Origin of the sequence: Clostridium boliviensis (genome assembly GCF_033342255.1) — a bacterium.
Lineage (GTDB): Bacteria > Bacillota > Clostridia > Lachnospirales > Lachnospiraceae > Lacrimispora > Lacrimispora boliviensis.
The window spans coordinates 1-48,172 of record NZ_JAWONS010000148.1 but is presented as its reverse complement, the minus strand read 5'-3'; the positions used below and the strand labels follow the sequence as shown (position 1 = coordinate 48,172).

The following is a 48,172-nucleotide window of genomic DNA, read 5'->3' as shown; positions in this document are numbered from 1 at the left end:
CGAATGGCATTCGATTCAAATACGAAAGATAAAACAGGGAGGTAAAAAATGAAGAATTTTAAAAATTACAGCATTTCCCGAAAACTGTTGACGGGCTTTTGCTGTATCACACTGATCATGCTTCTAGTGGGTGTCGCGGGCGTAGCCGGACTTCTCCGAATCAGTGCGATGGACACGTATTTATATGAAAAGCAGACGGCGCCGGTTGAAAACCTGATTGGTGCCATTGAGGGACTGTATCAGTTTCGGATCGATTCCAGAACTATGATTATCATGGCAGGAAACACCGGTGAGCTGGATAAATTGGAACAGCAGTTTCAAAGTGATAAGGAAAAATTCCTGACTAATATAGAAAAGTACCGTGAGACAGTCACTAACTCTGCTTCCCTGGCACTTCTTGATGAATCTGTAGAACTGTTTAATAATTCATTTGAGCCGGCAGTTTTGAATTGTCTTGTGGAAGCCAGAAATGGGGAAGGAGACGAAGCATATACCCAGCTGTTTAAAGAAACGGATAATATTCAGAAGATGTTTCAAAATTTTGATATTCTCATCGATAACCGAATGGATGAAGCGCATAAAACGAACAACGAAAATCGTATCACTGCTGATGTGCTCACTGTTATTTTGGTAATGATCGCATTATTCGGTACATGCGCTGGTCTTGTTTTAGGAAGCAGAATCTCCGGTATGATCAGCCGTCCCATCAAACAGGTTGTGGAAGCTGCAGACCGTATTGCTTCTGGCCACGTAGATGTCGATTTAGGCAGAATAGATACGGAAGATGAGACGGGCCAGCTTGCAAAGGCCTTTATGCAGATGACCGGCAGTATAAAGAAGCAGGTAAATGCGGCAGAAGATATCAGCAAGGGGGATTTTACTACAGAGGTGCCGCTGCGTTCCGAAAAGGACGTACTAGGTCTTGCCTTGCAGAAAATACGAAACGATTTAAACCAGACCCTGCATTCCATCAGTGTGGCAGCAGATCAGGTAAACGCTGGTTCCGGCCAGGTGGCATCAGCAGCACAGGCGCTTGCATCAGGCACCACAGAACAGGCAGCTACAGTAGAAGAACTGAGTGCATCCGTCAGCAGTATAGCAAAGGAAGCAGAGCAGAATGCAGAAAATGTAAAGAAAGCCACACTTTATATTGCTGATACGGGAAAAGGGCTGGAAGAAGGCAATTCATATATGCAGAAATTAAACAGTGCGATGAAGGATATCGGGACTGCATCAGATAAAATATCCAGTATAACGAAAGTAATCGAGGATATTGCTTTCCAGACCAATATTCTTGCATTAAACGCAGCTGTGGAATCTGCCCGCGCAGGTGAGGCAGGGAAGGGCTTTGCGGTTGTAGCTGACGAAGTTAGAAATCTTGCAGGCAAATCCGCTGAGGCTGCCAAACAGACTGCAGATTTAATTCAAAATTCAGTAAAGATTGTATCTGAAGGCGAAAAGCTGGCGGAGGAAACAAAACTGCTGCTGCTTTCAGTTGGAGAGAAATCAGAGCTTGTGGGACGTTTTGTCGGAGACATTCAACAGGCATCTTATAAGCAGGCAGCGGTAATTGATGAGATCAATCAGGGACTATCCCAGGTTTCTGCAGTCATTCAGACGAATGCGGCAACTGCTGAGGAAAGCTCGTCTTCCAGTGAAGAGCTGGCAGCTCAGGCACACTTACTATCTCAGGAAGTGGAGAAATTCAAATTATAGTAACAGAAGTTTGTTTAAGAAACGGCAGTTTATAACTGCCGTTTTCTGCTATGGTTTAGAATGTAACTACTTTTGGTTCAGAAGTGAAGGAGAAAATGGTTGCAGTCGCATTCTTTAGATATAATACTGCAAAAATACCATCGTCTACGGAATACATACGGCTAAGTGCAGCCTCATTGTCCTCCATCATAGCAGCTTTTGCTTCTCTGCGGTCATCCCATACAGCCTCGGCTTCCAGTCTGATCCAGGTTCCCTTATTCATAGCTGAAATTTCAATTTTTGGATTTTTCTGCATTTGAGCGAATACTTTTTTCTGGTTGCTTGTTGTGATGTAAAGTCTGCCTTCAAATTCACAGACTGCACCAAAGGGGCGTACACGGGGTTTGTCTCCCTCTGTGGTTGCCAGGTAAAAAGTTCCGCATTCTTTTAAGTAATTGAGGATTTCGTTCATCACTCTTGCTCCTTTCAGATATTCATGCTATAATTTGTTCACATGACCATTATACCTAGTATGATAATTTTGTAAACTACGATATTTTGTGATACCTAGTATCAAGGAGGATACCTATATGGATAAGAAAGATTTATTTGGCCTGTGTCCTTACGTTACCTCTCAGAAAGTTCTTTCCGGTAAGTGGTCCATCTATCTGTTATATTTATTAAAGGATGGTCCGGTGCGGTTTAATGAACTGAAGCGTATGATGCCGGAGGAGATTACTCATACCACACTTTCCAGACAGTTAAAATTCCTGGAAGAAGAGGGACTGGTTGTCCGAAAAGAGTATTCTCAGATTCCACCCAAGGTAGAATACTTTTTAAGTGAGATCGGCAGTAAATTTGATCAGGTACTGATTGCATTAGGAGAATGGGGCGATGAATACATTCGATTTTTGAAAGAAAAGACATAAGTTTTTATTTACAATGTCCCATAGCATATGTATAATGTAAAAAATTATACCAACGGATATTTTAGGGAGAAGTAAAATGAGAAAACTGATTGAAATGAGAAAAGATTTAGATCAATGTGACCAACAGATTCTGGAACTGCTAACGAAACGATTTTCCTGTATAGGGGAGATGATCGATTATAAGAAAGCCTGTGGACTTCCCATACTTGAACCGGATCAGGAAGCAGACCGAGAGAAAACTCTGTCTCAGGCAATTGGTAAACTTAGTTATAAAGAGGAACTCCTTAGAATTTTCCGTCAGATTGAGGAAAACAGTAAATGTGTGCAGAGCAGGAACCTGTTTCATTATAATATTGCCCTCATTGGTTTTATGGGGGCCGGAAAAAGTACGGTATCCCAATATTTAAAAGATATGCTGGGGATGAATGAAGTGGATGTGGACACCAGAATTGTACAAGATCAGAAGATGCCCATTAAGGAAATCTTTGCCAGATATGGAGAAGAGTATTTCCGTAACTGTGAGAGCAGCGCTATCGTAAACTTAAAGGACTGCAGGCAGACGATTATTTCCTGCGGCGGCGGCGCGGTTATCAGGGAAGAGAATGTAGTGAATCTAAAGAAAAACAGCAGAATTGTACTTTTAACAGCCAGTCCGGAGACCATATTAGAGAGGGTGAAAGACAGCGATGAGCGCCCCATCTTGAATGGAAATATGAATGTGGAATATATAAAAGAACTGATGGAGAAAAGAGCTTCCATCTACAGGAAAGCTGCGGATATTATAATAGAAACAGACGGTAAGGACATTTCAGGAATATGTGAGGAGTTAATTCAGGCTCTGATAAAGCTGGAAGCATAAACTAATATAAATACGTATCTCTTACGTTGAATTCACGGGAGATGCGTATTTTTTTTGCTTTTACACAACCATCTACACAACTTTTACAAATAGTCCTGCTATTCTTTTACTCAGAACTATAAAAAGGAGGATGCGTAATGGGAACAGCAGTCAGAACCAAAAAATTGCGTATCGGCGGAATGACCTGTATCAGCTGCCAGAATAAAATTGAAAAAAAACTGCGTAATACAGCTGGAATCGAAAAAGTGGAAGTGAGTTACAACGCAGGTACTGCTTCTGTAACATTTGATACGGATATCATTTCCTATCAGAGTATAACCGGAATCATAGAGAACTTAGGCTACACCGTTTTAGCAGATCAGGCAAACCCGGGAAGGGATGCTCACAGGACTGTGGGCGTTTTAATTATTATTGTTTCTTTATATATGCTTTTGGAACAGACCGGTCTGTTAAATTTACTCGTTCCCAGTCAGCTGGCTGACGAAACAATGGGATATGGGATGCTCTTTTTAATTGGTTTGATTACGTCAGTTCATTGTGTGGCAATGTGCGGCGGAATTAATCTGTCTCAGTGCATTCCAAAAAGCGGAGAGTCCGATTTGAATCAGGGCCGTTTTGCAGCCCTGCGTCCCACGTTTCTTTATAATCTGGGTCGTGTCATCTCCTATACTGCAGTTGGTTTTCTGGTAGGAGGGCTGGGTGCTGCTGTGACTTTTTCCAATACACTTCAGGGTGTTTTAAAACTTGTTGCAGGAATCTTTATGGTGATTATGGGAATTAACATGCTGGGGATTTTTCCATGGCTTCGCAGGCTTAATCCCAGGATGCCAAAGTTTTTTGCAGCAAAAATCAGTCATGAGAAAGCAAAGAGCAGCAGTCCGTTTGTAGTCGGACTTTTAAATGGGCTTATGCCCTGCGGGCCGCTTCAGGCCATGCAGATCTATGCACTGTCAACCGGTAATCCGTTTTCCGGTGCGCTCTCCATGTTTTTATTCAGCCTTGGAACGGTTCCTTTGATGTTCACTTTAGGCGCTTTATCTACGGTTCTGGGAAAGAAATTTACAAACAGAGTCATGACTGCAGGTGCAGTTCTGGTCGTGGTATTGGGTTTATCCATGTTTACACAGGGGATCAGTCTGTCAGGCTTTCAGCCTTCTGATTTCCTGCCCGGCTTTGTAAGTAATGGTGCCGAGAATCAGCAAGGAACGGAAGAAATAAAAATCGAAGACGGTGTTCAGGTAATTAACAGTACCTTAAGTTCAGGACGATATCCCAATATTCATGTCCAGGCAGGAATTCCGGTAAAATGGGTGATAGACGCACCACAAGGAAGTATTAATGGCTGCAACAACCGGATGATCATACGGGAATACGGAATTGAATACTCCTTTCACACAGGAGAAAATGTGGTGGAGTTTACTCCGGATAAAACCGGTAAGATTCCCTATAGCTGCTGGATGGGAATGATCCGTGGTTCCATTTACGTGACAGAACAGGGAGAGACAGAGAGCGGGGAGAACGCCCAGGGAGAGGGAGTCTTAAAAGAATATGCTCCGGAAAAACCAGTTCCTGCAGGTTATACAATACCGGTGGATGAGGTGGCTGTTGCCAAGGAGTCTGTGGATGACAATGGAAGTCCAGTACAAAAAATTACGCTGGAACTGACTGATCAGGGATTTAAACCTGCCGTTGCAGTGGTAAAATCCGGTGTGAATGTAGAATGGACACTCACAGACAACCGGACAGGCACCGATTACGGAACCGATCTTTTGATCCCTGATTATTCGACTATGCTTTATCTGGAAAAAGGAGAAAATACTTTATACTTCGCACCGGAGAAAAGCTTTGACTTTTCTACAGGGGATAATTCATTTTATGGATATATCAAGGTAGTGGATGATCTGGAAAATGTTGATACAAACGCAGTCAGGGATGAGGTAAGTAAATTTCAGACCATGATCTGGCCTGATGATACATTTCAGGGTGCCGGTGGTTCCTGCTGTGGATAAGCGGATGAAACATTAAGACTGGAAAGGAGATTTGCACATGGATTTATTGTATAGTCACTGGCACTGCATTCTGCCTGCTGCTGCCCTGATTGTGGGAATGTTTTTTTTAAGAAGCAGGGAAAAGCAGGATTAAAATGACGGATAGAGGAGAATCAGAATGAACAAAGATAATAAAAATAAACAAGGAAACAGGATGTCTGCGGTTAAAAAAAGTCTGACAGCAGTCTTGACAGCAGGGATGGCCATACTGGTTCTGTCTGCATGCAGTACCAGTAGCAAGGCGCCTGAGGATACTGCCAAGGCTCCGGCAGACCTTATTATACCGGTATCAGAGATTTCCAGTACAGCTTCTTACTATCCGGTGGAAGTAGATGGAACAAAGATGGAGGTTGTGGCAGTGAAAGCGCCGGATGGTTCCATACGGACTGCTTTTAATACCTGTCAGGTATGTTACGATTCGGGACGGGGATACTACAAACAGGATGGTGATGTTCTGGTATGCCAAAACTGCGGAAACAGATTCCCCATGGACCGGGTGGAAGTAGAAGCCGGCGGCTGCAATCCATGGCCTATATTTGATCAGAATAAGACCGTAACAGAGGAATCCATTACGATCACTTCTGACTTTTTAAAGGAATCCAGACAGATATTTGCCAACTGGAAGAAATCTTACTAATTTAATCGGGACATTTCATGGAGCAGTTTACGACAAGACCATTCTGGTTTAAGTAATCTGCTCCCCAATTATACATGGCTTCAAGAATGGGGCGTATGCTGGTTCCCAGTTCTGAAAGGGAATATTCAACTTTAGGGGGAACCACAGGATAAACCTTTCGTACAATCAGATTATTTTCTTCCAGTTCCCGTAACTGCTGAGTCAGCATTTTTGGAGTGGCCTGCGGGATCAGTTTTTTTAGTTCTCCGAATCTTAATGTATGGTCAATAAGGTGCCATAAGATCAGGGCTTTGTATTTGCCGCCGATCATATCTAAGGTGGCATCTACCGGGCAGTTATAGCCAGCGCATTCAATTGGTGGCATAGATGATTCCTCCTTTAGTATCTTTTTGGGTACTATATCACTAAAAAGTGCATACTTGCAATTATCGTAATATCTGCCATAATAATACCATGAGTACTCGAAAACTTCAAGAGGCATCAGCAAATAGTAAGAGGTGAAAATATGGAAAATAAAACATTAGATATAAGAGGTATGACATGTGCAGCCTGTGCACAAAGAATAGAAAAGACGGTGCGAAAGCTGCCGGGTATCAATCAGGCATCTGTAAACTTAGCCAGCGAAAAGCTGTTTGTGGAATATGAAAACAGCAATCTGGATTTATCTGATATAAAGGCGGCGGTTACGAAAATTGGCTATGAGGTGGCAGAAAAATCGACTAATACCGATGTCACCATCCCCATCGGAGGAATGACCTGTGCTGCTTGTGCCAGACGTGTGGAGAAAGCCATTGGAAAACTGGAAGGTGTGGAACAGTCCTCTGTAAACTTCGCAACAGAAAAAGCCACGGTAGCTTATGATCCCCAAAAGGTAAGACTATCTGCAATTAAAAGCGCCATTGAAAAAGCAGGTTATCAGGCTTTGGAGGTTAACAAAGCCGATGCGGCAGACGAAGACAGAGCCAGAAAGCAGAGGGAGATAAAAACACTTTGGACAAAATTCATTATTTCTGCGGTTTTCTCTCTTCCTCTTTTATATATTGCAATGGCACCTATGATCAGCTTTATCCGCTTTCCATTTCCATCAGCCATAGCACCCATGAATTATCCACTTACCTATGCTCTGGCAGAATTGATTTTAGTGGCACCTGTAATTGGTGTGGGATATAAATTTTATACCATTGGCTTTAAGGCACTGTTTCAGAAAAGCCCCAATATGGATTCTCTGATTGCAATCGGAACCACAGCGGCTGTTCTATACAGCATTTATAATACATTTCAGATTGCAAACGGTCATTTTGAAGCAGTAGATGCGCTTTACTATGAATCAGCAGGTGTAATCATTACCCTGATTCTTCTTGGTAAATCATTAGAAGCTGTTTCCAAAGGCAGAACCAGTGAAGCAATTAAAAAACTGATGGGCCTTGCACCTAAGACAGCGGTTATTCTAGAAGATGGTCAGGAAAAGGAAATTCCCATTGACGAGGTGGAAATCGGTGATATTATTCTGGTAAAGCCAGGCGATAAAATTCCGGTGGATGGTACTGTTTTAGGCGGTCACACGGCAATTGATGAATCTATGCTCACCGGTGAGAGTATGCCGGTGGATAAAAACGAAGGTGATCCGGTTTATGCCGCATCTATCAATACCACAGGTGTGATCCAGTTCAGGGCCGAAAAAATCGGAAGTGATACAGCGCTTGCCCAGATCATCAAGCTGGTGGAGGATGCACAGGGATCCAAAGCACCCATTGCACAGATGGCTGATATTGTATCCGGATATTTTGTTCCTGTGGTATGTGTGATTGCACTTCTCTCCGGAATTGCCTGGTACATTGGTACAGCAGGAGACTTAAAGTTTGCACTTACCATCTTTATTTCCGTCCTTGTAATCGCCTGCCCATGTGCTCTTGGTCTTGCTACACCGACTGCCATCATGGTAGGTACTGGAAAAGGTGCAGAAAACGGTATTTTAATTAAAGGCGGAGAGGCGTTAGAGACTGCTCATAAAATTAATACCATTGTATTTGATAAAACAGGAACTATAACAGAAGGAAAGCCCAAAGTTACTGATATTATTACTGCAGGAGAAATTTCCAAAGACCGCCTTTTCCAGCTTACTGCATCTGCGGAGCGAGGTTCCGAACATCCACTGGGGCAGGCAATTGTAAATGGAGCAAAGGAAGCAGGACTCTCTCTTTTAGAGGCAGAGCAGTTTGATTCACTCACAGGACGGGGAATTAAAGCCCGGCTGGAAGGAGAAGAGGTTCTTGCAGGAAACAGGAAACTGATGGTGGAACAGAATATCTCCCTTGCAGGTTTGGAAGAGATTTCGGATAAACTGGCAGAAGAAGGGAAAACCCCCATGTACGTGGCAGTAAATGGTGCTTTGGCAGGAATTGTAGCGGTTGCAGATGTGGTGAAAGAATCCAGCCGCGCAGCTATTATGCGGCTTCACAAAATGGGAATTGAAGTAGCGATGATTACCGGTGATAATCAAAAGACTGCAGCAGCCATTGCAAAACAGGTAGGGATTGACCGGGTACTGGCCGAGGTGCTTCCTCAGGATAAATCCAACGAGGTGAAAAAACTTCAGTCTGAAAGACGGAAAGTAGCGATGGTTGGAGATGGAATTAATGATGCTCCGGCACTTGCTCAGGCAGACATCGGAATTGCCATTGGATCCGGTACAGATGTTGCCATGGAATCGGCAGATATCGTTCTGATGCGTTCGGATTTAATGGATGTGCCCACTGCTATTGATTTAAGCAAGCATACCATCCGCAATATTAAACAGAATCTTTTCTGGGCATTCGGTTATAATGTAATCGGAATTCCCATTGCAGCGGGAATTTTGCACCTGCTGTTTAACGGCCCCCTTTTAAACCCCATGTTTGCGGCAGCTGCCATGAGCTTAAGCTCTGTATCCGTATTGACCAATGCACTGCGGTTAAAGAGATTTAAACCTGAGACAGGAAAGAGGTGACAGAAACATGATGAATAATAAGAAAGCAATCGCAGCGATTGCTGCAGGTTTACTGGTGGTTTGTGCAATTGTGTTTCTGACAGTTGAGAGCGCCGGCGGTACCCTTGATGTAGTAGGAAAAAGATCCATACAGTCGTTTGAGCAGGTATTAAAGGCAATTCCTGATCAGGCAAGCCAGGAAAGCGAAGGGAAAGACTTTACCCTGACCGCTCCTGACGGCGGTGTGCGTTTTATCTGGAACAGCGCAAATAATTCTGATTCCCGTTTTGATGTGATGCTTCAGGCAGATGCAGCCCCATTTATTGCTGCAGGACTGGATACGGAAAAGCTGCCGGAGGAATATGACGTAAGCGGCGATTTTATTACGGCAGGACTGAAACTTGATAACAGCGGTTATGTGAAGGATGGTGGATCTGCTCTTGATGCATATGAAAGCATGGTTTATAATGACAGGAGTCTGATTAATTACCATATGGATATGGATCACTTCGGAGTGAAGCTTGGCGGCGGAAATATGTTTGAATGGGCAAAGAATATGAAAACCAGTGCAGCAACCGGAGAGGAACAGGATAAAGACATTGTATTTGTTCTTAATCCGGAACCATTTATAGCTGCTGGTGTTAATCCCGAAAAGGTGGAGGGCTGGATCTATGCTCCTGTTCCCGTTATGGAGAACGGGAAAAAAGTAGAGGTCTTAAAGTTTTTAAAGCCTTTTAATATACAATAAAAAATCATGGAGGAATATGATATGGCAAAGACAGTAATTAACGTAGATGGAATGGCGTGTGAACATTGTGTAAAGGCAATTACCGGTGCAGTAGGAGCATTGAACGGAGTTTCCAATGTGGCGGTTGATTTATCTGCGAAGACAGTAACTGTGGACCACAACCCAGAGGAAGCATCTGTGGAAAAAATCAAAGCAGAGATTGAAGATCAGGGCTACGATGTAGTAGAATAAAGAAAGACGGGAACCGGAAAATGTCCGGTTCCCGTCTTTCATACCGGAAAGCTCCGTTAAATTGAGGTGAAAGAATGCACAAAAACAGCAGGCAAGTGCTGGTAGTAGATGATGAGCCGAAAATCCTTGAAGTGGTATGTATGCTATTGGAAAGTAAAGGATTTGTGGTATTCCCTGCCGAAAACGGGAAAAAGGCACTTGAAATTTTTGATTCAGAGAATATTTCTCTTGTTATACTGGATTTAATGCTTCCGGATGTATCGGGAGAAGAGGTCTGCACGATTATCCGCAAAAAATCCCGTGTCCCTGTCATTATGCTGACTGCAAGGGTAGAGGAAGAGGACGTGGTTAGCGGACTGGAACTGGGAGCAGACGACTATATTATGAAACCATTTGGCTTAAAAGAACTGTATGCCAGGGTGGAAGCCGTACTAAGGCGCACCGAAAGCGATCTCATACCTCTCGTAAAACGCAATTCCTGGAGAGCGGGAGATCTTGTTGTGGATTTTGAACGTAATGAGATAAAGAAAAAGGGAATCAGTATGGCTCTGACACCCAGCGAGATGAAGATTCTGTCTGCACTGATTAAATACCCAGGTAAAGTATTTACCAGAGATGAGCTGATTGATTCTGCTTTGGGTGAGGATTTTGCCGGTTATGACAGAGCGATTGACAGCCACATTAAGAATATAAGAAAAAAGATAGAGGATGATCCAAGAAACCCAGCCTATGTTTTAACGATTCCGGGATTGGGATACAAGTTTGGAGGCTGATTGATATGAAAACCTTAAGAAAACAGCTTTCCCTTACCATTCTCCTGACACTTCTTGTAACCATCGCACTGATCGGACTTGCCTCCAACTGGCTGATTAACTGGGAGTTTGAAAAATATATAACCAGAATCGGTGAGGAAAGACGGGATAATATTGTTGAAGAGCTGGGAAAACAGTATGATGGTTTTCAAAGAAGCTGGAAACAGGATTACGTTCATGCAATCGGCATGAACTCTTTGTATGACGGATATATTATAAAGCTTTACGATGCAGACGGGAATGTAGTATGGGATGCGCAGAATCATGACATGAGTCTCTGCGGCCAGATCATGGATGAAATCTCACAACGCATGAAGGAACGGGGAACAGAAGGCGGATTCATTAATCATACCTATGAACTGGAACGGGATGGGAAAAAGACAGGAGCAGTCTCCATTAAGTATTATGGTCCGTTTTTTATGAATGAGGCAGATTTTAACTTTATTCAGGTGATGAATACAGTTCTTCTTGTGATAGGGGTAATGTCCGGAATCTGTGCGGTGGCTGTGGGGTGTATTCTGGGTAGCAGAATTTCCCGTCCGGTCACAAAAACCGCCTATATTGCAAAGCAGATATCCAAAGGCAATTATGAGCTCCGGTTTGAGCCAGGCACCAGGATCAGGGAGCTTGACGATCTTGGGATTGCCATTAATCATTTGTCAGGAGCATTGAAGGATCAGGAACGTCTTCGCAAGCAGCTGACTGCAGATGTTGCCCATGAACTGCGTACTCCTCTGACCGCGCTGGGGTCTCATTTAGAGGCCATGATTGAGGGCTTGTGGGAGGCGACACCGGAGCGTCTTAAAAGCTGCCACGAAGAAGTGAAACGTCTGGGAACATTAGTTGCCGATTTGGAGCAGCTGGCCAGAATTGAAGGGGAAAGTTTCAGTCTGAGCAAGAATCCCATGGATTTATTTTTGGCAGTGCGGACAGTATCGGAAAATATGACAGGAGAAATTAACAAAAAGAAACTGGCTCTCAGCATCAAGGGGGAACCGGTTTTTGTGGATGGAGATAAAAACAGGCTGGGGCAGGTATTCTCCAATCTGCTTTCTAACGCAATCAAGTATACACCAGAGGGCGGCAGTATCCGGATTGAGGTCAGTGAAACCAGTGAATATGGAGTTGTGACAATAACGGATACCGGTATAGGAATCAGAGAGGAAGAGCTGCCTCTTATATTCCAACGATTTTACCGTACAGATAAATCCAGAAACCGAAAAACAGGTGGTGCCGGAATCGGTCTTGCCATTGTAAAGTCCATTGTGGAATCCCACGGAGGCACTGTAACAGCAGAAAGTAAAGAGGATTCGGGAAGCTGTTTTACAGTCTCGATTCCAAAGTCAGGACTATGATTTAGAGATATCCTTCCGGTCCCTGCTCCTTTAGAGTAAACCGGTTTTTTGAAAAGGTAAGAATTTCTTCTGCCTGTAATTTACTCAGTTCATTGGACAGTGCGCTCCTGTCTACGGAAAGATAATCTGCCAGCTGCTGTCTGTTAAATGGTATATCAAAGGTGGAGGAATTGCTTTTTAAGGATTCCGTTGAGAGGTAGGAAAGCAGTTTCTCCCGAATTGTCTTTTTTGACATGTGCTGCATCTTCTTTGTGAGAACCAGGTTCCTGCCGGCTATGGCAGACAGAAAATTCTGGATCAGGCGGGTATGAAAGCCGCAGGCAGAGGTGCACACAGTTAAAATCTTATTAAAATCCAGAAATAAAATCTCACACTCAGAGTCAGCGATTACGCTCATTTCAATGGGGACAGAAGAAATACAGGCATAGGTTTCCGCAAACAGAGTTCCAGGCATGACTTCTGAAATAATGCTTCGCTTTCCCCAGAAATCTTCCTGAATAATTAACGCTGTTCCGGAAAGTACCATTCCCACCGAATGAATGTAATCGCCGCTTCTTATTATAAATTCATCTTTTTTAAAATGCTTCATCCGGGCGGATAAGCATTTTAGCATGCTTTTGATTTCATCAGGTGAGACACCTGAAAACAAGCTGGATTTTTTTAAAACATGAAGAAATTCTTCCATATGAATTGCCCTCCTGTGTATAATTTATCCCATTTTTCATATATTAATTTTAAAATGTTGTAGAAACAACGGAAATGATGATAATATTATATTATAATCTTCATATAAACACAAGAACAAATTAAGGAGGCAGACAAATGTCAGAGAAACTCTTGAAAAATATAGCTCAGGAAGAAGTAATTAAATTAGCAGATTTAGTTGAGATCCAGAATGGCCAGATTGTAAGTAAAACCCTGGTTCAGAATCAGTCCGTAAGCGTTACCCTGTTCGCCTTTGATCAGGGCGAAGAGATCAGCACTCATGAGTCCAATGGAGATGCAATGGTCACTGTCTTAGAGGGAACAGGAAAATTCACCGTAGATGGTACAGAATATCTATTAAATGAAGGGAAGACACTAGTTATGCCGGCGAAGAAGCCTCATGCCGTATACGCCCAGGAGTGTTTTAAGATGTCATTGGTAGTAGTATTTTAAAGAAAGGCCGAATGCAAAAGATGAAAAATCAAATGTCCGGTTTTCAGAATGAACTGACTGGGGCGCTCATCGGTCTGGCAAAGGCGTGTAAAATGAATATCCGCCAGGCAGCCGTAACCAGACTTCTGATGGAAGGTTTAATTACAACAGTGAAAGATGCTGGTTTTAATGACCAGGCTGTGGAAGATATGCTTGAAAAAGTCAGAAATGAAAAAAACCGAATTGCCCCGGGCTGTGCCACTTGTAAAAGTGTCTGTGGTAATACTTCAGATTATGACATAAAAAACGTCTGGACTTGCGACGAAGAGATCCGTTTTTTTAAATTCCTGATCTTGTCTGGCATCAAAGGAATTGCAGTTTATGCCCATCCTGCCATGGGAAAGGGATATGAAAGTGATAAAATAAATGAATTCTTTTACAAAGCTTTGTCTATCATAAGCTATGATTTAACAATGGAAGATCTCCTTCCGGTGGTGGCGGAAATGGCAGAGATGAATCAGATCATAAATTGCACCAGACAGGCTGGATCTTTTATCACAATACCAGATTATGAATCAATGCATGAATTCCTTACACGTAAGATGCCGGCAATGCTGGAAGAGAAGTATCATATTTCTCTAATCCCCATGCCAAAGGAAGATTTAAAGAAAATAACCGATCAACTAATATTGAATTAACAGGAGGAAGAAATAATGATAACGAAAGAAATGTATATTGGAGAAATTTTAAGAAGTAAACCGGAAGCAGCAGAGATTTTAATGGGCTGCGGAATGCACTGCCTTGGCTGTCCGTCTTCACAGATGGAGTCCTTAGAGGATGCCTGCATGGTTCACGGACTTGATGCAGATGAAGTGCTGGAGCAATTAAACAAATAGAGAAAAGAGGAATGAGATGAGTGCATTTTTAGGACCAATTCACATCTGGTTATATAATAAAATCCTGCTTCAGAACGCTATGACAGATGCGATTGTCGCTTTAGCAGAAGAAAAGGGCTGGACAGATGGATTAGGAGAGAGGATGGATTCCAGATATGGAACTCTGGAAACAGGTAATTTAGAGGATAATATTAATACGGATAACATTCACGGATGGCTGCAGGAGCGTGTCAGCCTGGTGGAAAACCGTCTTGCTTATGCAGTCACCACTCTTCTGGAAGAAGATCCGGCACGTATTGACGCGATGAAACAGGCAGTGAAGGAATTTGGCAAAAGCCGCAGACCAGAAGGGAATATATCTGTAAAACAGGCTTATGAACATCTGGAAAATACATTGTTAAACGGAATGCCTTGTGACAGAGTCAATCAGCTGGTAAAGGAAGAATCAGATCTGTTAGCTTATCATCAGGCTGTGGAAATACATGAACCATACTGGGATATGATCCATGGCGATGTAAACTATTACTATGAACTGAGAGAAGCCCTGATTGAGGGGATGTTTGAAGGTTTAAGTGTACAATTTCATCATACAGGAAATCAGGAGTATGAATTAAGGAGCCGCCAATGAATGGAATCGATATTTTAATGAAGGAACATGAAAATATTCTGGCTTTCAACGGTTTTTTAAGAAAAATATGTGCAGGAATTGTAGAAGGCGGAGAAGTTGATGGAGCCCTTCTTAGAGAATGCATCGATTTTGGCAGAAATTATGCGGACAAGCATCATCATGGGAAGGAAGAGAAAATCTTATTCCGGATTATGATGGAAAATATGGGGCCTGTTGCTGATAAGCTGATCCGCAACGGAATGCTGGTGGAACACGATCTGGGAAGACTGCATCTGACCCAGCTGGAAGCAGCAATTGAAGAATATGAAAAAAATCCCGTCACAGACCATAAGCTGGATATCATCTCCAATGCAGTGGGATACGGGGCATTGTTACAACGTCATATAGAGAAAGAAGATCAGGCTGCCTATGCGTTTGCTGCCCGTGCCCTTCCCGCAGATAAGATGAATGATGTGGATACAGAGACAGAAAGCTTTGAAAATCAGGCGAGAGAAGATGGAATCCAGGAGCACTACGAAAGCTGGCTTCGCAGCAAGCTGGGATAATTTTATACAGTTTAAATGATATACCGGCTTGTATAAAGAACGGAGTGGAGTAGAATAACTAAGGAATCAGTTATTTTGCTCCATTCCTTTTTTGCGTTAAAATTTCATGCTGAAATGAAGGATTTTTGATATAATGGAATGAAACAGGAGGTGAGAGTATGAAACGGAGACAGGAAAGCATTATCTACCAGCTGGCAGTCAGTGAAGGTCCCTTAACCACCGATGAACTGGCCAGAAGATTGTCTGTCAGTGCCCGAACTATTAAGTATGAAATGATAGAAGTGAGGTCTGTATTGCCAAAGTACGGAGCGGAGCTTTTTGCCAAGCGTAATGAAGGGTACTCCATACGGGTCAGGGACCGGGAACTGTTTGACCGGTACATTGAACCCCTCTCGCTTCAGTCCGGTCTGACCAATAACTTTGGTTCCGATGACAATGCAAGATTCCTATATATTGCAAGAAAACTGGTTTCTTCCTCCCGATATGCTAAGATTGAGGACATAGCGGACGAACTCTATTTGTCCAGAAGTGCCATCAGAGAAGCTGTTAACAGCGTGATGAATTTTTTAAAAAGCTATCATCTGGAGACGGAAAGCAAGCCAGGCCTTGGGATACGGACGTTTGGTACGGAGTACCATATGAGGATGGCGATGACAGAGCTGTTTGCGGTACATTTTCATAAAGTTTTACTGGACAATGCGGGAATGGAATATGCCAAATGGACACAGTGCGGCTATGAGGAACGCCAGGAGATCCGGCACGTATTTTTAAAGGTATTAAGAGAATCCCGGATCAAGGTGACGGATACAAACACCCAGCGTCTTGCGATCTACTTCATTATCGTCAGAAACCGGTGTAATGCCGGTTACCGGATAAAACTTCCTGATCGTTGGAAAGAGGAATTGAAAGGTACAGATGAGATTTCAGTGGCCAGTGAGATCTATAGGAAGCTAAATGCCGGTTTTGCCGGCTTTGATCTACCGGAGGAAGAGACGGTTTTTCTGGCTGTGTATCTGATGTCCTGCAGGGATATGTGGAATGTAGAGCAGCCGCAGACGGAATACGCTCTCTATTATCAAGATGCCAAGGAGATGATGACAGAGCTTCAGTCATATATGAAGGATATCTGCAACATTGATCTGATCCGTTATCCATGGGCCAGGAAAGAATTATTAAACCTGTTGATTTCTCTTTTTATCAGCATTCATTTTGGACTGGAGAGCCTGTACCGCTTCTGGTATGATTATGAAAATCAGGCTTTTCACAGCCCTGTTGCAGCAGCTTTGGCCTGCACAGCAGCCGGATTTTTGCAGGATCGGCTGGATATTAAAATTTCAGTTTCTTTCTATTCCCAGATGGCTTCCCTGTTTTTTAAGAGAATTTCACTGACGGAGTATAATATCAGACCTCAGAAGCTGTTGTTGGTTAATTCTAATGGATTAGGTCTGAATGAGATCCTCCAGAAACGGATTGTCAGCAGATATGAACGTCTGGTTGATTCATTTACGATTGCAGAGCTGTATGAGATACGGGGGATGAATCAGGAAGAGTACGATGCTGTATTAACAGATACCAGCGAAATCGCGTATCATTATGATCTTCCCTGCTGTGTCATTCGTACCATAAGCAGCGAAAAGGAAATGGATCTGCTCTTTAACCGGCATTTAATTAAGGCTTATCAGACGGAGGGGCTTATCCCCCGTGAGGAACAAATAGAAATCATTAAAAACTACCGTTATACCGATGAACTTCAGTTTTTTCAGTTCCTTGCATTCCGTCACGGAAAGACGGAAAAAGAGAGGGAGCGGATTTTAGAATTTATGGAGAGGGTCAGTTTTTATGATATGGGGTATTTGTCGGCTAAATCTGTGATGCTCTATGTTCCGGCATCTCTCTGTGAAAAAGAGTGTATCGAACTGTACTGTCTGGCTGATACCGGTTCATGGAGGGGAAAAGAGGTGGAGTATCTGCTGTTTCTATCTGCGGACTGGAAGGAGGACTGGAAGAGGGTGAAGGCATTAGAAAACAGTTTCAGACAGTTGTTTTCTGAATATTCCAATATGAAAGCCTTTTCTGAACGGAGACGTCCCGTATTATTTGAGATGATCGAAAAATGCTTAAAATATGAATAATGGTTCCATGCGAAAAATTGCACTAATTCAGGTCTAGAATTAGTGCTTTTCACTTATTAGAGACAAACGTGAGCATAGAAAAAAGGAAGTATAAGTAATATAATGGAATTAACAAAGGAGGAGAGGGAAATGAAACTATTTGTATCATCGCATGGTCATCTGGCAAGCGGTTTTCAGAGTTCCATGGAGATTTTATATGGCAGGTGCGATAATCTTACTGTTTTTGATGCATATGTAGATGAACGTTCTATTAAGGAGCAATTAGAGCAATTTTTTAAAACAGTAAAAGATGGAGAACAGGTTTTACTCATCTCTGACCTTTATGGAAGCAGTGTAAACCAGGCCATGAGTCTTTTTCTTGACAGGCCGGATACCATTCTGATTGCAGGTGCAAATCTGGCACTCCTGATTGGGCTTGCAGGCAGAGAACGTATATCAAGAGAGGAACTGGAGGAATTAATAGCCCAGAGCAGAGAAATGCTTTGTATTGTAGATTTGGAAAAAGAGACAATCTCCGATGAGGAGGACTTTTTTTAAAAGGAGGGTAAAACGATGATCGTAATGATAAGACTGGATGAGAGACTGATTCATGGACAGGTGGCAATTAAATGGTCCCAGCATACGGGGGTGGACCGGATTGTGGTGGCTGATGATGAAGCGGCAGCCAATCCCCTGATTCAGAAATCCCTGATGATGGCAGCTCCTCCCACCGCCAAAACCGCAATTAAGGATGTGGACGCAGCCATTGAACTTTTAAAAAATCCCAAAGCAGCAGATCATAAGATTCTGGTAATAGTCAGCAATCCATCCGCATTGCTTAAGGTGGTGACACTTGTTCCGGATATCCCTCTTGTGAATGTAGGCAATTATGGAAGAGTCGCACCAAAAGCGGAAGGGGAGTCAAGGAAAACTTACCGTAAAAATTTATATGCATATGAAACTGAGATGATGGAATTAAAGAAGGTCATTGAAACAGGCATTAAATGCAATTACCAGACGGTTCCGGATGATATTCCGGAAGAACTATTAAAAGTATTGAGTTAAGGAGGGATTGATTATGTCTGTAATGTCAGTTGCAATCATTGGTACCCTTGCATATTGGTTTTTCTATGTTCTGGATCCTTATATTTTGTCATGGCAGTGTATGAACCGCCCCATCGTGGTAGCGCCAATACTGGGATTATTACTGGGGGATTTTCAGACCGGTATTATCATGGGAGCGTCCTTAGAGTCCATATTTATGGGGATTTCAGCCATCGGAGGTTCCGTTCCGGCAGATGCTCTTTCCGCCAGTATCATTGCCGTCTGTTATACCGTATTGACCGGCTCTGATTTAGAAACGGGCCTTGCCATTGCTCTTCCCATCGGTACAATTATGGCTTCCTTATCAAGTATCTTCTTATCAGTGGGCTCCGCACTGGCACCTTATTGGGAGAAGCTTGCAGTCACTAAAAAACCAGGAAACTTCCTTGTACAAAACCTTATTTTCTCAGGAATTATTTCCCCTCTGCCTAATATTATCATTATTTTCCTCGGTATTGCTTATGGGGTTACTGGTCTGAACCAGGCGTTCCAGGCACTTCCTCCATTTTTTATGACTGGTCTTACAGCAGCATCCAGCATGATGGTTGCAGTAGGATTTGCAATTCTGATTTCCATGATCTGGTCAAAGGAAGTGGCAAGCTTCTTCTTTGTGGGATATATAATGGCAAAGATTTTGAAAATGGATTCCTTATCAATCGCCATAATCGGCGCTGCGATTGCAATCACCATGTTCTTCTATGAGAAGCAGCTGATTGATATGAAAAATATGAGGATGGCAGCAGAAGAGAAGCCATCTGAGGAAGAGGAGGATTTCTTCTAATGGAAAAGAGACAATTGGGCAATACAGAAAAGAAAGTATTAAAATCCATGTTTATCCGTTCTCATTTGACATTCCTGTCCTTTAATATGACAAAGATGGAGGCCAATGGTTTTACGGCTACCATGCAGCCTGCTATAGAAGAAGTGTATAAGGACGATCCGGATGGAAAAAAGGAAGCCTATATACGGCATCAGAATTTTTTTAATACCCATGCAGTTCCGTTCTCCTTTATTGCCGGATTATCCTATGCCATGGAGAAAGAGCATAAAGAGAAGAATTCTGTTGACGGAAAGACCATTGAAAGCATAAAAGCAGCTTTGATGGGGCCCACCGCCGGTATGTTTGACTCCCTGTTCTTTAATTGTCTTAGAATTATTGCTGCCGGAGTTGCTATCGGACTTTGTTCTCAGGGGAATTTTTTGGGAGTTCCCATCTTTATTCTGCTTTATGGCGTGACACAGTCTGTATTAAAGTATTTCTGTGTAAAATTCGGATATATATACGGGACCTCATTTATTGATCAGGTTTTCAGCTCCGGACTAATGCCTGCACTTAGAAAATCGGCCTCAATACTGGGAGTTATGATGGTGGGAGCCATGACAGCCGGAATTGTTAACGTTCCCCTTAACTGGAATATCCAGATGGGGCAGACTTCTGTAGTTGTGGGAGATGTGTTAAACTCCATCTTCCCGGGAATTTTAAGCATTATTCTAGTGTTGTTTTTAATGAGTCTTATTAAGAGGGGAAGACGTCCCGTACAGTTAATCATCGGAATTTTTGCAATTGCCTTTATTGGAGCCTTTATTGGGATTTTCTGATCAGGAAAGGACAGTCAATGATAATTAAATCTAAACGAATCTATATGGAGGATGGTTTAAAGGATGGATTCCTTGCAATTGAAGAAGGGAAAATAAAAGAGTTTTTAACCAGGACCAGCGAAGACGACGTGATTGATTATGGAAACATGAGGATTATACCAGGGATTTTTGACACCCACAATCACGGAACCTGCGGCTATGGTCTGATGGATAACGGAACAAAGGAAACAGTAGCCGGATATTTAAAAGGCTGTGCATCCCAGGGTGTTACCGGTGTTTTCCCCACCGCCGGTCTATCTATGATCTCTGCTGTCGCGGATGCGGCGGCAGAGAATATAAAAGGGGCGCAGATACTGGGGATACACAGTGAAGGACCGTGGCTGAACCGTACAGGAGAAAAGGGAATTAAGACTGGCTGGCCGGAGGTGTCCATGGAAACTGCCAGGCAGATGGTCTGTGATGGAAAGGGACTTTTAAAGCTGGTAGCCCTGGCACCGGAGATACCGGGAATCGATCCGGTAATTGAGTATTTTTTGTCAGAAGGTATTACCCTTGCTCTTGCACACAGTGACTCCAATTATGAAGATGCAAAAAGGGCTTATAAAAAGGGCTTTTCCGTATCTACTCATACAGGAAATGTGATGACCGGCATGCATCACAGAGATGTGGGAGGGCTGGGTGCAGCGCTTCTTAATGAAGATGTGATGAGCGAAGTGATCTGTGACGGAATGCACATCTGCCCGGAGATGTTAAAGATTTTTTTCAGGATCAAGAAACCGGAGCATTTTATGATGATATCTGACTGTACACCATTTTCCGGTGCTCCCAGAGGCAGCTATAAAGGATTTGAAAGGGAAATGACAATTCATGTATCAGAAGGCGGATTTGTGCTTACGGATACCGGACGTCTGATGGGGTCCAGCCAGCCTGTTCTCTACGGCGTAAGTGTGCTGACAGAAAAGCTTGGGATGCCGATGGAATCTGTCTGGCCTATGTTTTCTTTAAATCCCTGCAGAATGTACGGTTTTGACAAAAACAAAGGCTCCATAAGAGCAGGAAAAGATGCTGATTTTATAGTCATAACGGATCATTACCAGGCTGCGGCAACTTTTGTTTCAGGCAGAAAAGTATATGATATGGAAGAGGGACCTGTTTTTAATCCGGATTTCTTAAAGGAATGGGGACGGGAGGAGATGCCGCATGAGTAAAAAACTGATTGTATCAGCCGATGATTTCGGCTTCAGTAAAGGTTATAACTATGGAGCTGTGAATGCTTACAGAGAGGGAATTGTAACGGTTCTTTCCCTTATGAGTAATATGGAAGCTGCTCCTCACGGTGTAGAGCTTGCAAGAAAGGAGGTACCGGAGGCAAATCTGGTTCTACATACTAATTTCGTTCAGGGAAAGCCGGTTTGTAATCCTGAATTAATTCCGTCACTTGTTGATGAAAATGGGGAGTTTTACCGCTCCTATAAATGGAAAGGGGAGGATGAGTCCGACCAGAAATGTGTGGGAGATATCGTGGTTACTGCTGAGGACTGCTATAAGGAAACTGTTGCTCAGATAAAACGGTTTCAGGAGCTGACCGGACATCTTCCCAATCATTTTGAGGGGCATTCCGTATTTAATCATAATATCAGCAAAGCCTTCCATGAGGCAGCTGCAGAATTTCAAATTCATTGCATGACAGAACCGGAAGTTGAGACGAGCCGATGGTATCCGGTCCATGAAATCATGGCAGGCAATCCTCTGGCTATGGAGATTTTAAACAGAGGCTGTACGCCCCAGGATTTTTTTGAAGACCGGTTCGGGATTCTTACCAGTCCCTTTGAATTTAACATCATTCATCTCCATCCGGGATATGTGGATGCCTATATTCTGGATTATTCTTCCCTGACAACAGCCAGATGCAGGGATTTGGAGACAGCTTGTGATCCTGCTGTGAAACAGTGGCTGCAGGATCATGATGTGGAGCTGGTGGATTTTACGGCTGTATATAAGTAAAGAAGGAGTCAAAAAAGATCATGTTTTCTAATGAACATTGCGCCCGCCGTTTACTGTTTTTACCCTATTGTACATTGGAAATTTAATATTGACAGTTAGTAAAAATCTCTATATTCTATAAATAAATAGGAATTTCCCAGTTGAACAAGAGAATGCGTATAAAAGGAGATATTAATTTATGTGTACTAGCTTTATTAAAAAGACAGAAGACAATTGTTTGATAGGCATGAACTTTGATAATAATGGGATGAGATATACCGTAAATACCAGAAAAAAAGATTGGTTTATTGTATATATTGATACAGGAAAAATCAAGACACCGAGCTTTGGTATCCATAGGTCAGGCGTATTCTTTAATAATCTCTGTGTTGATTCCAATGGAAAAGGTTGCTACAGAAGATCCACAGGTATTACACATACATCAAAATTTTTATCTGAAATTATTGACGGAAAAATCGATGTGGAAAATTTGGAAGTATATTTATCACAGACAGAAATTGTAAATGTTCCAGATTTGAGCACCCATAACATGATCTGTACAGAACAGGGAAATGTGTGGATTATTGAGCCTGGAAGAGGAAATAGATATAGAGAGTTGGGAGATGGTGAGTTTCAAATAATGACAAATGACCCTATATTTGATGTTCATGAAGAGGATAATATTTCCTGTGGACGATATAAGAAAGGAAAGGAAGTATTAAATCAGAATGTTACATTTGATGTAAGTAAGGCTTTTGAATTATTAAGTGATATGAAGCAGAACGGAATAGACTGGATTACAGTTTTCTCTCTTGTTTTTGATAAAAAAGCAAATATGGTATATTATGTTGAGAATCAAGACTTTACTTGCATCAAGGAATATGTATTTCCACAAAATGAATGAACATTAATATAGACTACTAGCTGTAATATCGGTTAGTGGTTTTTTAAGAAATGTTTAGATAAAAAAGGACATAGGAAATAGATCTCTTGATTTTAAGAGATTTTAAGAAAATTATAGATTTATTTGTACAATTCCATTACTCGTGCGTAATAAATATGGAGAAATTTATAGTTGTGGAGCAAGCTTATTGCCGACTCCGTTCATTGCTCTTATGGTTGAGTATTCGGTCATGAATAAAATTTTGCCAATGACTGAAAACCAGCCATTCTACAACCGCCTCTTATTCATTGATTTCATGGTTTAATAATACCATATGAAGGTGATCTTCCCATTTTCCATTGATTTTTAAGAACTGGGGAGAAAGACCCTCTTCTTGAAATCCAAGTTTTTGCGTTACTATAAATTTGGAGGAAAACTTTTATGACATTTAGTGAAGCAATTCAACTTTACAGGGATATTTATAAGCGATTCGAAAAAGTTGAAGGTAAACCATGGGGGGATAAATGGGGCGACAATCGAACTTTCTAAACAAGTTGGTGATTTAGCCAAATTAATAATGCTTAAAGAAAATTATTATGCGACATGTGTTAAAAAACCCGATAACCTTGATGAGAAAATCGGAGATGAATTAGCAGATATTTTGGGTCAGGTAATTCGAATTGCCGATTTTTATAATATTGATTTAGAGAATGCACATAAGAAGGCACGAATTGGTGAAGATGAATGCTTGAAATCAATAGGTGTATGATGAAATTATTATAGAATTACTTTGCAATCGTTTAAATGTGAATACTATATCTGCTTTTATGTTAGTTGTTGAGTCATCGTCCTCCACTAACTCCACTACTTAAGGATTTTCATAAAATCTTGTGAAAAAATGAAATTTGCAGTACAATAGAAGAGTATGGAGGAGAGTAGCAAATATGAACGAGAACATGGAATATCACACACATAAGGCAGAGGATGGTACCGAATATACCCATTCTCATTTACCCGGACACCCGCATAAGCATACGAATACAAAGGTGGTTATAAACCGGCTGTCCCGTGCGATCGGACATTTGGAATCTGTAAAACGCATGGTCAGTGATGAGAGAGACTGCAGCGAGGTTCTGATCCAGCTATCGGCTGTTATATCAGCACTGAATCAGACTGGAAAAGTGATCATCAAGGATCATATTGAACATTGTATTGTGGACGCAGTGGAATCAGGAGACAAGCAGGCGATTGAGGATTTAAACAAAGCAATAGACCGTTTTATTAAATAAATCAGTTTCTATTGGGAGAAAACCATATCCAGTAAAAATGAATTGCCCAAACACACTTTTCGAAGTATAATTACTTGAAGTGTGTTTTTTTATACCAACAGGCAGAAAATGTAGAAAGAGGTAGATTCATTTGTTAAATCAGTTTTCCAGAACCCAGCTGTTACTGGGGGAAGACGCTATGAAGCGTCTGTCAGAAGCGAAAGTTGCAGTATTTGGAATTGGCGGAGTGGGCGGATATGTTGTGGAAGCTCTGGTAAGAAGCGGAGTCCGTTCCTTTGTTCTTGTTGATGATGATAAGGTATGTCTGACCAATATTAACAGGCAGATTATAGCCACCAGAAAAACGGTTGGCAAATATAAAGTTGAAGTAATGAAAGAGCGGATATTAGAGATTAATCCGGATGCTGAGGTAGAGATGCACAAGTGCTTCTTTCTGCCTGAAAATGCAGGAGATTTTTCCTTTCAGGACTATGATTATGTGGTGGATGCAGTGGATACGGTGACAGCCAAGCTTCAGCTTGTGATGCAGGCCAAAGAGGCTGACGTTCCGGTTATCAGCTGTATGGGAGCCGGCAACAAATTAGATCCCACCCAGTTTGAAGTGGCTGACATTTACAAAACATCTGTATGCCCTCTTGCAAAGGTCATGAGAAGAGAATTAAAAAAACGGGGAGTTAAAAAGCTGAAAGTGGTTTATTCAAAGGAAAAGCCAACCAGGCCCATCGAGGATATGTCCATCAGCTGCAGGACAAACTGTATCTGCCCTCCAGGTGCTGCGCATAAGTGTACGGAGAGACGGGATATTCCCGGCAGCCTGTCATTTGTGCCGTCTGTTGCAGGCCTGATTATCGCCGGTGAGGTGATTAAAGATCTTGCAGCCGGGCAGCAGAAAGCGTAAAAGGAATGAGGAGATAAGGATATGGGTTCAGAATACATGGATACCTGTGAATGCAGCCTGTCATTACAGCAGCTGGAACAGATGAATCAGGCAGAGTATATTCTGGTGGACATCAGAGAGGAAAGAGCCTATCAGCATGGGGCTATCCCGGGCGCCATTCACATGGATATGGAAGCATTATCAACAGATGAGTGCACGCTTCCTAAAGAAAAAAAGGTTGTTTTGTATTGCTTAAAGGGTGTGCTCAGCGAGGAAGCGGCTGAGACTTTAAGAGAAAAAGGATATATGGCCTATAGCCTGGCAGGAGGGTATGGAGCCTGGCTCATTCAGACCATGAAGAAAGAAGAAAAGGGTCAGGGCAGGCTGGAAGAGATTGAAAAGAGTATCCGAAAGAAATTCCATAAAGAACTGTTCAGTAAATTTGCAAAAGCAATCAATGAATATGAACTGGTAAAGGAAAATGACAAGATAGCCGTGTGCATCTCAGGCGGCAAGGACTCCATGCTGATGGCGAAGCTGTTTCAAGAGATCCGGCGCCACAACAAGTTTCCTTTTGAACTGGTATTTCTTGTTATGGACCCGGGCTATCACGAAACAAACCGTCAGGTGATTGAAAACAATGCCAGACTTTTAAATATTCCCATTACCGTATTTGAAACACAGATTTTTGATGCAGTCTATGAAGTGGAGAAGTCCCCCTGCTATTTGTGTGCGAGAATGAGAAGGGGTCATTTATACAGCAAGGCGAAGGAACTGGGCTGCAATAAGATTGCACTTGGTCATCACTATGATGATGTGATTGAGACCATTCTTATGGGAATGATGTACGGAGGCCAGATCCAGACCATGATGCCAAAGCTGCACAGCACCAATTTTGAAGGTATGGAGCTGATCCGCCCGCTGTATCTCATCAGAGAAGATGATATCAAACGGTGGCGGGATTACAATGACCTTCATTTCATCCAGTGTGCATGCCGGTTTACCGATACCTGCACCACATGCAGGACAGATGGAAATACCGGTTCCAAGAGGGTGGAGATTAAGAATCTGATCAGTCAGCTGAAGGAGACCAACCCCTATATTGAAGGCAATTTATTTAAAAGTGTGGAGAATGTTAATTTAAGCACCATCATTGCTTATAAAAAGGCTGGAGCTGTTCATCATTTCCTGGATGATTATGATGAAAAAAAGACTGATAAAAAAGAAAATCAGAAAGAAAATTAGAAATAGGCTTGAAAAACATATTAACCTTGTGGTAAATTATGAATAGGAGGTTATGCATATGAAAATTTCAACGAAAGGCCGTTATGCCATCAGACTCATGATTGATCTGGCAGAGCACAATAACGGAGAATTTATCACGCTGATGGACATTGCCCAAAGGCAGGAGATATCAGAGAAGTATTTGGAATCCATAGTCTCTATTTTAAGTAAGAATAATCTCCTTATCTCTTTACGAGGAAAAGGCGGCGGCTACAAGCTTGCCAAGGACCCGGAGCTTTATACCGTGGGAAGCATTTTACGGTTAACAGAAGGATCTCTTGCGCCTGTATCCTGTCTGGAAGGGGAGACCAATAACTGTAACAGAGCCAGCCAGTGTCAGACTCTGGAGATGTGGGAAGGACTTAATAAGCTGATTAATGATTACTTTGACGGGATTACCATCGCAGATTTGATTCATAAGAATGACTATATGAATAATTATGTAATATAGGAGAATTGGGTATATTGTTTAAAGATTTTGTTGGAAAAGTTTTGTATCATTGTTATATATGTAATAACGGAAGGCAGACATCGAAAGGTGTCTGTTTTTTATTTATGCAGGAAAATATGTATCATTACATATTTGAATCATCTGAATCAGGGATAAAGCGACATTAAGGCTTTAATGCAATTGACCTTCCAAAAGTAAAGACAACCTGTTTTTTGTCGAATTTTGGAAGCTAACATGTACAATTTTAGCACTTGGGTTGAATTTTAAGTAAAATATGTTAATCTACTGTTGAAAGAAAGCCTGCCAGGTAATAGATATTTAAATTTAGTTTTAGGGAAGGAATGAATTTATGCTGAGAACAGTTTTAATATTAATTATAGTTATTGTTGGTTGTGCGGATCTAACAAGAGCAATTATGAAACATTATGGTTATAAAAAGTATAAAGGTGAAACGACAGGTACAATCATTAGTATAAGAGAATATCATAAACGAGGTTATTTCATAAAAGATATGGAGTATTATCCTACTTATAGATATATTGTGAATGGGATAGTATACGAAGAAGAATTCGATTTATATGAGGAAAAAGAAGATCTATTACAAATTGATCAGGAAAGAATGATTCAATATGATGAGAATAATCCAAAAAACTTTTTTCCTGCAGATAAGAAAAATGCATGGCGATTGACTGCTTTTAAAGATATTTTTGTAGTGACTTCATTTGCTTTATTAGAATTATATAAAAGATTTTATTAATTTCAGTGACAGAGATAAGGTAGTTGGCAGGCTTGTATACTCAAGCCTGCCTTTTAAGGTTTGCGTGCCGCCAGTGAAAGTCCGGACAAGGTAATCGCCAGTGATTCACAGCTTTATGGAATTACAGCAGTACGGACCCTTAATTCCACTTCCGTTCCTTTTCCAGGCACACTATTATAGGTTAGGCCGTACTCCGGACCGTAAAGGATCTGAAGACGGCGGTGGGTGTTAAAGACGGCGATGTTTGTTCCGGTTTTGCTGGTCCCCTTTCCGGATAAAAGACCGGAAAGCTTATCCTCAGGGATTCCCACCCCGTCATCGGAAATCAGGATCACAGCCGCATTCTCTTCCAGCCATCCGGTAATAACAATGGTTCCTCCTTTTGGAATTTTTTCCAAAAGGCCGTGGAGAATTGCATTTTCCACCACTGGCTGAAAGGTCAGCTTTGGAATGGTGCAGTCCATCATATAATCAGGCATATCGTTGACCAGATCAATGACCTGATGATACCGCATATTCTGGAGGCGGACATAGATATTTGCATGCTCCAGTTCATCTGCAATGGTGCTCAAGGTCTCTTTCCTGCTCAGCGTCAGTTTGTAAAAACGGGAAAGATCCACAATTGCTTCCGATACCTCATCGGTTCGCCCCTGTTTTGCCAGCCAGTTGATCATGTCCATGGTGTTATAGAGAAAATGGGGATTTATTTGAGCCTGGAGCGTGTGAAACTCGGCAAGCCTTAAATCTTCAGCGGCTTTGTTCTGCTCCGCAATCAATTGATTCATGGCTCTGGTCATATAGTTGTAGGTATCAATCAATCCACCGATCTCATCGTGATACACAGAATCAGGCAGAGGGGTGGGAGGGCCGGAGCGGACTCTGGACATCTGAAGAATGACGGAGGAAATCCGGTTGGTGATGGAATGAGATAGTTTGGTTGCAATTAAAAATGCAGTTATGATGCAAATGAGATAGATGAAGAAGAAGCCTATCACAATAAGGACACTTTTCTGGATGATGGATTTGGTGGGAATGACGGCAACCATAAACCAGTTTGTTTTTTGTATGTGATAAAAACCTGCATAAACATCTTCTCCCAGAATCTTTTTCATGATAAAGTTATCGGATGACATAAAATAATCCCGGACCTTGCCATAACTGAAATGATAAATACCGGCAAGTCCATGATTGGAGGTGGCCACCGTGCTGTCCCTGTCATTAATAATATAGGCTACACTGGTATCCCTGGATAAATTGTTTTTCAGAAGACTTGTAAAAGGGGCCTTGGAATAGTAAATGGCAATATAACAGGTGCGCAAATCCTCATTATAGGGAATGGAAGCTTTTGTTATAAAGGCCATATCTCCGGATTCCTTTACCTCTATGGGACTTAAATAAAACTCAGGGCAGAAAAGTGAGCTATAAGAACGGTTTCCCTGAAAAATACCATGCCAGTACGCACCTCTGGCTTCGCTCATAGGACGGAAGATTCGTCTGGTGTCTTTCTTGTAAAAGATGGGCTGGGAATTTGGAAGATCCATGTAAATGCGTATGTCGGTTATGTATTCTCCATCAATGGTTTTTTCCGCCAGTCTGCAAAAGTCTATGGCATCAGCAGAATCCGTGAGCGGGTCAGCGGTCCGGTAATCCCTGGAATGGAACAACTTCCGGTAATAGGGATGCCCTTCGAGGTCTTTTTGTGCGGTAAGAATGGTATCAATGAGCAGATCGATCTGTGGTATGGTCATTGCAGAGGCTGTCTGTTCTGAGCGGACTGTATAAGCTAAAACCATATTGTAGAGTTTTCCGTAAAAAAAGAGAAACATAACCAGCATGGGAATGGTGGTAATGAGCAGATGGGTAATGGTGAATTTTGTTTGCAGCATCATATTGTTGTAATAAGTCTTTGCCCTTCGTATCGGATGTCTCATTTCAGCATTTTCTCCCTGTAATCAGATGGTGATAAGCCAGTCAGCTTTTTGAAACTTTTACTAAAGTAATTTCCGTTGCTGTAACCTACTTTTAAAGAGATATCGGCAATCTGATAACCAGGATCCGCCAAAAGTTCCTTTGCTTTTTTCAACCGGTATTCCGTGAGATACTGATTGATGGTCTGCCCGGTTTCATTTTTAAAATAGGTACATACGTAAGAGGCAGATAAGAAGACCTCATTGCCGATATCGCGAACCGATAGAGAATCATTATGATAGTGAGTGTGGATGTAATCTTTTATCAGAAATATAGTGGAATTATCCGGCATATAGGACCTGGCTGATTCAAAGAGCAGCTCTGTCTTTTGCTTCAGCTTTTCATGAAGCTCATTGAAACTAAAACAGATTTCAAGAAGCTTCATGGCATTTTCCGGTTCTGCTGCCGGAGCCAGCCGAAGCTGCTGGCGGCAGTCTTCTAATGCCATGAAAAGCTTATAATACAGGTCTCTTGCTTCATGGGGAAATATATTTATCTGCTGATAAAATTCATGATGCAGCTGTAAAAGCAAATCTTTAACCGTGTTTAAGTCCTTTGATAAGATAGCGTCTGAAAGGAGGGAAACATAACGGTCATAAGAACCATTGCCTGGCTTTTCTGTGTTTACGGTCATCTTTTTTTCAGGTTTAAAATAGGTGCCTGAATCAAAGAAAAAACTGCTTTGCATAAGGGAAACTGCGCTGGCATAGGATCCGTAGGCTTTCGAGATGCCGGTGTATGTCTCTCCTTTGCTGATATAAAATGCACATGTCTGCTGAAAGCAGTTTTTTAAAAATGCACCGATCCGATCCATGGACGGGGAAGAAGGCGGTGCAGGAGATACGATGTGAAAAATGTGGTATTGGATGTATTTTGAAATATAGTAAACTCTGTTACAGGAATAGGAAAGGAATATTTCCAGATCGGTCAGTATTTGATTCATGTGATTTAAATCTGCCCGGCTTTGCTCCACTTTTACAACAAAGGAGGTAACACTTAAGGAAGGCGTAAGTTTGATATTCAGTTCCTTTGCCAAAACAGCAATGGTTTCTCTGCTGTCTTTATATGGCTGAGTCAGGGCAGCGGCAAAAGATGAGTCCGCTTCTCTGGAATAAAACAACTCATTTTTTACGGTTTTCATATTTTGTCTGACGCAGTGATAAGCCTCTTTTATGGTAGCGGCCACTTCTGCGGGATCCAGCGGTTTTTCTACGTAGTTTATGGCTTTCAGGCGTATGGCGGCCTTTAAATATTCTTTGTCGGAATAGCCGCTCATAAAGATAAAAGTGGAATTGGGGAGAAGCTTCTCCAGCCGTTCCACCAGCTCAATCCCGTTCATTCTGGGCATTCTCACATCACTTAAAACGATTTCCGGTCTGACTTCTCTGGCAATCCGAAGTCCGCTTACGCCGTCTTCGGCCTGGAACAGCGTAAAGATTCCCAAAGACTCCCAATCAATGGAATTGATCAGACCGATTCGTGTAAGCTCTTCATCATCAACAATCAGTAATTTCATTGCAGTACCCCCAACCAGCAATAATATAGTTCTATTTTAACTAAATAAAGAAAGAAAACAAGGAAAAATAGTAAAATAAATCATGTTAAATAAAAACACAAAAATAAATTACCCATATCAAAAAATAATACCGTTTGTCTTCCAGCCTGCCAATGATAAACTGATATCAGTTGAGAAGGGAGGAAGAAAAGGTGACCGATAATGTATTGGAATTAAAAGGGGTTACGAAAATATTTCCTGGGGTAAAAGCCTTGAATCAGGTTCATTTTAATCTGAGAAAAGGTGAGGTCCATGCATTGATGGGAGAGAATGGGGCAGGAAAATCCACATTCATCAAAGTGATTACAGGAGTCCATAAAGCGGAAGAGGGAATGATTTTTCTGGACGGTGCTGAGGCGGATTTTAAGGGGCCGAAAGATGCCCAGGCAGCCGGAATCGCGGCAGTTTACCAGCACCCCACTTCTTATCCCGATCTTTCCGTAACGGAAAATATTTTTATGGGTCATGAAATGATAAAAAAAGGAATCATTCAGTGGAAGCTTATGAATCAGGAAGCAGATAAGCTGTTAAAGGAGCTGAATGCAGATTTTAAGTGTTCTGATGAGATGGGAAACCTAAGTGTTGCTCAGCAGCAGATGGTGGAAATTGCAAAGGCGCTCTCAACACAGGCGAGAATCATCATTCTTGATGAGCCGACCGCAGCACTGACAAAAAATGAATCAGAAGAATTATACCGGATTGTAGATAAGCTAAAGGCTTCCAAAGTTTCGGTTATCTTTATTTCCCACCGGTTTGAGGATATGTACCGTCTGGCTGACCGGGTAACAGTATTTCGTGACTCTAAGTACATCGGTACTTACCAGACCGATGAGATAACCAATTCTGATCTGATCAGAGCCATGGTTGGGCGTGAAATCAAAGATCTTTTTCCAAAGACGGAGATCCGGAGAGGTCCGGAAGTCTTGCGCATTGAAAAGCTGTCGAGGACCGGATATTTTAAGAACATCAGTTTTAAGCTGCATCAGGGGGAAATCCTGGGACTTACCGGATTGGTGGGAGCAGGCCGGACAGAGGTGGTCGAGAGCATTTGCGGAATCACAAAACCGGACGCAGGTAACATTTACTTAGAAGGAAGACGATTGCTCATAAAAAAACCAGCTGATGCCATGAAGGAAGGAATTGTGCTGCTTCCGGAAGATCGTCAAAAAGAGGGCTTGATACTTAGTTGGGGGCTTGGGCGCAATGTGACCCTACCTGGTTTAAAGAAGTATTCCAGACGTGGTGTGATCAATGAAAAGATGGAAGATGAAACAGCAAAAGGGCTGCTGGAAGAAGTGGATACCAAGGCAGTTTCTATCTTTGATCCGGCAGGCTCTCTTTCCGGAGGAAATCAGCAAAAGGTGGTTGTGGCAAAAGCCCTGAGCCAGGAGATGAAGGTGGTCATTATGGATGAACCAACCAAGGGGGTAGATGTAGGAGCAAAAGCGGAGATATATCAGATCATGGGTGATTTGGCAAAAAAAGGCTACGGCATTCTTCTGATCTCTTCTGAAATGCCGGAGATTCTCGGTATGAGTGACCGGATCCTGGTGATGTGTAACGGCAAACTTTCCGGAGAATTATCCCGTGAGAAAGCGACTTCGGAATCCATTCTTCAGTATGCCATGGAAAAATCCGAAAAGGATACGGAAAGGAGTTTGCACTAATGGGAAAAAATAGCTTGATAAAAAGGATCACAGGCTCCAGAGAGGCCAGCCTGCTCCTTGTTCTCATCGGTTTATGCATCATCATACAGATTTTAAGCCCTTCATTCCTGACTGCCAAATCCCTTCAGGATATGGTAAAGAATAACGCGGTCATTATGATCATGGCATTAGGAATGCTGTGCGTTCTGCTCATCGGAGGCATTGATATTTCCATTACCTCAACCTTGGCGGTATCCGGTATGGCTGTGGGAATGCTTTTAAAGTATAATGTAATACATAATATATTCCTGCTGTTTCTCATTGCCATATTAATCGGTGCCCTGTGCGGCGCCGCAATCGGGCTTGTGGTATCAAGAGGAAAAGTGCTTCCAATCATAGCGACCATGGGATTTATGTATATCTACAGAGGCTTTGCTTATCTGATAGCCAAAAGCCAGTGGGCGAGTGCAGAGAATCTGGGTGACTTTAAAAATTTTGCCCTGGAAAAAGAACTTGGTCTAGGACTTTTAAATAACGTGATCTTCATTGTACTTCTGTGTTATATCATCTTTTTTGCGGTCATGAAATGGTCGAGAACGGGAAGAAAGATCTATGCAGTGGGAAGCAATCCGGAGGCAGCGGCCATATCCGGGATCAATACCATGAAGATTAAACTGATTGTCTATACGGTTATGGGCATGCTTTCCGGTTTGTGCGGTGCTCTGTCGGTTGCTGTGTATTCCTCCGCTCAGCCAAACATGCTGTACGGAAAAGAAATGGATGTAATCGCCGCCTGTGTTATTGGCGGGGTAAGCATGTCAGGCGGCCGGGGAACCGTAGCCGGTGCTTTACTGGGATCTTTAATTTTAGCGGTCATAGCAAAGGCCCTTCCTTTGGTTGGAATTGATTCCATCGTACAGAATACGGTAAAGGGCGTTATAATCTTAGCCGTTATTATTTTAAATGTAGTGGCTCAGCGTATGATGCAGAAGAAAAATCTAAAAAGAAGGGAGATGTAGCAATGGCGGGAAAATCAGGCAGAAGCATATCTGCGCAGTCAGATCAAAACTGGAAAAAAAGGATTTTAAGCTGGGAAGGTGTACTGGTTCTTCTGTTTCTCATGGTAAATCTGTTTTGTATGGTTATTTCACCAAGCTACAAACCAGTGAATGTACTTCGAGAGATGCCAAAGTATTTAACGGAAGTCTTCCTTTTGCTTCCTATGGCGTATATTCTGATTTTGGGTGAAATCGATTTGTCGGTTGGAGCGACGGTCTGTCTGTCAGCAACTACCGCCTGTCTCGCAGGCAATGCGGGGGTACCGTTTCCCATTGTGTTGTTGATTGGAATCTTAACAGGAACCGCCTGCGGACTCTTTAACGGCATTGCCGTGACCCTGTTTACAGAACTGCCGTCCATGATTGTTACGTTAGCTACCATGATTATTTTTCGTGGAGTTGCGGAGATTGCTTTGGGCAGCGGAGGTTCTGTCTCCCTGAAAAACAATCAGGGCTTTCGCGCCATAGCAGGAAAAATTGGTCCCGTTCCTTATATTTTCTTTGTTGTCATAATTGCGGCGATCATTTTCACCTTTATGTTGAGCAAAACAACATTTGGGAGAAAGCTGTATGCCATTGGCAGCAACCGGAAAGCTTCTTATTTTTCCGGAATTCATGTTCAGAAAATACGTCTTCTGGTGTACTCCGTTGCTGGTATGATGGCGGGCATCAGTGCCATGTTTCTTGTATCCGTGCTGTATGGCGCCAATACCACCACGGGAAGCGGTTTTGAACTGGATGCAATCGCCATGGCTGTGTTTGGAGGAATCTCAACGGCCGGGGGAAAAGGAAAGCTGATCGGTGCCATCATATCCGCATTTATCATCATCTGTTTAAGAATCGGATTAGGCCAGATCAATATGAATCCTCAGGTCATTCTGGTGATTCTGGGAACACTGCTGATTCTGGCAGTCATGATACCGGAAATTGGTAAAAATATGAAAAGGAAACAACTGTGATACAAGACACCGGGGGTGTTTTAGTATAAAACTATTCTTAATAAAGGGAGGTAATCGTAAGATGAGAAAACAAATGGTTTGCGGAGTCCTGTGTGCGGCAATGGTGTTTGGAACTCTTACCGGCTGCTCGGGGAAAACAGAGACTGGGGGAAAACAGTCATCGGTGGCTCAGGACGGAGGAGGAAGTTCCTCTGGAAAGACGTATGCGGTCATCACAAAATCAGCAGGAAATCCCTATAATGAAAAGATTGCTCAGGGATTTCAAAAGGTCATTGAAGCAGAAGGAGGAACTTGTATCGTAAAGCATCCCGAGTCTGCTACGGCTGATGCGCAGGTTTCCGTTATCCAGTCGCTGATTTCTCAAGGTGTGGATTCCATCTGCATCGCTGGGAATGATGAAAATGCCCTGCAGGCGGCCTTAGAGGACGCAATGGCAGCAGGAATCAAAGTTTCCTGTCTGGATTCCAAGGTCAATAAAGACAGCAGGCAGACGTTTGTCAATCAGGCAGGAATCAAAGAAATCGGTCAGGCATTGATGGAAGCGGTCTATGATATCTCCAGCGGCGAGGGAGATTGGGCCATTCTTTCCGCCACCTCTCAGGCCACCAATCAAAATGCATGGATTGAATCCATGAAAGAGGTTATGAAGGAAGAAAAGTATTCGAAACTCAATCTGGTTGAAGTGGCATATGGAGATGATGAACCTCAGAAATCCACAGATCAAACACAGGCTCTTTTATCAAAATATCCAGATTTAAAGGTGATCTGTGCTCCTACTACAGTCGGAATCAATGCAGCAGCCAAGGTCCTTCAGGACGAGAAATCAAAGGTAAAGCTGACAGGTCTTGGACTTCCTTCTGAAATGGCAGAATACATAGGTGATGATGAAGCACATTCCTGTCCATATATGTATCTGTGGAATCCTCTTGACGTAGGTTCTTTGGGAGCATATACCTCTATGGCTCTGGTAGAAGGAAACATTACAGGAAAAGCCGGCGACAAGTTTAAGGCAGGAGAAATGGGAGATTACCAGGTAATAGAAGCCTCTGACGGCGGTACAGAAATAATTCTCGGACCTCCGTTTAAATTCGACAGCTCTAATATCGCGGAATGGAAGTCTGTTTATTAGTATTGCTATAAATGTGACATCAAAGAAAGTACTGCCAATGTATAATCCAGACTTAAACGCGGCTGATACATTGATCATACAAATATTAATATAAAGAACTATTGTACTGATCTTTACAGTGGTATACAGTATTTCAAAAATAATCAGATGGTTTTTTTAATATGTATTATCGGTTTTCTGCTTAATATAACATCTGTTCCATTGGAAAAACTACAAGCAGCGTATGTTAATGAGTGCCTTAGTCTGGGTATAAATGCGATGTCGGTAGGTAGCATTTTTATGACTTGTGGGTTAATTATGGGAAGTTTCTTTTTTGCATATTTCAAGAAATTAATTTCAAATAAAGATATATTAATTTTTGGTGGGATTCTAATTGGTATTATTTACTTCAGCTTAATGTTTATTGGTAAGATTGATTGTATTCCATTACGATATATAGTTTATGCAATTGTTTTATGCATTTTTGGATTTATTAACTCTCTTATCGGAATGTCAGTACAAGTGACTTTCATGGCCAATACTCCAAACGAGTATCTTGGTAGAGTTGGAAGTATATTTAATGCCATGGCTTGCTCATCTATTCCAGTAGGTTCTTTTCTGTTGGCAATAGTTTTGCCATTTTTAACAATAATACATACTTATTTTTGTGTCGGAGTAATTACAGTTTTAATTTTTATATTTATTGGGACTTTAAAATCTATCAAAGGAATGGAAGATTTGGATTAATATTCGATATTGGAGGAGGAAAACTGATGCAAATAGTTGGTAAAGATTGTTTATCTGAAAAACTACTTTAAAAATTAAGAATATATGGATTTTACCTGCAGCAAGCAGGTATTTTCTGGGCTGTTTGACAGATGTATACAAAGAACTGGAATGAGTTTGGAAAATTCCTTTTTCCGATTTTGGAAAATGGAAAAATAATTACCATCTATTACCACTGGAAAAATGGAAGTAACAGTGCTATCATATTCCTGTAACACAAATGTAATAAAATTGTAACAAACCCATAAGGAGGAAATAACATTGAAGAGACTTAAAGCAATTGGATTGATTACGTTATCATTAACAAGCATGCTTCCATTAACAGCAAACGCAGCGGTGAATAATTCTTTCAGACAGTGCTATGGCGGAAGAAACGTGACTGCAATTTATGGCTCCGGCAATGCCAGTGATTTAAAAGCAAAGCTTCAGCAGTTTGGAATCAATTTAAACGATATAAACAATTTAAATAATTTCGACTGGTCATCATTTAACGATCGTTATAATGAAAATTGCAATAATGGAAACGGAAGCAATACCAATAATGGAAATACCGATAACGGAAACACCGATAACGGTAATACCAACAACGGAAACACCGACAACGGAAACACCGATAACGGTAATACCGATAACGGAAACACCGACAATGGAAATACCGATAACGGTTCTACTTCCAACAAGACTTATACTCAGCAGGTTGTAGATCTGGTAAATGCAGAAAGAGCAAAAGCTGGACTTGCACCTCTTACCATTGATGCAAATGTGGAAAAAGCAGCTAACGTGAGAGCAAGTGAAATTCAGACCTCCTTTGAGCATGTACGTCCAAACGGAAGCTCCTTCTCTACTGCATTAAGAGAGCAGAACGTTAACTTCCAGGGCGCAGGCGAGAACATTGCCTGGGGACAGCAGACTCCGGAAGAAGTAATGAATGCATGGATGAACAGTGCAGGACACCGGGCTAACATCTTAAATAAAAACTTTACACATATCGGTGTTGGCAATTTACAAAACAGTGCCGGAACACAGTACTGGGTACAGCTGTTTACATACTAATAAAATAATCCTTTTGGATTCAATGCATAAGGCTCCCCTCCAGACTTACCGTTTGGAGAGGGGCTTTTCTGATTCGCTTTTTACCAGTTCCATAAAACGCAGCATTTCCGGATTTAAATACTTATTCTGATGATAAATTATCTGATATTCCCGTTTCAGTTCAATCCCCTGCAGAGGCAGGGCGATGAGTGTTCCCTTTTCCAAATATCCGGACACCTGGCGTTCCGGCAGTATGGCAATACCAAGATTTGAATGAACTCCCCATATAATTGCTTCATTGCTGGTGCTTTCAAGGACAGGACGGAGAATTAAATCGTGGAGGTGAAAGGCAGATTCAGCCAGTTTTCTGGTCTGACTGCCTTTTTTTCTTAAAAGAAAACGTTCTTCTCTTAAATCCTCCAGTGTGATTTTCTGCATCCGGGCAAACGGATGGGAAGGGCTGCAGACCAGGATTAACTGCTCTTTTGCAAAGGGTTCCGTCAGTATTTTATCTGATTTGCTGATTCCCTCTGTAAGAGCAAGATCCAGCTTGTTTTCCAGAATTTCATTTTCTATCCTGTCAGAAGTGTCAACACTTATGTAAGGTGCAGGGACCAAATTGTTTCCTGTAAAACAGTGAATGATATCAGGCATCAGGCATGCTGCGATGGTGGTGGAAAATCCGATCCGCAGCGGTGTGGTTTGATCCTTCTTTTTAAACTCCAGATCCATTTCCTGATAAAGAGATGTGATGTGGGAAGCAAATTCATATAAATGGCGGGCAGCGCTGGTCTTTTGTATGCCTCTTCCAGCCCGTTCAAATAAACGGATGGAATATTCATGTTCCAGCTCCCGGATTGCCTGACTTACGGCCGGCTGGCTGATACTCAGCTTCTTTGCAGCCTCAGAGATGCTTTCTTCCTTATAAACCGTAACAAAAATAATTAAGGTTTTAATCGACATGACTTCCTCCTGACTAATACGAATATTCATATTTACATACTTGTAATGTATGATATATAAGGAAAAAAATATGATTCCAATGGAATAGATAAGGAAATTCTACCATACAGTTAGAGAAAAAACAATAACATACTTTACAAATATGTAAATAGGGATTAAACTTCCAGATAACGCACGGAACATAGGGAGGCTGATGAATGAGAAAAAGAGGAAAAACGGGTGCAGGTATTCTTATACTGCTGGCCGCAGCAGCAATGATTGCCGGATGCGCGGGGCAGACAGGTTTGGCAAACGTTAAAACAATTACAATTACCAATGTTTCATACGATCCAACCAGAGAGTTTTTTCAGGAATACAACAGGATCTTCGAATCTTATTACTGGAATACCTATAAGACCAGAATAAAGGTAATCCAGTCCCATGGAGGGTCGGGAGGTCAGGCACGTTCGGTGATAGAAGGAGCAAAAGCAGACGTGGTGACTCTGGCTCTGGCTCATGATATTGCCATGATTGAAAAGTCAGGATTGATTGATTCCGGTTGGATTAAGGAATTTGAGGGGAATTCATCACCCTATACTTCTGCAATAGTGTTTCTGGTGAGAAAAGGGAATGAAAAAAAGATAAAGGACTGGTCTGATCTGGTAAAACCAGGTGTGGAGATTATCACCCCGGATCCCAAGAGCAGCGGCGGTGCCTGCTGGAATTTCCTGGCTGCATGGCAGTATGCAAAGGTCACTTATCATGGAGATGAGAAGAAAATGAAATCATTTGCAGCAGACCTTTACAGGAATGTCTCTGTTATGGATTCAGGAGCCAGGGCAGCCACCACTACCTTTGTGGAAAACGGACAGGGAGATGTGCTGATTGCCTGGGAGAATGAAGCCATCAATACGGTGAAAGAGTATCCGGATCAATATGAAATTATTACGCCCGGTGTCAGTATTTTAGCAGAACCCGGTGTGGCGGTGGTGGATGAAAACGCTCACAGAGACGGGGTGGAAAGGGTTTCAGAGGAATACTTAAAATATCTTTATTCCGATAAAGCACAGAGGCTGATCGGAGAATATGGATACAGACCCTTAAATAAGAAGATTCTTTCTGAATTTTCCGGAAAGTTTGATCTGAATGTAAACCTTTGTACTATTGATGATTTTGGCGGCTGGGATACGGCTTATGAAACTTTTTTTGAAGACGGTGGAATCTTTGATGAGATTTACAGCAATTAGAGGGAGGAAAATCACATGACAAAACAGTCAGCTCTAACAGGAAAAAGCCGGCGAGTCATACCGGGATTCGGTCTGAGTATGGGGATCACTCTATTCATGCTTTCAGGCATTATACTCATTCCTCTTGCCTCAGTGCTGGTATATTCTTTTCAGTTATCCCCACATGAATTTATAAACCTGATTACAAAAACCAATGTGGTAAATGGGTTTAAAACCAGCCTGTTCTGTTCCCTTTTTGCTGCATTTATCAACAGTGTGTTTGGACTGATTCTCGCCTGGGTACTGGTACGCTATGAGTTTCCAGGCAAACGGATTATGGATGGACTCATTGAGCTTCCCTTTGCCCTGCCTACGGCAGTAGCAGGAATCACCCTGTCTAAGTTGTATTCAGATACGGGGATCATGGGCCGGTTTCTGGGACTGTTCGGAGTAAAAGCCGCATATACGAAAACCGGACTTACCATCGCTCTGATTTTTATCGGAATACCCTTTGTAGTGCGTTCCATTCAGCCTGTTCTTGAGACCCTCGACCCGCGGTATGAGGAGGCGGCAGCGATTCTGGGGGCCGGAAGGTTTCATACGTTTAGAAGGGTGATTCTTCCGGAGCTGGGGCCTGCGCTTTTAACCGGATTTGGTCTTGCATTCGCAAGAGGAGTGGGGGAGTATGGCAGCGTGATCTATATTTCCGGAAACAACGCCAGGAATCAGACACAGGTGGTTTCCTACGTGATCATGCAGAAACTCAATTATGTGGATTATCCTGGAGCAACGGCGATTGCTCTGGTGATGCTTTTTCTGTCTTTTCTGGTTTTATTGTTTGTAAATATGATTCAGGTGCATCAGGCGAAGCGGACCAGCTGCTTATAGGAGGGGAAATGGATGAAAATAAAAAGTAAATGGATTCTTATTGGAATCAGCGGGGTATTTCTCTTTTTCATGCTGGTGCTGCCATTAATTTCAGTCATCGCCAATTCACTGAGAGAGGGAATGGGATTTTATTTCAGATCATTGGCAACCCCTTTAGTAAAATCAGCATTTGGAGTCACTGTGCTGGCAGCTGTAATTGCAGCCGCAGTGAGTACTATCTTTGGGATTGCGGCAGCATGGCTGATAACCAGATTTTCATTTAAGGGTAAGCAGATTCTTTCTGCAGTCATTGATATTCCGTTTTCCATCTCTCCCGTTATTGCTGGGCTTGCTTTTTTAATGACATTCGGGAGAATGGGGTGGGCCGGCGGTCTGATTGCCAGGCTGAATGAGGCTCTCGGAACAGATATCCAGATCGTATTTGCCATTCCCGGGGTTGTGCTTGCTACTGTATTTGTCACATTTCCATTTGTATCAAGGGAAATCATACCGGTTCTTCTTTCTACAGGAAAAGAGGAGGAAGAAGCGGCAGCACTGATGGGGGCGGGGGGATTTACCATATTCCGTAAGATTACGTTTCCTCATATACGCTGGGCACTGCTTTATGGTGTGATCCTTTGTACTGCAAGGGCGCTTGGAGAGTTTGGGGCCGTCCATGCTTTGTCAAAAACCAGAGGAGAGACATTTACTCTTCCTCTTGAAATCGATGCCCTTTATCTTTCCAGTTCATCGGAATCCATTACTTCGGCATTTGCTGTTTCTTCCATTCTGGTTCTTATGGCAGTTGCAGTGCTGATCATACGGAATGTGGTGGAGCATCAGGCAAAAAAGAATGGAAAAGAGGCGTAGAGGTTTAGTCAGGAGGGTCTTATGTACATAGAAATGAAAAATATTGAAAAATCATATGGAGATTTTAAGGCTTCAAAGGAAGTGAATTTCGGCCTGAAAAAAGGAACGCTGGCTGCTCTTCTGGGACCAAGCGGAAGTGGAAAAACAACAATCTTAAGGATGATTGCGGGTTTTGAAACGCCGGACTCCGGAGATATCATAATTGATCAGAAGAAAGTCAATAATCTCCCGGCTGCTGAGAGAGGAATCGGTTTTGTATTTCAGAATTATGCACTGTTCCGGTACATGACGGTTTATGAAAATATCGCTTTTGGTCTGGAGGTTAAAAAAATTAATAAAAAGCTGATTAAGGAACGGGTCATGGAGCTATTAACCTTAACCGGTCTGGAGGGTTTAGACAAACGCTATCCTAATCAGCTTTCCGGCGGACAGCGGCAGAGGGTTGCATTTGCCAGAGCACTGGCACCAAACCCGGGGCTTTTGCTGCTTGATGAACCATTTGCAGCCATTGATGCAAAGGTGCGTCAGGAACTTCGCAGCTGGTTAAAGGAAATGATTCACAAGGTAGGTATTACCAGTATCTTTGTTACCCATGACCAGGATGAAGCGGTGGAGGTGGCAGATGAGATCATAGTCACCAATCAGGGAAGAATTGAACAGATCGCAAGTCCGTCTGAGATCTATAAAAACCCTGCAACTCCCTTTGTTGCCGAATTTATTGGTCAGTCCGCGAGAATGGATGTGTATCACAGGCTGAAGGGATTTGAAAAAGGTGATTTTACAGGAGCGATTATACGGCCCGAGTTCGTGGAAGCGTTTAAAAGTGACAATTCAAAATTTCAGGATGTGATGGAGTATTCCCAGGAAGGGACCATTGAAGATATCTCCTTTCGCGGAAACTACCTGGAGGTGCGGCTGAATGTAAATGGAGTTTCCCTTACAACCCGCAGATCACTGGAGAGGCGCCCTGTTTCCATTGGTGAAAAAATGAATGTAATTGTTTACCGGATTTATGCTTACGATGACAAAAAAGCGTATCTGCTGGAAAATTCATTATTAAACGGAGTCAATATTGTCACATTCTGAAATAAAAAAAGAAGCAGACAGAGGAGTTAAAGATGAGTATAAGGTTGAAACGGGAAGTTATGACTGCAGATGTTCTGATTATAGGAGGAGGGACAGCAGGGTGTTATGCGGCGCTTACTCTTTCAGGAAAATCGGATTTAAAGGTTATTATTGCCGAAAAGGCCGGGATCAGGCGGAGCGGCTGTCTTGCAGCAGGGGTAAATGCAATCAATGCCTATATTACAGATGGGCAGACCCCCAAAGACTATGTGGATTACGCAATGAAGGATGCGGCAGGCATTGCGAGAGAAGATCTTCTGTTAACGGCAGCCAGCAGATTCAATGAAGTGACAGCTGATTTAGAACGCCTGGGCCTTGTCATTTTAAAGGATGGATCGGGGAATTACGTAACCAGAGGAAAACGAAATATTAAGATTAACGGAGAAAATATAAAGCCCATACTTGCTGACGCCGTATTGCAGGCACCTAATGTCACAGTTTTAGAGCATGTTAATATAACGGATCTGCTGGCTGATAACAATGAAGTAAAGGGAGCCGTGGGATTTCATATGGAAGAATACACCGCTTACGAAATACGGGCAGCAGCAGTCATTGTTTCTACCGGTGGTGCAGCTGGACTTTATAAACCCAACAACCCGGGATTTTCCCGCCATAAGATGTGGTATCCCCCATTTAATACAGGAGCCGGTTATGCCATGGGGATTAAAGCTGGTGCAGAAATGACATCGTTTGAAATGCGGTTTATCGCTCTCCGATGCAAAGACACCATTGCACCCACCGGAACAATCGCCCAGGGAGTCAGGGCACGACAGATCAATTCCAGGGGTGAAATCTATGAGGATAAATACGGAATTACCACCAGTGAACGGGTATATGGAACCGTTAGGGAGAACCAGCTTGGCAATGGTCCCTGCTATCTTCGCACAAGTGGAATTGACAAAGATACAGAGGAGGATTTACTGAAAGCATACTTAAATATGGCTCCCAGCCAGACTCTTAAATGGCTGCAAAATGATACAACACCTGGAAAAGAGGATGTGGAGATAACGGGAACGGAACCTTATATCGTTGGAGGCCATACTGCAAGCGGATACTGGATTAATACAAACAGGGAAACAACGCTTAAAGGTCTATATGCAGCAGGAGACGCAGCAGGCGGCTGTCCCCAGAAGTATGTGACCGGAGCTCTGGCAGAGGGGAAAATTGCCGCACTTGATATTATAGAAAAAGGCCGGAGGATTGAGAACTCAGAACAGATTACAGGCTTTGCAGATGAAAAAATCCGGGAGTATGAAAGTATTTTAAATGGCCCGGATGCTGTTTTTACAGCAGAGGAGCTGGAGGAGGCAATGCAGAAGGTGATGGATGAGTATGCAGGAGGGATCTCTTCTGATTATCAGTTTAATGAAAAGCAGTTAAAGCTTGGGGAAGAAAAAATAAAGGAGATCACGGAGCTGACCAGATATTTAAATGCCTCCGATATGCATGAGCTGATGTTTGTCTATGAATTGAAGGAACGCCTGATTGTATGCCAGTCTGTCATCGCCCACCTTGAGTATCGCAAGGAAACCAGGTGGCATTCCTTCCAGGAGAATCTGGATTTTCCCAGGCCAGATGAGGCTTACCGTAAATTTGTTAATTCCACAATGAAAGACGGCAGGCTGATATTAAAGCTGCGGGACGTAGGAAAGGAGATCAGATATGAGCATACGGATATCTAAAGAGTCATGCGTGGGCTGTCTTGCCTGCACCCGGGTGTGCCCGGGCAGTCTCATAAAGGAAAAAGACGGCAAAGCATTTATCAGATATCCCAGGGACTGCTGGGGCTGTGCCTCCTGCGTGAAGGAGTGCCGGTTTAAAGCCATTGATTTTTACCTGGGAGCTGATCTGGGAGGAAATGGAACTGTGATGAACGTGTCAGAGGAAGGGGATTGCCTTCTCTGGAAAATCATAAAACCCGACGGAACCGAACGCATCATTGAAGTGGACGGTAAAAATTCGAATAAGTATTAGAGGAGAAATTATTATGAGCAGATTATCCCATCTTGATGAATTGGAAGCAGAAGCAATTTATATTATCAGAGAAGTAGCGGCCCAGTGCGAGAAACCGGTTATGCTCTATTCAATCGGAAAGGACAGTTCCGTCATGCTCCATCTGGCGTTAAAAGCATTCTATCCGGAGAAGCCGCCTTTCCCATTTCTCCATGTCAACACCACCTGGAAGTTTAAAGAAATGATTGAATTTCGGGACAGGACAGCAAAGGAGCTGGGGATTGAGCTGTTGGAATACATTAATGAAGATGGTGTTGCACGGGGAATCAATCCATTTGACCACGGTTCTTCCTATACTGACATCATGAAAACTCAGGCATTAAAGCAGGCCCTTAATAAATATGGCTTTACAGCAGCTTTTGGAGGCGGCAGGAGAGACGAGGAAAAAAGCAGGGCAAAAGAACGGATCTTTTCCTTCCGTAACGCCTCCCACGCCTGGGATCCCAAGAATCAGAGACCGGAGATGTGGAAGCTTTATAATACAGAAATTTATAAAGGAGAGAGTATCCGCGTATTTCCTATTTCCAACTGGACGGAAAAGGATATCTGGCAATACATAAAACAGGAAAACATTCCCATTGTTCCATTGTATTTTGCAGCTAAGAGACCAGTGGTTTACCGGGATCATGATATTATCATGGTGGATGATGACCGGATGCGTCTGAGTCCCGGAGAGGTTCCCCAGCTTAAAAAGGTTCGTTTCCGGACACTGGGCTGTTATCCTCTTTCCGGCGGTGTTCTTTCAGAAGCAGTTACCATTGATCAGATTATTGAAGAGACTCTAAGCTCCGTAGAATCAGAGCGGACCAGCCGTGTGATTGATAAAGACGGCGGAGCTGCCAGTATGGAAAAGAGAAAAAGGGAGGGTTATTTCTAATGAACGGATTGCTGAAATTTATTACATGCGGAAGTGTGGACGACGGAAAATCCACTCTGATCGGGCATATACTCTACGATTCCAAGCTGCTGTATGCAGATCAGGAAAAGGCGCTGCTGCTTGACAGCAAGGTGGGTTCCAGAGGCGGTGAGATCGATTATTCCCTGCTTTTAGACGGACTGATGGCGGAACGGGAGCAGGGGATTACCATTGATGTGGCTTACCGTTATTTTACAACGGAGAGAAGGAGCTTTATCGTGGCGGATACACCGGGTCATGAGGAATATACAAGAAATATGGCAGTAGGGGCTTCCTTTGCCCAGTTAGCAGTGATTCTTGTGGATGCAAAGCAGGGCGTTCTGGTACAGACGAGGCGCCATTTAAGGATCTGTTCCCTCATGGGAATCCGTCATTTCATCTTCGCAGTCAACAAGATGGATCTGGCAGAATACAGTCAGGAACGGTTTGAAGAGATCAGTAAGAGTATTGCAGCTCTTAAAGAGGAACTGTCCTTAAGACATGTAACCATAATTCCAGTCAGTGCCACCCAGGGGGATAATGTAACTGTAAAATCAGAACATATGCCATGGTATCAGGGTGAGACACTCCTTGCCAGTCTGGAACAGACGGAAATTACAAAAGAGGATGGAAATGGTTTTTATATGCCTGTTCAGAGGGTGTGCCGTCCTGACCACGAATTCCGGGGCTTTCAGGGGCAGGTGGAATCAGGAACCGTTTCAGCCGGACAAAGCCTTACAATTCTTCCCGGTAATGAGACAGCAAAGGTAAAGAGCATTCTGGTGGGAGACCGGTTATCTGACCAGGCATCTGCAGGCCAGGCGGTTACCATACAGCTTGACAGAGAGGTGGATGTAAGCCGCGGAAGCGTTCTGACGGATCAGGAACAGCTGCCGGTAAGCAAAGATGTGAAAGCTTCCATTCTATGGATGGACGATGCACCGCTTAAGGAAGGCAATGATTATCTGCTGAAGCTGGGAACAAGAATGCTTCCCGCTGTGGTGAAGCGCATTGATTACCGGGTGGATATAAACACAGGTGAACATTTGCCTGCTAAGGAGATCGGTAAGAATGAGATTGCCTCCTGTCTGATTGAATTATCCCAAAAAATTCCGGTTGATGAATTTAAAAGGAATAAGACTCTGGGGGAACTGATTTTAATTGACAGAGTCAGCCATATGACATCAGCCTGCGGCGTGGTGGAGCATGTGGAGGGCGATGAAGATAAACCGTACTTTGAAAAAGACGGGCTGCGGGCAGGCGGATATATTTTTGAAGAGTTCTATTTTAATCTGGAGAATGCCTTCCTTTCCAGACAGAAAACAAAGGAGATCACGTACCGCCAGGGAGACTTCGTTCCTGTTTCGGGAGACAGTTTCCTGTATCCGGGCTATTTTGATGTAATATCTTTGGATGATTCTGTGGCAGTTCTGGTGCGAAACCAGACAATACAGGATATCATAAGTCTTGATGATTATGGTTATACAGGTTTGCCGGTTCTTGATGAGAGAGGCTTTGCATTAAAAATTCGTTCCACTGAAGATCTGTTAAACTGTCTGGCTGAATATAAGAATCTGACACCTGACAATAAAATTGCTTTCCATAATAAATGGTCAAAATTCGAAACATACAGACGGATTGTCTGCAATGAAAATTTCTGGATTATTTAAGCAGCTTTTTTACTGCAGTTAGATGTCTATGGGATTGTGAAGAATCAAAAAACACGTTATAATAAATACAGCTGTTAAAAGGAGGTTTAATAATGAAAAACAGAGAACTGACTCTTCGTCCCTTCAATGATGCAGATGTAAACTTGCTGGCTATATGGCTAAAAAAAGACTATATTATAAAATGGTATCATGACGCAGACGAGTGGCTTGCTGAAATCAACCAACGCAATGAACTGTATTCATGGATACACCACTTCATCGTCATGGATTGCAAAAGCCCCATTGGTTTTTGCCAGTATTACGACTGCTATGATGCAAAGGACTTAGAGGATTGGTATAATGTAACTATTTCTGGAGATACGTTCTCGATTGATTATTTAATTGGAGATGAAGCTTATCTGGGCAAAGGGTACGGGAAGGAAATTGTCAGTCTTCTGACCAATACCATTCAAACGGTGGAAAATGCCAGACAAATTATTGTGAAACCAGAAAAGGAAAATCATGCTTCCAACCATGTGCTGATGTGGAATGGCTATGTATATGATGAAAAACTGAGATTTTACAGCAAGTTATTAAAGTAGTTTAATCATATTAATTCTGTAGTTTTGTTGGTAAATATGCACAAAAAT

50 protein-coding genes are annotated in these 48,172 nt (G+C 42.5%); 44 read left to right on the top strand and 6 right to left on the bottom strand.

Annotated features, from left to right (window positions below):
• Positions 1–48: 48 nt before the first annotated feature.
• A complete protein-coding gene (locus RZO55_RS10345) occupies positions 49–1,716 on the top strand; it encodes a methyl-accepting chemotaxis protein (RefSeq protein ID WP_318064201.1) in 1,668 nt (555 codons plus the stop codon).
• 55 nt (positions 1,717–1,771) lie between these two features.
• On the opposite strand, the gene RZO55_RS10340 is transcribed toward RZO55_RS10345, so the two are convergent.
• Complete coding sequence (locus tag RZO55_RS10340; protein WP_318064200.1) at positions 1,772–2,167, bottom strand: pyridoxamine 5'-phosphate oxidase family protein; 396 nt, start codon at positions 2,165–2,167, stop codon at positions 1,772–1,774.
• A gap of 118 nt (positions 2,168–2,285) precedes the next feature.
• On the opposite strand from RZO55_RS10340, the gene RZO55_RS10335 reads away from it, so the two are divergent.
• The 4 genes from RZO55_RS10335 to RZO55_RS10320 all read left to right on the top strand — a co-directional run bounded on the left by RZO55_RS10335 (position 2,286) and on the right by RZO55_RS10320 (position 6,168).
• Positions 2,286–2,624: a winged helix-turn-helix transcriptional regulator gene (locus RZO55_RS10335; protein ID WP_318064199.1), complete on the top strand. Its 339-nt coding sequence runs from the start codon at positions 2,286–2,288 to the stop codon at positions 2,622–2,624.
• A gap of 76 nt (positions 2,625–2,700) precedes the next feature.
• Positions 2,701–3,483, top strand: coding sequence for a shikimate kinase (locus RZO55_RS10330; RefSeq protein WP_318064198.1), 783 nt, complete (start codon positions 2,701–2,703; stop codon positions 3,481–3,483).
• 137 nt (positions 3,484–3,620) lie between these two features.
• A complete protein-coding gene (locus RZO55_RS10325) occupies positions 3,621–5,492 on the top strand; it encodes an urease accessory protein UreH domain-containing protein (RefSeq protein WP_318064197.1) in 1,872 nt (623 codons plus the stop codon).
• A gap of 157 nt (positions 5,493–5,649) precedes the next feature.
• Positions 5,650–6,168 (top strand): DUF2318 domain-containing protein, encoded by a 519-nt coding sequence (locus RZO55_RS10320; RefSeq protein WP_318064196.1) that lies wholly within the window; start codon positions 5,650–5,652, stop codon positions 6,166–6,168.
• A gap of 1 nt (position 6,169) precedes the next feature.
• Here the strand turns inward: RZO55_RS10320 and RZO55_RS10315 are convergent, their stop codons facing one another.
• On the bottom strand, positions 6,170–6,532 hold the full coding sequence (locus tag RZO55_RS10315) for a winged helix-turn-helix transcriptional regulator (RefSeq protein WP_318064195.1): 363 nt from the start codon (positions 6,530–6,532) through the stop codon (positions 6,170–6,172).
• A gap of 141 nt (positions 6,533–6,673) precedes the next feature.
• Between RZO55_RS10315 and RZO55_RS10310 the strand changes: the two genes are divergently transcribed.
• From RZO55_RS10310 to RZO55_RS10290, 5 genes are all read left to right on the top strand, one after another.
• On the top strand, positions 6,674–9,154 hold the full coding sequence (locus RZO55_RS10310) for a heavy metal translocating P-type ATPase (RefSeq protein WP_318064194.1): 2,481 nt from the start codon (positions 6,674–6,676) through the stop codon (positions 9,152–9,154).
• 7 nt (positions 9,155–9,161) lie between these two features.
• Positions 9,162–9,881 (top strand): hypothetical protein, encoded by a 720-nt coding sequence (locus RZO55_RS10305; protein WP_318064193.1) that lies wholly within the window; start codon positions 9,162–9,164, stop codon positions 9,879–9,881.
• 21 nt (positions 9,882–9,902) lie between these two features.
• Positions 9,903–10,112, top strand: coding sequence for a copper chaperone CopZ (gene copZ, locus RZO55_RS10300; protein WP_318064192.1), 210 nt, complete (start codon positions 9,903–9,905; stop codon positions 10,110–10,112).
• Between the two features lie 74 nt (positions 10,113–10,186).
• A complete protein-coding gene (locus RZO55_RS10295; protein WP_318064191.1) occupies positions 10,187–10,885 on the top strand; it encodes a response regulator transcription factor in 699 nt (232 codons plus the stop codon).
• A 5-nt stretch (positions 10,886–10,890) separates the two neighbouring features.
• Positions 10,891–12,279, top strand: a complete 1,389-nt coding sequence (locus RZO55_RS10290) for a HAMP domain-containing sensor histidine kinase (protein ID WP_318064190.1) — start codon at positions 10,891–10,893, stop codon at positions 12,277–12,279.
• A 1-nt stretch (position 12,280) separates the two neighbouring features.
• Here the strand turns inward: RZO55_RS10290 and RZO55_RS10285 are convergent, their stop codons facing one another.
• Positions 12,281–12,964, bottom strand: a complete 684-nt coding sequence (locus tag RZO55_RS10285) for a Crp/Fnr family transcriptional regulator (RefSeq protein ID WP_318064189.1) — start codon at positions 12,962–12,964, stop codon at positions 12,281–12,283.
• 137 nt (positions 12,965–13,101) lie between these two features.
• Here RZO55_RS10285 and RZO55_RS10280 point away from each other — a divergent pair, with 137 nt between their 5' ends.
• From RZO55_RS10280 to RZO55_RS10190, 19 genes are all read left to right on the top strand, one after another.
• Positions 13,102–13,437, top strand: coding sequence for a cupin domain-containing protein (locus RZO55_RS10280; RefSeq protein ID WP_318064188.1), 336 nt, complete (start codon positions 13,102–13,104; stop codon positions 13,435–13,437).
• A 20-nt stretch (positions 13,438–13,457) separates the two neighbouring features.
• Positions 13,458–14,114, top strand: coding sequence for a hypothetical protein (locus tag RZO55_RS10275; protein ID WP_318064187.1), 657 nt, complete (start codon positions 13,458–13,460; stop codon positions 14,112–14,114).
• Between the two features lie 15 nt (positions 14,115–14,129).
• Positions 14,130–14,312, top strand: coding sequence for a DUF1858 domain-containing protein (locus RZO55_RS10270; protein WP_170823777.1), 183 nt, complete (start codon positions 14,130–14,132; stop codon positions 14,310–14,312).
• Between the two features lie 16 nt (positions 14,313–14,328).
• Positions 14,329–14,940, top strand: coding sequence for a hypothetical protein (locus tag RZO55_RS10265; RefSeq protein WP_318064186.1), 612 nt, complete (start codon positions 14,329–14,331; stop codon positions 14,938–14,940).
• Complete coding sequence (locus RZO55_RS10260; RefSeq protein ID WP_318064185.1) at positions 14,937–15,485, top strand: hemerythrin domain-containing protein; 549 nt, start codon at positions 14,937–14,939, stop codon at positions 15,483–15,485. Before RZO55_RS10265 ends, RZO55_RS10260 begins: the two co-directional genes overlap by 4 nt.
• Positions 15,486–15,643: 158 nt before the next feature.
• Positions 15,644–17,617 carry a BglG family transcription antiterminator gene (locus RZO55_RS10255; protein ID WP_318064184.1) on the top strand — a complete coding sequence of 658 codons (1,974 nt, stop codon included), beginning with the start codon at positions 15,644–15,646 and terminating at the stop codon, positions 17,615–17,617.
• 129 nt (positions 17,618–17,746) lie between these two features.
• Complete coding sequence (locus RZO55_RS10250) at positions 17,747–18,154, top strand: PTS sugar transporter subunit IIA (RefSeq protein WP_318064183.1); 408 nt, start codon at positions 17,747–17,749, stop codon at positions 18,152–18,154.
• A 15-nt stretch (positions 18,155–18,169) separates the two neighbouring features.
• Positions 18,170–18,661 (top strand): PTS sugar transporter subunit IIB, encoded by a 492-nt coding sequence (locus RZO55_RS10245; RefSeq protein WP_318064182.1) that lies wholly within the window; start codon positions 18,170–18,172, stop codon positions 18,659–18,661.
• Positions 18,662–18,674: 13 nt separating this feature from the next.
• Positions 18,675–19,481, top strand: coding sequence for a PTS sugar transporter subunit IIC (locus tag RZO55_RS10240; RefSeq protein ID WP_318064181.1), 807 nt, complete (start codon positions 18,675–18,677; stop codon positions 19,479–19,481).
• Positions 19,481–20,299: a PTS system mannose/fructose/sorbose family transporter subunit IID gene (locus RZO55_RS10235; RefSeq protein WP_318064180.1), complete on the top strand. Its 819-nt coding sequence runs from the start codon at positions 19,481–19,483 to the stop codon at positions 20,297–20,299. Before RZO55_RS10240 ends, RZO55_RS10235 begins: the two co-directional genes overlap by 1 nt.
• A 17-nt stretch (positions 20,300–20,316) precedes the next feature.
• On the top strand, positions 20,317–21,507 hold the full coding sequence (locus tag RZO55_RS10230) for an N-acetylglucosamine-6-phosphate deacetylase (protein WP_318064179.1): 1,191 nt from the start codon (positions 20,317–20,319) through the stop codon (positions 21,505–21,507).
• Positions 21,500–22,303 (top strand): ChbG/HpnK family deacetylase, encoded by an 804-nt coding sequence (locus RZO55_RS10225; RefSeq protein WP_318064178.1) that lies wholly within the window; start codon positions 21,500–21,502, stop codon positions 22,301–22,303. Before RZO55_RS10230 ends, RZO55_RS10225 begins: the two co-directional genes overlap by 8 nt.
• Positions 22,304–22,481: 178 nt before the next feature.
• Entirely contained in the window at positions 22,482–23,186 is a 705-nt protein-coding gene (locus RZO55_RS10220; protein ID WP_318064177.1) for a hypothetical protein, read from the top strand.
• 430 nt (positions 23,187–23,616) lie between these two features.
• Positions 23,617–23,934 (top strand): MazG-like family protein, encoded by a 318-nt coding sequence (locus RZO55_RS10215; RefSeq protein ID WP_318064176.1) that lies wholly within the window; start codon positions 23,617–23,619, stop codon positions 23,932–23,934.
• 187 nt (positions 23,935–24,121) lie between these two features.
• Positions 24,122–24,454 carry a metal-sensing transcriptional repressor gene (locus RZO55_RS10210; protein WP_439100048.1) on the top strand — a complete coding sequence of 111 codons (333 nt, stop codon included), beginning with the start codon at positions 24,122–24,124 and terminating at the stop codon, positions 24,452–24,454.
• Between the two features lie 130 nt (positions 24,455–24,584).
• Entirely contained in the window at positions 24,585–25,352 is a 768-nt protein-coding gene (locus tag RZO55_RS10205) for a tRNA threonylcarbamoyladenosine dehydratase (protein WP_318064174.1), read from the top strand.
• Between the two features lie 21 nt (positions 25,353–25,373).
• Positions 25,374–26,576, top strand: coding sequence for a rhodanese-like domain-containing protein (locus tag RZO55_RS10200; RefSeq protein WP_318064173.1), 1,203 nt, complete (start codon positions 25,374–25,376; stop codon positions 26,574–26,576).
• 58 nt (positions 26,577–26,634) lie between these two features.
• Positions 26,635–27,066 (top strand): RrF2 family transcriptional regulator, encoded by a 432-nt coding sequence (locus tag RZO55_RS10195; protein WP_318064172.1) that lies wholly within the window; start codon positions 26,635–26,637, stop codon positions 27,064–27,066.
• A 349-nt stretch (positions 27,067–27,415) separates the two neighbouring features.
• Positions 27,416–27,823 carry a hypothetical protein gene (locus RZO55_RS10190; RefSeq protein WP_318064171.1) on the top strand — a complete coding sequence of 136 codons (408 nt, stop codon included), beginning with the start codon at positions 27,416–27,418 and terminating at the stop codon, positions 27,821–27,823.
• A 113-nt stretch (positions 27,824–27,936) separates the two neighbouring features.
• Here the strand turns inward: RZO55_RS10190 and RZO55_RS10185 are convergent, their stop codons facing one another.
• Both RZO55_RS10185 and RZO55_RS10180 read right to left on the bottom strand, forming a co-directional pair.
• The gene (locus RZO55_RS10185; RefSeq protein ID WP_318064170.1) at positions 27,937–29,754 is read right to left on the bottom strand and encodes a sensor histidine kinase; all 1,818 of its coding nucleotides are present in this window, start codon (positions 29,752–29,754) and stop codon (positions 27,937–27,939) included.
• Positions 29,751–31,307: a helix-turn-helix domain-containing protein gene (locus RZO55_RS10180; protein ID WP_318064169.1), complete on the bottom strand. Its 1,557-nt coding sequence runs from the start codon at positions 31,305–31,307 to the stop codon at positions 29,751–29,753. The genes RZO55_RS10185 and RZO55_RS10180 overlap by 4 nt, the downstream gene beginning before the upstream one ends.
• A gap of 191 nt (positions 31,308–31,498) precedes the next feature.
• Between RZO55_RS10180 and RZO55_RS10175 the strand changes: the two genes are divergently transcribed.
• The 6 genes from RZO55_RS10175 (at position 31,499) to RZO55_RS10150 (ending at position 37,956) form a co-directional block, all read left to right on the top strand.
• Positions 31,499–33,013: a sugar ABC transporter ATP-binding protein gene (locus RZO55_RS10175; protein ID WP_318064168.1), complete on the top strand. Its 1,515-nt coding sequence runs from the start codon at positions 31,499–31,501 to the stop codon at positions 33,011–33,013.
• A complete protein-coding gene (locus RZO55_RS10170) occupies positions 33,013–34,011 on the top strand; it encodes an ABC transporter permease (protein ID WP_318064167.1) in 999 nt (332 codons plus the stop codon). The genes RZO55_RS10175 and RZO55_RS10170 overlap by 1 nt, the downstream gene beginning before the upstream one ends.
• Positions 34,012–34,013: 2 nt before the next feature.
• Positions 34,014–35,009: an ABC transporter permease gene (locus RZO55_RS10165; RefSeq protein WP_318064166.1), complete on the top strand. Its 996-nt coding sequence runs from the start codon at positions 34,014–34,016 to the stop codon at positions 35,007–35,009.
• Positions 35,010–35,070: 61 nt separating this feature from the next.
• Positions 35,071–36,138 carry a rhamnose ABC transporter substrate-binding protein gene (locus RZO55_RS10160; protein WP_318064165.1) on the top strand — a complete coding sequence of 356 codons (1,068 nt, stop codon included), beginning with the start codon at positions 35,071–35,073 and terminating at the stop codon, positions 36,136–36,138.
• A gap of 69 nt (positions 36,139–36,207) precedes the next feature.
• Positions 36,208–36,864, top strand: coding sequence for an MFS transporter (locus tag RZO55_RS10155; protein WP_318064203.1), 657 nt, complete (start codon positions 36,208–36,210; stop codon positions 36,862–36,864).
• Positions 36,865–37,164: 300 nt separating this feature from the next.
• Positions 37,165–37,956: a CAP domain-containing protein gene (locus tag RZO55_RS10150; RefSeq protein ID WP_318064164.1), complete on the top strand. Its 792-nt coding sequence runs from the start codon at positions 37,165–37,167 to the stop codon at positions 37,954–37,956.
• 45 nt (positions 37,957–38,001) lie between these two features.
• Here the strand turns inward: RZO55_RS10150 and RZO55_RS10145 are convergent, their stop codons facing one another.
• On the bottom strand, positions 38,002–38,898 hold the full coding sequence (locus RZO55_RS10145; protein ID WP_318064163.1) for a LysR family transcriptional regulator: 897 nt from the start codon (positions 38,896–38,898) through the stop codon (positions 38,002–38,004).
• A gap of 197 nt (positions 38,899–39,095) precedes the next feature.
• Between RZO55_RS10145 and RZO55_RS10140 the strand changes: the two genes are divergently transcribed.
• The 9 genes from RZO55_RS10140 (at position 39,096) to RZO55_RS10100 (ending at position 48,124) form a co-directional block, all read left to right on the top strand.
• Complete coding sequence (locus tag RZO55_RS10140; protein WP_439100047.1) at positions 39,096–40,124, top strand: sulfate ABC transporter substrate-binding protein; 1,029 nt, start codon at positions 39,096–39,098, stop codon at positions 40,122–40,124.
• A 15-nt stretch (positions 40,125–40,139) separates the two neighbouring features.
• Positions 40,140–40,991, top strand: a complete 852-nt coding sequence (gene cysT, locus RZO55_RS10135; RefSeq protein WP_318064162.1) for a sulfate ABC transporter permease subunit CysT — start codon at positions 40,140–40,142, stop codon at positions 40,989–40,991.
• 12 nt (positions 40,992–41,003) lie between these two features.
• Entirely contained in the window at positions 41,004–41,840 is an 837-nt protein-coding gene (locus tag RZO55_RS10130; RefSeq protein ID WP_318064161.1) for a sulfate ABC transporter permease, read from the top strand.
• A gap of 21 nt (positions 41,841–41,861) precedes the next feature.
• A complete protein-coding gene (locus RZO55_RS10125) occupies positions 41,862–42,926 on the top strand; it encodes a sulfate/molybdate ABC transporter ATP-binding protein (RefSeq protein WP_318064160.1) in 1,065 nt (354 codons plus the stop codon).
• 32 nt (positions 42,927–42,958) lie between these two features.
• Positions 42,959–44,647 carry an adenylyl-sulfate reductase subunit alpha gene (locus RZO55_RS10120; RefSeq protein WP_318064159.1) on the top strand — a complete coding sequence of 563 codons (1,689 nt, stop codon included), beginning with the start codon at positions 42,959–42,961 and terminating at the stop codon, positions 44,645–44,647.
• Positions 44,628–44,939, top strand: coding sequence for a ferredoxin family protein (locus RZO55_RS10115; protein ID WP_318064158.1), 312 nt, complete (start codon positions 44,628–44,630; stop codon positions 44,937–44,939). The genes RZO55_RS10120 and RZO55_RS10115 overlap by 20 nt, the downstream gene beginning before the upstream one ends.
• Before the next feature lie 13 nt (positions 44,940–44,952).
• On the top strand, positions 44,953–45,855 hold the full coding sequence (cysD, locus tag RZO55_RS10110; protein ID WP_318064157.1) for a sulfate adenylyltransferase subunit CysD: 903 nt from the start codon (positions 44,953–44,955) through the stop codon (positions 45,853–45,855).
• Positions 45,855–47,543 (top strand): sulfate adenylyltransferase subunit 1, encoded by a 1,689-nt coding sequence (locus tag RZO55_RS10105; RefSeq protein WP_318064156.1) that lies wholly within the window; start codon positions 45,855–45,857, stop codon positions 47,541–47,543. Before cysD ends, RZO55_RS10105 begins: the two co-directional genes overlap by 1 nt.
• 92 nt (positions 47,544–47,635) lie before the next feature.
• On the top strand, positions 47,636–48,124 hold the full coding sequence (locus RZO55_RS10100) for a GNAT family N-acetyltransferase (protein ID WP_318064155.1): 489 nt from the start codon (positions 47,636–47,638) through the stop codon (positions 48,122–48,124).
• The last annotated feature ends 48 nt before the right edge of the window (positions 48,125–48,172 follow it).

Excerpts from the sequence above, each read along its gene's own strand:
- RZO55_RS10295 (WP_318064191.1), top strand. The coding sequence starts at position 10,187 with ATGCACAAAAACAGCAGGCAAGTGCTGGTAGTAGATGATGAGCCGAAA.
- RZO55_RS10180 (WP_318064169.1), bottom strand. The coding sequence starts at position 31,307 with ATGAAATTACTGATTGTTGATGATGAAGAGCTTACACGAATCGGTCTG.
- RZO55_RS10305 (WP_318064193.1), top strand. The coding sequence starts at position 9,162 with ATGATGAATAATAAGAAAGCAATCGCAGCGATTGCTGCAGGTTTACTG.
- RZO55_RS10345 (WP_318064201.1), top strand. The coding sequence starts at position 49 with ATGAAGAATTTTAAAAATTACAGCATTTCCCGAAAACTGTTGACGGGC.
- RZO55_RS10140 (WP_439100047.1), top strand. The coding sequence starts at position 39,096 with ATGAGAAAAAGAGGAAAAACGGGTGCAGGTATTCTTATACTGCTGGCC.
- RZO55_RS10255 (WP_318064184.1), top strand. The coding sequence starts at position 15,644 with ATGAAACGGAGACAGGAAAGCATTATCTACCAGCTGGCAGTCAGTGAA.
- RZO55_RS10265 (WP_318064186.1), top strand. The coding sequence starts at position 14,329 with ATGAGTGCATTTTTAGGACCAATTCACATCTGGTTATATAATAAAATC.
- RZO55_RS10125 (WP_318064160.1), top strand. The coding sequence starts at position 41,862 with ATGTACATAGAAATGAAAAATATTGAAAAATCATATGGAGATTTTAAG.
- RZO55_RS10190 (WP_318064171.1), top strand. The coding sequence starts at position 27,416 with ATGCTGAGAACAGTTTTAATATTAATTATAGTTATTGTTGGTTGTGCG.
- RZO55_RS10210 (WP_439100048.1), top strand. The coding sequence starts at position 24,122 with ATGGAATATCACACACATAAGGCAGAGGATGGTACCGAATATACCCAT.
- cysD (WP_318064157.1), top strand. The coding sequence starts at position 44,953 with ATGAGCAGATTATCCCATCTTGATGAATTGGAAGCAGAAGCAATTTAT.
- RZO55_RS10195 (WP_318064172.1), top strand. The coding sequence starts at position 26,635 with ATGAAAATTTCAACGAAAGGCCGTTATGCCATCAGACTCATGATTGAT.
- RZO55_RS10340 (WP_318064200.1), bottom strand. The coding sequence starts at position 2,167 with ATGAACGAAATCCTCAATTACTTAAAAGAATGCGGAACTTTTTACCTG.
- RZO55_RS10115 (WP_318064158.1), top strand. The coding sequence starts at position 44,628 with ATGAGCATACGGATATCTAAAGAGTCATGCGTGGGCTGTCTTGCCTGC.
- RZO55_RS10330 (WP_318064198.1), top strand. The coding sequence starts at position 2,701 with ATGAGAAAACTGATTGAAATGAGAAAAGATTTAGATCAATGTGACCAA.
- RZO55_RS10160 (WP_318064165.1), top strand. The coding sequence starts at position 35,071 with ATGAGAAAACAAATGGTTTGCGGAGTCCTGTGTGCGGCAATGGTGTTT.
- RZO55_RS10310 (WP_318064194.1), top strand. The coding sequence starts at position 6,674 with ATGGAAAATAAAACATTAGATATAAGAGGTATGACATGTGCAGCCTGT.
- RZO55_RS10325 (WP_318064197.1), top strand. The coding sequence starts at position 3,621 with ATGGGAACAGCAGTCAGAACCAAAAAATTGCGTATCGGCGGAATGACC.
- RZO55_RS10235 (WP_318064180.1), top strand. The coding sequence starts at position 19,481 with ATGGAAAAGAGACAATTGGGCAATACAGAAAAGAAAGTATTAAAATCC.
- RZO55_RS10230 (WP_318064179.1), top strand. The coding sequence starts at position 20,317 with ATGATAATTAAATCTAAACGAATCTATATGGAGGATGGTTTAAAGGAT.
- RZO55_RS10275 (WP_318064187.1), top strand. The coding sequence starts at position 13,458 with ATGAAAAATCAAATGTCCGGTTTTCAGAATGAACTGACTGGGGCGCTC.
- RZO55_RS10105 (WP_318064156.1), top strand. The coding sequence starts at position 45,855 with ATGAACGGATTGCTGAAATTTATTACATGCGGAAGTGTGGACGACGGA.
- RZO55_RS10100 (WP_318064155.1), top strand. The coding sequence starts at position 47,636 with ATGAAAAACAGAGAACTGACTCTTCGTCCCTTCAATGATGCAGATGTA.
- RZO55_RS10280 (WP_318064188.1), top strand. The coding sequence starts at position 13,102 with ATGTCAGAGAAACTCTTGAAAAATATAGCTCAGGAAGAAGTAATTAAA.
- RZO55_RS10200 (WP_318064173.1), top strand. The coding sequence starts at position 25,374 with ATGGGTTCAGAATACATGGATACCTGTGAATGCAGCCTGTCATTACAG.
- copZ (WP_318064192.1), top strand. The coding sequence starts at position 9,903 with ATGGCAAAGACAGTAATTAACGTAGATGGAATGGCGTGTGAACATTGT.
- RZO55_RS10285 (WP_318064189.1), bottom strand. The coding sequence starts at position 12,964 with ATGGAAGAATTTCTTCATGTTTTAAAAAAATCCAGCTTGTTTTCAGGT.
- RZO55_RS10320 (WP_318064196.1), top strand. The coding sequence starts at position 5,650 with ATGAACAAAGATAATAAAAATAAACAAGGAAACAGGATGTCTGCGGTT.
- RZO55_RS10225 (WP_318064178.1), top strand. The coding sequence starts at position 21,500 with ATGAGTAAAAAACTGATTGTATCAGCCGATGATTTCGGCTTCAGTAAA.
- RZO55_RS10130 (WP_318064161.1), top strand. The coding sequence starts at position 41,004 with ATGAAAATAAAAAGTAAATGGATTCTTATTGGAATCAGCGGGGTATTT.
- RZO55_RS10335 (WP_318064199.1), top strand. The coding sequence starts at position 2,286 with ATGGATAAGAAAGATTTATTTGGCCTGTGTCCTTACGTTACCTCTCAG.
- RZO55_RS10185 (WP_318064170.1), bottom strand. The coding sequence starts at position 29,754 with ATGAGACATCCGATACGAAGGGCAAAGACTTATTACAACAATATGATG.
- RZO55_RS10120 (WP_318064159.1), top strand. The coding sequence starts at position 42,959 with ATGAGTATAAGGTTGAAACGGGAAGTTATGACTGCAGATGTTCTGATT.
- RZO55_RS10220 (WP_318064177.1), top strand. The coding sequence starts at position 22,482 with ATGTGTACTAGCTTTATTAAAAAGACAGAAGACAATTGTTTGATAGGC.
- RZO55_RS10315 (WP_318064195.1), bottom strand. The coding sequence starts at position 6,532 with ATGCCACCAATTGAATGCGCTGGCTATAACTGCCCGGTAGATGCCACC.
- RZO55_RS10170 (WP_318064167.1), top strand. The coding sequence starts at position 33,013 with ATGGGAAAAAATAGCTTGATAAAAAGGATCACAGGCTCCAGAGAGGCC.
- RZO55_RS10270 (WP_170823777.1), top strand. The coding sequence starts at position 14,130 with ATGATAACGAAAGAAATGTATATTGGAGAAATTTTAAGAAGTAAACCG.
- RZO55_RS10145 (WP_318064163.1), bottom strand. The coding sequence starts at position 38,898 with ATGTCGATTAAAACCTTAATTATTTTTGTTACGGTTTATAAGGAAGAA.
- cysT (WP_318064162.1), top strand. The coding sequence starts at position 40,140 with ATGACAAAACAGTCAGCTCTAACAGGAAAAAGCCGGCGAGTCATACCG.
- RZO55_RS10290 (WP_318064190.1), top strand. The coding sequence starts at position 10,891 with ATGAAAACCTTAAGAAAACAGCTTTCCCTTACCATTCTCCTGACACTT.
- RZO55_RS10245 (WP_318064182.1), top strand. The coding sequence starts at position 18,170 with ATGATCGTAATGATAAGACTGGATGAGAGACTGATTCATGGACAGGTG.
- RZO55_RS10165 (WP_318064166.1), top strand. The coding sequence starts at position 34,014 with ATGGCGGGAAAATCAGGCAGAAGCATATCTGCGCAGTCAGATCAAAAC.
- RZO55_RS10240 (WP_318064181.1), top strand. The coding sequence starts at position 18,675 with ATGTCTGTAATGTCAGTTGCAATCATTGGTACCCTTGCATATTGGTTT.
- RZO55_RS10260 (WP_318064185.1), top strand. The coding sequence starts at position 14,937 with ATGAATGGAATCGATATTTTAATGAAGGAACATGAAAATATTCTGGCT.
- RZO55_RS10250 (WP_318064183.1), top strand. The coding sequence starts at position 17,747 with ATGAAACTATTTGTATCATCGCATGGTCATCTGGCAAGCGGTTTTCAG.